The 57,671-nt window shown below is 33.9% G+C and carries 53 protein-coding genes and 1 pseudogene (2 of these 54 only partly in view); 8 read left to right on the top strand and 46 right to left on the bottom strand.

Translation table 11 applies throughout. The features are described 5' to 3' along the window. The 11 genes from AAG068_RS09490 to AAG068_RS09440 form a co-directional block, all read right to left on the bottom strand. Positions 1-1,679, bottom strand: the 5' portion of a protein-coding gene (locus tag AAG068_RS09490; protein ID WP_342719072.1) for a glycosyltransferase. 883 nt of this gene lie to the left of the window's left edge; only the first 1,679 of its 2,562 coding nucleotides appear in the window; its start codon is at positions 1,677-1,679; its stop codon lies beyond the left edge, outside the window. Positions 1,680-1,800: 121 nt separating this feature from the next. Beyond that, positions 1,801-2,934, bottom strand: coding sequence for a hypothetical protein (locus AAG068_RS09485; RefSeq protein ID WP_342719071.1), 1,134 nt, complete (start codon positions 2,932-2,934; stop codon positions 1,801-1,803). 163 nt (positions 2,935-3,097) lie between these two features. After that, a complete protein-coding gene (gene cydC, locus AAG068_RS09480) occupies positions 3,098-4,822 on the bottom strand; it encodes a thiol reductant ABC exporter subunit CydC (RefSeq protein WP_342719070.1) in 1,725 nt (574 codons plus the stop codon). 2 nt (positions 4,823-4,824) lie between these two features. Further along, the gene (gene cydD / locus AAG068_RS09475; RefSeq protein WP_342719069.1) at positions 4,825-6,540 is read right to left on the bottom strand and encodes a thiol reductant ABC exporter subunit CydD; all 1,716 of its coding nucleotides are present in this window, start codon (positions 6,538-6,540) and stop codon (positions 4,825-4,827) included. Further along, a complete protein-coding gene (gene cydB / locus AAG068_RS09470) occupies positions 6,540-7,556 on the bottom strand; it encodes a cytochrome d ubiquinol oxidase subunit II (protein WP_342719068.1) in 1,017 nt (338 codons plus the stop codon). The genes cydD and cydB overlap by 1 nt, the downstream gene beginning before the upstream one ends. Next, the gene (gene cydA / locus AAG068_RS09465; RefSeq protein ID WP_098667563.1) at positions 7,543-8,946 is read right to left on the bottom strand and encodes a cytochrome ubiquinol oxidase subunit I; all 1,404 of its coding nucleotides are present in this window, start codon (positions 8,944-8,946) and stop codon (positions 7,543-7,545) included. The genes cydB and cydA overlap by 14 nt, the downstream gene beginning before the upstream one ends. 615 nt (positions 8,947-9,561) lie before the next feature. Further along, a complete protein-coding gene (locus tag AAG068_RS09460; protein ID WP_342719067.1) occupies positions 9,562-10,617 on the bottom strand; it encodes an LLM class flavin-dependent oxidoreductase in 1,056 nt (351 codons plus the stop codon). An 83-nt stretch (positions 10,618-10,700) separates the two neighbouring features. Beyond that, on the bottom strand, positions 10,701-11,144 hold the full coding sequence (locus AAG068_RS09455; RefSeq protein WP_342719066.1) for a MarR family winged helix-turn-helix transcriptional regulator: 444 nt from the start codon (positions 11,142-11,144) through the stop codon (positions 10,701-10,703). A 153-nt stretch (positions 11,145-11,297) separates the two neighbouring features. Further along, positions 11,298-11,621, bottom strand: a complete 324-nt coding sequence (locus AAG068_RS09450) for a carboxymuconolactone decarboxylase family protein (RefSeq protein WP_342719065.1) — start codon at positions 11,619-11,621, stop codon at positions 11,298-11,300. Between the two features lies 1 nt (position 11,622). Further along, positions 11,623-12,030, bottom strand: a complete 408-nt coding sequence (locus AAG068_RS09445; RefSeq protein WP_342719064.1) for a tautomerase family protein — start codon at positions 12,028-12,030, stop codon at positions 11,623-11,625. 36 nt (positions 12,031-12,066) lie between these two features. Continuing rightward, positions 12,067-12,615 carry a DUF4865 family protein gene (locus tag AAG068_RS09440; protein WP_342719063.1) on the bottom strand — a complete coding sequence of 183 codons (549 nt, stop codon included), beginning with the start codon at positions 12,613-12,615 and terminating at the stop codon, positions 12,067-12,069. A gap of 120 nt (positions 12,616-12,735) precedes the next feature. Between AAG068_RS09440 and AAG068_RS09435 the strand changes: the two genes are divergently transcribed. Beyond that, positions 12,736-13,524, top strand: a complete 789-nt coding sequence (locus tag AAG068_RS09435) for a LysR family transcriptional regulator (protein ID WP_342719062.1) — start codon at positions 12,736-12,738, stop codon at positions 13,522-13,524. Between the two features lie 98 nt (positions 13,525-13,622). Here AAG068_RS09435 and AAG068_RS09430 read toward each other — a convergent pair whose 3' ends face one another. The 10 genes from AAG068_RS09430 to AAG068_RS09385 all read right to left on the bottom strand — a co-directional run bounded on the left by AAG068_RS09430 (position 13,623) and on the right by AAG068_RS09385 (position 23,887). Beyond that, positions 13,623-14,576: a branched-chain amino acid ABC transporter permease gene (locus AAG068_RS09430; protein WP_342719728.1), complete on the bottom strand. Its 954-nt coding sequence runs from the start codon at positions 14,574-14,576 to the stop codon at positions 13,623-13,625. Between the two features lie 49 nt (positions 14,577-14,625). Beyond that, entirely contained in the window at positions 14,626-15,486 is an 861-nt protein-coding gene (locus AAG068_RS09425; protein WP_342719061.1) for a branched-chain amino acid ABC transporter permease, read from the bottom strand. A 21-nt stretch (positions 15,487-15,507) separates the two neighbouring features. Continuing rightward, a complete protein-coding gene (locus AAG068_RS09420; RefSeq protein ID WP_342719060.1) occupies positions 15,508-16,209 on the bottom strand; it encodes an ABC transporter ATP-binding protein in 702 nt (233 codons plus the stop codon). Continuing rightward, complete coding sequence (locus AAG068_RS09415) at positions 16,187-16,960, bottom strand: ABC transporter ATP-binding protein (RefSeq protein ID WP_166702591.1); 774 nt, start codon at positions 16,958-16,960, stop codon at positions 16,187-16,189. Before AAG068_RS09415 ends, AAG068_RS09420 begins: the two co-directional genes overlap by 23 nt. An 84-nt stretch (positions 16,961-17,044) precedes the next feature. Then, on the bottom strand, positions 17,045-18,265 hold the full coding sequence (locus AAG068_RS09410) for a substrate-binding domain-containing protein (RefSeq protein ID WP_342719059.1): 1,221 nt from the start codon (positions 18,263-18,265) through the stop codon (positions 17,045-17,047). 234 nt (positions 18,266-18,499) lie between these two features. After that, entirely contained in the window at positions 18,500-20,296 is a 1,797-nt protein-coding gene (locus tag AAG068_RS09405) for a 6-bladed beta-propeller (protein WP_342719058.1), read from the bottom strand. Between the two features lie 63 nt (positions 20,297-20,359). Beyond that, complete coding sequence (locus AAG068_RS09400) at positions 20,360-21,355, bottom strand: 3-oxoacyl-ACP synthase (protein WP_342719057.1); 996 nt, start codon at positions 21,353-21,355, stop codon at positions 20,360-20,362. Beyond that, on the bottom strand, positions 21,355-21,771 hold the full coding sequence (locus AAG068_RS09395; protein WP_002071359.1) for a MaoC family dehydratase: 417 nt from the start codon (positions 21,769-21,771) through the stop codon (positions 21,355-21,357). Before AAG068_RS09395 ends, AAG068_RS09400 begins: the two co-directional genes overlap by 1 nt. A 4-nt stretch (positions 21,772-21,775) precedes the next feature. Continuing rightward, positions 21,776-23,266, bottom strand: a complete 1,491-nt coding sequence (locus AAG068_RS09390; RefSeq protein ID WP_342719056.1) for an o-succinylbenzoate--CoA ligase — start codon at positions 23,264-23,266, stop codon at positions 21,776-21,778. 15 nt (positions 23,267-23,281) lie between these two features. Next, positions 23,282-23,887 carry a TetR/AcrR family transcriptional regulator gene (locus AAG068_RS09385; protein ID WP_001290799.1) on the bottom strand — a complete coding sequence of 202 codons (606 nt, stop codon included), beginning with the start codon at positions 23,885-23,887 and terminating at the stop codon, positions 23,282-23,284. 358 nt (positions 23,888-24,245) lie between these two features. Here AAG068_RS09385 and AAG068_RS09380 point away from each other — a divergent pair, with 358 nt between their 5' ends. Continuing rightward, complete coding sequence (locus tag AAG068_RS09380; protein WP_342719055.1) at positions 24,246-25,241, top strand: S-layer homology domain-containing protein; 996 nt, start codon at positions 24,246-24,248, stop codon at positions 25,239-25,241. 107 nt (positions 25,242-25,348) lie between these two features. On the opposite strand, the gene AAG068_RS09375 is transcribed toward AAG068_RS09380, so the two are convergent. Both AAG068_RS09375 and AAG068_RS09370 read right to left on the bottom strand, forming a co-directional pair. Continuing rightward, positions 25,349-26,272, bottom strand: a complete 924-nt coding sequence (locus tag AAG068_RS09375) for a CobW family GTP-binding protein (protein WP_342719054.1) — start codon at positions 26,270-26,272, stop codon at positions 25,349-25,351. A gap of 103 nt (positions 26,273-26,375) precedes the next feature. Continuing rightward, a complete protein-coding gene (locus tag AAG068_RS09370) occupies positions 26,376-27,812 on the bottom strand; it encodes a flavin monoamine oxidase family protein (protein WP_342719053.1) in 1,437 nt (478 codons plus the stop codon). A 201-nt stretch (positions 27,813-28,013) separates the two neighbouring features. Between AAG068_RS09370 and AAG068_RS09365 the strand changes: the two genes are divergently transcribed. Further along, the gene (locus AAG068_RS09365; protein WP_263703781.1) at positions 28,014-28,958 is read left to right on the top strand and encodes an L-lactate dehydrogenase; all 945 of its coding nucleotides are present in this window, start codon (positions 28,014-28,016) and stop codon (positions 28,956-28,958) included. Between the two features lie 78 nt (positions 28,959-29,036). Here AAG068_RS09365 and AAG068_RS09360 read toward each other — a convergent pair whose 3' ends face one another. The 3 genes from AAG068_RS09360 to AAG068_RS09350 all read right to left on the bottom strand — a co-directional run bounded on the left by AAG068_RS09360 (position 29,037) and on the right by AAG068_RS09350 (position 32,071). Continuing rightward, on the bottom strand, positions 29,037-30,050 hold the full coding sequence (locus AAG068_RS09360) for an AI-2E family transporter (RefSeq protein ID WP_342719052.1): 1,014 nt from the start codon (positions 30,048-30,050) through the stop codon (positions 29,037-29,039). Between the two features lie 169 nt (positions 30,051-30,219). Next, positions 30,220-31,830 (bottom strand): amidase family protein, encoded by a 1,611-nt coding sequence (locus AAG068_RS09355; protein ID WP_342719051.1) that lies wholly within the window; start codon positions 31,828-31,830, stop codon positions 30,220-30,222. A 109-nt stretch (positions 31,831-31,939) separates the two neighbouring features. Next, positions 31,940-32,071: a hypothetical protein gene (locus AAG068_RS09350; protein WP_000997338.1), complete on the bottom strand. Its 132-nt coding sequence runs from the start codon at positions 32,069-32,071 to the stop codon at positions 31,940-31,942. A 184-nt stretch (positions 32,072-32,255) separates the two neighbouring features. Here AAG068_RS09350 and AAG068_RS09345 point away from each other — a divergent pair, with 184 nt between their 5' ends. Continuing rightward, positions 32,256-32,675 carry a GNAT family N-acetyltransferase gene (locus AAG068_RS09345; protein WP_342719050.1) on the top strand — a complete coding sequence of 140 codons (420 nt, stop codon included), beginning with the start codon at positions 32,256-32,258 and terminating at the stop codon, positions 32,673-32,675. 145 nt (positions 32,676-32,820) lie between these two features. Here AAG068_RS09345 and AAG068_RS09340 read toward each other — a convergent pair whose 3' ends face one another. From AAG068_RS09340 to AAG068_RS09325, 4 genes are all read right to left on the bottom strand, one after another. Continuing rightward, complete coding sequence (locus AAG068_RS09340) at positions 32,821-33,423, bottom strand: nitroreductase family protein (RefSeq protein WP_342719049.1); 603 nt, start codon at positions 33,421-33,423, stop codon at positions 32,821-32,823. A gap of 57 nt (positions 33,424-33,480) precedes the next feature. Further along, entirely contained in the window at positions 33,481-34,131 is a 651-nt protein-coding gene (locus AAG068_RS09335) for a DsbA family oxidoreductase (RefSeq protein WP_342719048.1), read from the bottom strand. 71 nt (positions 34,132-34,202) lie between these two features. Beyond that, on the bottom strand, positions 34,203-34,634 hold the full coding sequence (locus tag AAG068_RS09330; RefSeq protein ID WP_342719047.1) for an Rrf2 family transcriptional regulator: 432 nt from the start codon (positions 34,632-34,634) through the stop codon (positions 34,203-34,205). 120 nt (positions 34,635-34,754) lie between these two features. Further along, complete coding sequence (locus AAG068_RS09325) at positions 34,755-35,624, bottom strand: LysR family transcriptional regulator (protein WP_342719046.1); 870 nt, start codon at positions 35,622-35,624, stop codon at positions 34,755-34,757. Positions 35,625-35,721: 97 nt separating this feature from the next. On the opposite strand from AAG068_RS09325, the gene AAG068_RS09320 reads away from it, so the two are divergent. Further along, a complete protein-coding gene (locus tag AAG068_RS09320) occupies positions 35,722-36,627 on the top strand; it encodes a DMT family transporter (protein ID WP_342719045.1) in 906 nt (301 codons plus the stop codon). 42 nt (positions 36,628-36,669) lie between these two features. Here the strand turns inward: AAG068_RS09320 and AAG068_RS09315 are convergent, their stop codons facing one another. The 5 genes from AAG068_RS09315 to AAG068_RS09295 all read right to left on the bottom strand — a co-directional run bounded on the left by AAG068_RS09315 (position 36,670) and on the right by AAG068_RS09295 (position 42,100). Further along, complete coding sequence (locus AAG068_RS09315) at positions 36,670-37,290, bottom strand: YcnI family protein (RefSeq protein ID WP_342719044.1); 621 nt, start codon at positions 37,288-37,290, stop codon at positions 36,670-36,672. A 34-nt stretch (positions 37,291-37,324) separates the two neighbouring features. Beyond that, positions 37,325-38,974: a copper resistance CopC/CopD family protein gene (locus tag AAG068_RS09310; RefSeq protein WP_342719043.1), complete on the bottom strand. Its 1,650-nt coding sequence runs from the start codon at positions 38,972-38,974 to the stop codon at positions 37,325-37,327. Positions 38,975-39,307: 333 nt separating this feature from the next. After that, on the bottom strand, positions 39,308-39,727 hold the full coding sequence (locus AAG068_RS09305; protein ID WP_342719042.1) for a VOC family protein: 420 nt from the start codon (positions 39,725-39,727) through the stop codon (positions 39,308-39,310). Between the two features lie 83 nt (positions 39,728-39,810). After that, positions 39,811-41,169, bottom strand: a complete 1,359-nt coding sequence (brnQ, locus tag AAG068_RS09300; RefSeq protein WP_342719041.1) for a branched-chain amino acid transport system II carrier protein — start codon at positions 41,167-41,169, stop codon at positions 39,811-39,813. A 238-nt stretch (positions 41,170-41,407) separates the two neighbouring features. Further along, entirely contained in the window at positions 41,408-42,100 is a 693-nt protein-coding gene (locus AAG068_RS09295; protein ID WP_342719040.1) for an FMN-dependent NADH-azoreductase, read from the bottom strand. Positions 42,101-42,395: 295 nt separating this feature from the next. Between AAG068_RS09295 and AAG068_RS09290 the strand changes: the two genes are divergently transcribed. Next, complete coding sequence (locus AAG068_RS09290; RefSeq protein WP_342719039.1) at positions 42,396-43,361, top strand: arsenic resistance protein; 966 nt, start codon at positions 42,396-42,398, stop codon at positions 43,359-43,361. 126 nt (positions 43,362-43,487) lie between these two features. On the opposite strand, the gene AAG068_RS09285 is transcribed toward AAG068_RS09290, so the two are convergent. Next, positions 43,488-44,735, bottom strand: coding sequence for a DUF4153 domain-containing protein (locus AAG068_RS09285; protein WP_342719038.1), 1,248 nt, complete (start codon positions 44,733-44,735; stop codon positions 43,488-43,490). Positions 44,736-45,010: 275 nt separating this feature from the next. After that, complete coding sequence (topB, locus tag AAG068_RS09280) at positions 45,011-47,155, bottom strand: DNA topoisomerase III (protein WP_342719037.1); 2,145 nt, start codon at positions 47,153-47,155, stop codon at positions 45,011-45,013. 333 nt (positions 47,156-47,488) lie between these two features. Here topB and AAG068_RS09275 point away from each other — a divergent pair, with 333 nt between their 5' ends. Then, the gene (locus AAG068_RS09275; protein WP_342719036.1) at positions 47,489-48,034 is read left to right on the top strand and encodes a hypothetical protein; all 546 of its coding nucleotides are present in this window, start codon (positions 47,489-47,491) and stop codon (positions 48,032-48,034) included. 110 nt (positions 48,035-48,144) lie between these two features. On the opposite strand, the gene AAG068_RS09270 is transcribed toward AAG068_RS09275, so the two are convergent. Continuing rightward, positions 48,145-49,434, bottom strand: a complete 1,290-nt coding sequence (locus AAG068_RS09270; protein ID WP_342719035.1) for an aminopeptidase P family protein — start codon at positions 49,432-49,434, stop codon at positions 48,145-48,147. Between the two features lie 192 nt (positions 49,435-49,626). Here AAG068_RS09270 and AAG068_RS09265 point away from each other — a divergent pair, with 192 nt between their 5' ends. Continuing rightward, positions 49,627-49,857, top strand: a complete 231-nt coding sequence (locus AAG068_RS09265; RefSeq protein ID WP_342719034.1) for a DUF896 domain-containing protein — start codon at positions 49,627-49,629, stop codon at positions 49,855-49,857. Between the two features lie 237 nt (positions 49,858-50,094). Here the strand turns inward: AAG068_RS09265 and AAG068_RS09260 are convergent, their stop codons facing one another. The 8 genes and pseudogenes from AAG068_RS09260 to nheC form a co-directional block, all read right to left on the bottom strand. Beyond that, positions 50,095-50,490: a cytidine deaminase gene (locus AAG068_RS09260; protein ID WP_342719033.1), complete on the bottom strand. Its 396-nt coding sequence runs from the start codon at positions 50,488-50,490 to the stop codon at positions 50,095-50,097. A gap of 33 nt (positions 50,491-50,523) precedes the next feature. Beyond that, a complete protein-coding gene (locus AAG068_RS09255) occupies positions 50,524-51,825 on the bottom strand; it encodes a pyrimidine-nucleoside phosphorylase (protein WP_001983022.1) in 1,302 nt (433 codons plus the stop codon). A 36-nt stretch (positions 51,826-51,861) separates the two neighbouring features. After that, a complete protein-coding gene (locus AAG068_RS09250; protein ID WP_342719032.1) occupies positions 51,862-53,043 on the bottom strand; it encodes a NupC/NupG family nucleoside CNT transporter in 1,182 nt (393 codons plus the stop codon). Positions 53,044-53,144: 101 nt separating this feature from the next. Continuing rightward, the gene (gene deoC / locus AAG068_RS09245) at positions 53,145-53,816 is read right to left on the bottom strand and encodes a deoxyribose-phosphate aldolase (RefSeq protein ID WP_001017446.1); all 672 of its coding nucleotides are present in this window, start codon (positions 53,814-53,816) and stop codon (positions 53,145-53,147) included. A 308-nt stretch (positions 53,817-54,124) separates the two neighbouring features. Next, on the bottom strand, positions 54,125-55,072 hold the full coding sequence (locus AAG068_RS09240) for a sugar-binding transcriptional regulator (protein WP_016717188.1): 948 nt from the start codon (positions 55,070-55,072) through the stop codon (positions 54,125-54,127). Positions 55,073-55,557: 485 nt separating this feature from the next. After that, positions 55,558-56,061 (bottom strand): annotated as a pseudogene (locus tag AAG068_RS09235) (GNAT family N-acetyltransferase). 375 nt (positions 56,062-56,436) lie between these two features. Then, positions 56,437-57,063 (bottom strand): LysE family translocator, encoded by a 627-nt coding sequence (locus AAG068_RS09230; protein WP_341013673.1) that lies wholly within the window; start codon positions 57,061-57,063, stop codon positions 56,437-56,439. Positions 57,064-57,260: 197 nt separating this feature from the next. Further along, positions 57,261-57,671 carry the end of a non-hemolytic enterotoxin NHE subunit C gene (nheC, locus tag AAG068_RS09225; RefSeq protein ID WP_342719029.1) on the bottom strand. Its footprint extends 669 nt past the window's final position, so 411 of the gene's 1,080 nt are visible here — the last part of the coding sequence; its start codon lies off the right edge, out of view; its stop codon occupies positions 57,261-57,263.

Here is a 57,671-nt window from a genome sequence, read left to right as displayed (position 1 = left end):
ATTAATTCAATCCACTCTTCAATTGTCATTAAAATAAAATGCATTTGTTTTTGATTTTGTCCACTATGTTGTCTAAAATAACTGAGAGGTTCTTGTATATAAACTACTTTTCCTTTCCTCATCATATCTAGCCATGTTGCAATATCGTTAATAGCAGAATACGCCTTTCCTTTAAAATACCCAAACTTCCCTTCAAACAATTCCCGACTAAACAAAACAGTTGTCGGCTCACCAACTACATTTTTCAAATTTTTTAACATATAATTCCCTAATTCTTTTCCTTCAAAAAGCGTAGTTTCTTTCGCGATTTTCATATTTAATGTTGAAGGTGGTAATATCTCTCCATTCTCATCAATCAGTTCACGATATGATGTCACAAATGAAATATTCTCTAACGTCAAAAAGTATTTCATCATTTTCTCGATCTTTTCATGATGAAATAAATCATCATCTAATAAAAAGTTTATATACTCACCGTTCGCAAGTTGTATACACTTATTAAAGTTTTCAGCAACTAACGGCGTTTCATTTTTAACATATGTAATACACTTATATTCACGTAAATACGGTTGAATCATAGCATTGACTTCATTATTTGTACTGTCGTCAGAAATAACAATTTCAATATTTTCATATGTTTGATTTAGGGCGCTGTTGAGTGCCAATTCCAAGTAATAAGGTCTATTGTACGCAGGAATAAGTATACTTACTTTCGGTAAAGGAGAATTATTATTTATATGTTGTTTTTTCTTTTCTATGTTTATTTTCTTTTCTTTAATTTTTTGATAATAGTCTAATGTATATAATATCGATGATGGAACTATCCTTCTTGCGTAATCTAGAAAATTAGTTATCGCTTTGTCTAACTCTTTTTCGATGGATAAGAAACCATATTTTTCTCCTGCTAGAATACTATGTGAAAAATCTTCTAATCCATCCATCATTTTATTAGATTCATTTAACTGTTGATCTGTATGTAATCGAAAGTAACTAAGTGTCTCTGCTATATATACTGCTTTTCCTTTACTTAATAAAGATAACCATGAAGCTATATCTACGTTACATAGATACCTCCTCTTATCAAAGATTCCATACGGTTCTTGTAAATCACTTTTACGAAACAAAACTGTGGTCGGTTCTCCAATATAATTCTTTTGATCGACAATTACCCTATTCCCTAATTCTGTTCCCTCTATAATCATATCCTCTTCAAATAAACGAACAGTTGAATAAATATGACGTAGTTCTTCTCCTTTATCATCAATTACTTGACGATGAGATGTTACAAGCTTAATTTCATTATCTAGATCATTGAAAAAATACTTCATCATTCTTTCAATTTTATTCACATGAAATAAATCATCATCCATTAAAAAGTTTATATACTCACCGTTCGCTTCATTAAATAACATGAGCGCATTTTCAAACTGTCCGAGAGTTGACCTGTTTTTTATATAAATAATATTTGAATAATCACATAAGTATTTTTGTAACACCTTTTCTGTTTCGTCATTCGTGCTATCATCTCCAACTATAATTTCTATATTAGGGTACGTTTGTTCTAACACACTACATAATGCCTCTTCAAAGTAGTGAGGACGATTATACGTAGGAATTAAAACACTTACCAAAGGAAGTTGATCTACGACCTCTTCAGTTCTTTCTATTCGAGTTCTCATTTTACTCTCTCACCTCTTCGCATATTATTTATATACGCGACACAAAAATCACATTACTTTAACTGTATGGAGCCTATATACTTTTATGCAAACATGAAACAAAATATCATACTTTTCGTTCCTAAATAAGCATATTTAATAACGCAGACATTTTATTAGCACCTTTTTTATTCATATGATCACTATCATAAAAATCATCATCGTAAAATAATGGTGAATCAAATAGGTCAATAATCCGAAAAGAATATTGAGTTTGAAAATCATTTATAACTTTATAAAAATCCTCTTTTAATTTCTTACTACTACAATTGAAATAATGTGAAGTAACAGGGAATACAACAATTAGTGGTTTTATATCATGTTTTAACAGTAGTTCTAAATATTTTTTGAAAATCGTTTTATATTCAACTAAAGTATGAGGATATGATAATTTAGTATGTGAAGCTGCTCTTATTTTTCCGTGTTCTTCAAAAGTAGTGTGGAGGGGAGTGATATTCCATTCAGCATTTATCCAGGGCAATATCAATGATTCATCTTTTAGTTCGTCTAATAAAATATATTCAAAATGCAAGTTAAAAATAGAAGAAAGTGGTTTCGGGGTATCTAGATGTGAGAATCCATCAGTGGGTAGAGGAGAATGCACTACAGTATGATGACCGTCTTGAAACAATGGATAATATACTTTGTGAATTCTATATGCTTCAGATGATAACGACATGTCAAAGTAAAAAGAGAAATAGGCTATTCCTATCAAACAATATTGAAATGAATGATCGTTTGATAGCAGTTGTGACGCTATTAAATAATCATAGTATAGATCTTGCGATGGAAGTGTTAATTTTATTGACTTTTTTGAGAGTAGTTCCGTACTTATGCCACAATGGGGATAAGACAAACCTGTAGCAAACAATTCATAAGTCGGATCACTCTTTGCTTTTTTCATAGACATGTATAAAAACATAAGATCCGGATTTATTTGATATATAGAAATTAATTTATTCCTCCATTCATACATGTATTTTGTTAAATTAATAATTTTTTTACTTTGCACGCCCTTATTTATCAACTCATTTACAAGTTTTTCTGCGTCCACTCTCCAAATAACTATATATTGAAAAGAACTCTCTATACGAACAATAGCTGAAACGTCTACAACATGAACTATTGTTTTACATTTATTTTTGTCTAATGCATTTTGAATCCTTCCCCCTGATAATTCATCACAGAAAACAATAATTTTATACTGCTCCTTCATGTATATCCCCCTCCATTATATGTATAATATGAAATTCATTTTTCATTCGTAACAATCATATACATCTGCAATCCAATATGAAAGAAGAATAGAATATTCATTTCAAAACAAAAATAGCTGCACCATTAGGCGTAGCTATTTTCACAATTATTACTTATTCAAACTATATTCCTTTATCTAACTCATAAAGCTTTCGATACTTCTCATTTTCTTTCAGAAGTTGTTCATGACTCCCTTGCATCACAATTTTACCACGATCAAGGAATATAACTTCATCTACATGTTCAATTCCTACAAGATGGTGCGTAATCCAAATTACTGTCTTTTCTTCCGTTGCAGAAAACATTGTTTCTATTAAAGATAATTCTGTCTTTGGATCTAAGCCTATCGTCGGCTCATCAAGTACAATGATTGGTGCTTCTTGCATTAGCGTTCTAGCAAAAGCAACTCGTTGTCTCTCCCCGCCAGAAAACCTTTTTCCCATTTCATGCATTTTTGTTTGTAATCCATCTGGAAGAGTAGCAATATGCGAAGCTAATTGTGCTTTCTCTAAAGCTTTCCATATCTCTTCATCCGTAGCCTCTGGTTTGCCGATTCGCACATTATTTCCAATTGTCGTATCGAATAAATGCGGCTTTTGATTCAATACAGAAATATATTTTGATAAAAGATTCGTATGAGCATGTTCACTATTCAATAAAACTTCACCCTGTAACGGACTTAGCGCACCTGTTAACAATTTTAACAAAGTAGATTTTCCTGTTCCGCTTCTTCCTAAAATGGCAATTTTCTTTCCTGCCTTTATTTGTAGTGATACTTCTTTCAATACGAATTCATTACTATCCGGGTAACTATACGATACATGATTTAATTCAATGTCTATATGTTTTAATGCAGCATAATCTTTATCTCCATGTAAACCCTTTTCATCCTGTAAAACATCATTACCTTCTATTTGATTTAGACGATGAGTAGATTCTACATATGATGGAATGCGATCGATAGCATCAGAAAGAGGAATTAACGCATTAGTGACAGATAACGTCATTAAGACGAAAGCCGCAATAACGGTAGGTGCAATTTGTTCACTTGCCGCCTCATTTCCAGTCCATATGATCATTGAAATAACTACAATCCCCACTACCAATTGAATGATACTGTCTCGAATATGATTCCAGCGCTTCATTCTTTTTTCCGTTTTTAACAACTGCGCATTTTGTTCTACATACTTATGAATGAATTCATCTTTTCTACCACTTGCTTGCCAATCAGATAATCCAAAAACAGCGTCTGTTAGTTGTTGATACAAACGGCTTCTTCCTTGCTTTAAAGTAACATGATGTTGCTTCATTAAAAGTAATGATACAAATGGAAGAAGAAAAACGATAATCGCTAGCATACACCCTGCAATAAGTGCAAACACTACGTCAAATGCACCAATAACAACTACGAATATGCTATATACAACTAATGCTAATATGCTAGGAAATATTGTACGTAAATATAGGTTTTGCAAATGCTCTATATCTTCGGATAATACGCCTAACATATCGCCCGTTTGAAATCGTGAACGAAAAAATAACGCCTGTGGTTCTACTATCCCATATAGTTTCGTTCTCATCTTTTCTAATATGTGTAATACAACATCGTGTCCAACTAAACGCTCTAAATAATGAAATACCGCTTGTCCTATACTAAACGCACGTGTTGCAACGATAGGTACATAAACTGCCATTACATTTTCTGGTCTAAGAGCAGATTTAGAGATTAAATAACCTGAAATGAAAAGTAACATCGCACCTGAACTAACTCCAAGAAGACCAAGGAAAATAGTTACAGTCATTCTACCTTTATTTTGCTGTATATAAGATTTAATCCAGTTACTCATCTCTATCCCCTCTCTTTCCTATGAAAATGTAATGCTTCATTCTTTAAAAGTTCTTCATACGTTCCACTTTCTATCATTTCCCCTTTATTTAAAATAAGAATATGATCCATCTGCTTCATCCAGTGAAGACGATGTGTTGCAAGAAATACTAACTTACCTTCAAACAGACGTAACATCGATTGCTTTATTTCAAATTCAGTTTCAATATCAAGATGTGCCGTAGGCTCGTCTAATAAAATAATTGGCTTTTTACTTAAAAGGGCACGCGCCATAGCGACACGTTGTTCTTGTCCGCCACTAAGCATACGTCCCCCTTCTCCAATTTTTTCGTACATCCCATTTGGAAGCGATGTAACAAGCGCACGAAGACCAACTTCATTAATAACTCTTTCTACTTCTTCATCAGTTGTATTTGTTTCATAGAAACAAATGTTATCTTTTAATGAAAGCGGGAAAATATAAGGTTGCTGCGGAATATAAGCAATATTCTTTTGCCACTCTTCACGAGTAGTCCCGTCAATTCCCACACCATTTACGATCATTTTTCCACCAGAAGGAGTTAAAAAACCTGCTAATACATCGATTAACGTCGATTTCCCTGCCCCACTTTCACCAATTACACCTATAGCGCCAGTACCTTTCCAAGTAAAATCAATTCCCTCTAATATAGCTTTTTCAGATTCATCATTCTTTACTTTTACATCTTGTAATTTCAAGTTACTAGAGGAATTCCATACTATATCTACATTAGATTCTTTCTTTCCTATTTCTTTTTGTTGCTGTAAAATCTCTTCTATTTGCTCCATTGCAAGTTGTCCATCTAACGTAGCATGATAATTTGCTCCAACTTGTTTAATCGGCAAGAAGTATTCCGGAGCTAAAATTAAAATCGTAAGGGCTGGCAATAGTACAATTGTCCCATCTATTAAACGTATCCCTAATCCAACCGCCACAAATGCGATTGATAAACTCGTAAAGAAATCTAATGCAAAAGAAGAAAGAAAAGCAACTCGCAAAGTACGCATCGTTGCTTTTCTATATCTTTTACTTACTTTTTCAATCTTTCCTTCGTGCTGTTTACTTTTACCTAAATACTTTAATGTTTCTAACCCTTTTAACGTATCTACAAAATGATTAGAAAGTACACGATATGTCTCATACTGACTATCCGCCATTTTCTGCGCTGCTAATCCTAGTAGGATCATAAATATAATTACGATAGGAATCGTTACAACTAAAATGATTCCAGACTCAATATCTAGCGTAAAAACATATAGTACAATTAGTCCCGGTACGATACTACTTCTTATCATTTTAGGAATTGTTAATTCAATATATGTTTTAAATTTCTCAATACCTTCTATCGATAAGGTAACCAGATGACCTGTTCCAGCAGTTTGAACATATCGTGGACCTAGTGTGAAATATGCCTCTATTAATTGTTTTCTCAGTAGCGATCCTGTTTTTTCAGCGAAACGTTCCACTAATATTTGCGATACTCGAACTAGCATGTGACGTACTGCAAACGTGATTCCAAAATAAATCGTTTCATTTAACACAGATTGCACTGTTTCTCCCTGAAATAAAAACGTAATAGCCCTCGCTAAAAACACCGTTTGTGCAATAATACTAAAAGCTTCTAAAATGCTAATGAGTGTTAACACTACATATAAAACTCGGCTACCAGGATACGACGGAAGTCCTTTTTTTCTTTTCATTAGTACTCCAAATCTTTATCTGACTTAACAGGTTGTCTAAACACATAGAAACTCCATATTTGACTTCCCAAAACAAATGGCAATATAGCAATTGAAAAATACGTCATCAGTTTTAGTGCATAATCTCCTGATGCTGCATTATAAATTGTCAAATCGTATATTGACCCTAACGAGCTAATTAAGACACGTGGGAACATGCCAGCAAACACACTCGCACTTAGTAAAATGATTGTTAAACTTGTCATAAAGAAAGCCCAACCATCTCTTCTTCTTTTATTTAATAATGTTGACGCACATAACGCTACAAAAGCTCCGATTGGAACCATAATCCACTCTGTACCATGACCAGTGAAAATATCTGTTTTCCATAACCCTACACCGGCAAAAATAAGAAGTGCTATAATTGCGAGTGGTGCAATTTTCAATGCGGCAATACGTGCACGTTCTCTTAACTTACCTGTTGTACGTATAGTAAGGAATTGCAATCCGTGAACAATACATAACAGAAGGAACATAACTCCTCCAAGTAATGCAAATGGATGAAGTAATTGTAAGAATCCACCTACAGCATTTTTCGTCTCATCAATTGGAATACCTACCATAAAGTTAGCAATGGCAACTCCCCAAAGGATAGGAGGTAGTATACTTCCTAAAAACATACCCCAATCCCAAAAACCTTTCCATTTATGATTGTCTATTTTTGCACGAAATTTAAACGAAACACCTCTTATAATTAAAGCGAGAAGCATAAATACAAACGGAATGTAAAACCCGCTAAATAAAGTTGCATACCAGTGCGGGAATGCCGCGAACATAGCGCCACCTGCACAAACAAGCCATACTTCATTCGCATGCCAAAATGGGCCAATTGTATTTAAGTAAATCCTTTTCTCTAAATCGTTTTCTCCTAAAAACCTTGAAACTATACCTACACCGAAATCGAAACCTTCAAGTACAAAAAAGCCTACGAATAAAATTGCAATAATGATAAACCACAACTCATTAAGAGATAACATACTCATCCTCCTTATCAAATGGATCATGGCTTTGAGAATCCTGTTTCGCTTTCTTATTCTCATGTCCTTTAATAATACGAACGAATAAGTAAACAGTAATTCCTCCTATAATTAAATATAGTGATGTGAACGAAACTAAAGAGAATAATACTTCTCCGAACGTAACATTTGGAGATACAGCATCTTCCGTTTTCATAACACCGAAGACTACCCAAGGCTGACGTCCCATTTCAGTCATAATCCATCCTACTGTATTACCGATAAACGGTAGTGAAATTGCATACACCATTAATTTTAAATACCAAGTTTTTTCAGCTAAACGATCTTTTCTTGATAAGAACCATCCGTACGCTCCCAGAAGAAGCATAAATGTTCCACTCATTACCATCGCTCTAAAACTCCAAAACATAGTGTGTACTGGCGGAATATAATCTCCAGGCCCATATTTTTCTTCATATTGCTTTTGAATTTGATTCATCCCTTCTACTTGACCGCTAAATTTATCAAATGATAATAGACTTAGCATATAAGGGATTTGAATTTCAAACGAATTTTCTTTCTTCTCTGCATCAATTTTCGCAAATACAGTAAATGGCGCTGGATCTTCACTCGTATTCCATAACGCTTCAGCTGCCGCCATTTTCATTGGGTGTGTCTTAATTAATTGTTGCGCTTGCGCATGACCGAAGAATAATACTAGCGCCGTTGTAAGTGTTCCAACAATGATAGAAATGCGGAATGATTTTTTAAACACTTCAGTTTCTTGAGCTTTCGTTATTTTCCATGCACTCACACCTGCAATAAAGAATGCACCAGTTGCAATTGCCGCTGTAATTGTATGCGGGAATTGTACCCATAATTGTGGATTTTGAATGATTGCTAAGAAATCATTCATTTGTGCACGCCCATCTGCTGCCATTTCATATCCTACTGGCGATTGCATAAATGCACTTGCAGTTAAAATCCAAAATGCTGATAACATTGTTCCAATTGAAAGGAGCCAAATACATAAAAGGTGAATGCGCTTTGGTAATTTATCCTCACCGAATACCCATAAACCTAAGAATGTAGACTCAATGAAAAATGCTAATAAACCTTCAATAGCAAGTGATGGACCAAACACATCACCTACGAAACGTGAATAGGTTGACCAGTTCATGCCAAACTGGAATTCTTGTAAAATACCAGTTACTACACCTACCGCAAAGTTAACAAGGAATATTTGTGTCCAAAACTTCGTCATCTTCTTATAAATTTCTTGTCCCTTTACCACATATAACGTTTGCATTAACGCAATGATAAAAGCTAAACCAATAGACAGCGGAACAAAAAAGTAATGGAAAATCGTTGTTGATGCGAATTGTATTCGTGCCAATTCGAGCGTTTCCATACTACAATCACTTCCTTCATAATTTTTTATATCGTAATTTCAATTGAGTTGTATAAATAAAACAACTCAAATACTAGAAATATAGAAAGATAAATTTGTTTATGTACTTTTAGAAAATATAAATTTTCAGTTTTCAAGATAATTACAAAAGAACTTTCTCATAAAATTTACCTTTTCACTATTTCAGTAGTGTTTTATCCGTTAATCGAATTGTATAATATACCTGCATAGTAAATTCAGCTGATTTTTGACGTATTATTGACATCATTTTGTCTGAAATATGTCTTTTGTCATTTTTTTGAATTAGATTTTTTTCATTAATAAAATGCATTTTTTAATATAATACTTACTTTCATCTCAATAAAATAATCACTTTTCTCTTCATACACTTGACTTTCATGCGAAAAAATGTCCTCTAATAAAACGAAGAAATCAGTGATTTTTTTGTCAAGAGAAAAATGTATTTCTAAAATTCAAACACGAAATAATGTTATTCAAAAATAGAAAATATCCTCCCTCTTTCTAGACTAAAAATTCATTTTTTTGTTATTTTTTCAAACTAAGTTCATACATGAAAAATACCGAGAATCCATTAGACTCTCGGTATTTTTTAAATTATTTTGCTGTATGTTTTCTAACAGCCGGTAAAATTTCAGTAGCAATTAATTCAATATTTTTCTCAATTTTATTAAATGGTACGCCGCCAAAATCAATTTGTGCCATAAAACGTTGTTGTCCAAACAATTCATATTGGTAAAGCATTTTTTCAATAATTTGTTGCGGGCTACCAACCATTAATGCATCACGATAATCTACTGTATTTATAAATTGTTGTTTCGGATATCCATCACCGCGCAGTGTAAGCATACCAGCATTAATATGAGGATAGTATTCATTAAATGCATCTTGTGAATTTTTTGCTGTATAAAATAAACTCGTTGTTGCAACTGGTAAACTTGCTGGATTAAATCCACTTTGCTCAGCAGCCTCACGGTAAGCATCTACTGACCCTTTAAAGTTAATAGCTGGACCACCTAGTGTTGTTATCATCATTGGCACACCCGCCCATCCTGCTTTAATTGCACTAGCTGGTGGGCCACCAACTGCGCGCCAAATTGTTAAGTTATTATCTTTAGCTCTTGGAATAATCGATGCATGTGTAAGTGGTGCTCTGAACTGTCCGTTCCATGTTACATGTTCCTCGTTATTAATTTTTAATAAAAGATTCATCTTCTCTTCAAATAACTCTTCATAATCATTTACGTCATAACCGAGTAAACTATATCCCCCAATACGAGATCCACGACCAGCTACAATTTCTGCACGTCCATTAGAAATTAAGTCAATTGTAGCAAAGTCCTCGTATACTCGTACCGGATCAGATGTACTTATTATCGTAGCTGAACTCGCAATTTTTATATTTTTCGTAGCTTGTGCAATAGCTCCTAAAATAACTGTATGAGCTTGCGTTGTAAAATGTGTTTGATGACTTTCACCGACAGCAAATACATCAAGTCCAGCTTGATCCGCTAACTTTGCTGTTTCAATTAACTCATGAATTCTTTGTTCCGCGCTAATTTTATCTCCGTTATGTGGATTTAACACATGATCCCCAATTGAATATAATCCAAACTCCATTCCTTTACTTGTATCCATACGATATTTTTCCATAGTTGATTTCTCCTTTAATTAAGTCATATTAATTTTCATCAATTAACTATGACTTGATTAGTCAATTGATGATGTAAAAAAAATTACTCTTGCGGTAATTCTTTTTTTTCACTGTGTTTATGCACTTTCGTTATTAGTTCGTATAATATTTTCTGCTCTTCTTCATTTAATACATCATCAAAAAACGAAGATTGAAATGCAAGCTGCTCTGGCAGTGCTTTTTCTAAAGCGGCTTCCCCTTGCTCTGTAAGACTAATTGTTTTCGTTTTCCAATCTTGTTTTCGTACTATATATCCTTCTTTCTCAAGACGAGTTAACATTCGAGAAATACCACCTTGAGTAACAGTTACCTTTTCAGCTAACTCCATTTGCGTTAGTGGTTGATACCTACGTATTTGTAAAAGCACATCAAATTGAGCTGTCGTTAAATCAAAACGTTTTAAAAACTCATTTGACATCTGATTACTTTGGTTCGTAAATCGTATTAAACGTAACCATATTAATGATCCTATCGTATTATCACGCATGTTTGATCACTTCCTATCGTGAATCTTACCATCACTTTACTACGCAAGTGATAAAAAAGCAAGAGAAAACGTGAAAAATATCTTATTAGAGTATTACATAAATAACGATAAGAAAGAATTCATGTTTAAATGAATTCTTTCTTATCGTTATTCTTAACTTTCCATTTCATTCATTGCTATATTTAAAGCGCCTACTACTTTGGGCCAACCAACATAAAAAGCCATATGTGTTATTAATGCAATCATTTCATTTTCTTTAATTCCATTTTGTTTGGCCAGTCGCAAATGGAATGGTAATTGTTCTGGCTGATTAAGACTAATTAGTGCCGCTACTGTACATAAACTTCTTTCTCTTAATGATAAAGTGGCATCCCGCCACACTTCTTCGAACAATATCTCTTCACTATAATGAGCAAATACAGGTGCCTTTTCTCTCATTTTCTCTAGAATACAATATTCAATGGAATCATTCATCATTTCACTCCCCCTTCGTTTTTACCAATTGTGCCATTCCTTGACCAAATGACCAATTTTCAGCAGCTGTCTCATTTAGTGTAATAAAAATGTCTGCACTTTTTATTTTAGAACACTCAGAAACCTTCAAGGATATCGACTGATACAGATCCCTTTTCTGTTTTATCGTTCTTCCCGGTCCACATGTAATAGAAACATAGATCATATTCTCTGTTCTCTTTTTTCCTCCTTCTAATAAATAATATGGATTATATAAAAAGTGATTTTGTTGATAGGGCAAAAACATTTGAAAGAAATCATTTTCAGGGATGTTAAAATGTTCAATTAATGAAAAATGAATACAGTCACCTATCTTTTTCAACTCTTCTTTATTTAATTTATTTTCATGATAATAAACGTTCACAAAAGGCATACATTTTCATTCCTTTTCTTAAACTTCAACAAATTTTCATCGTGAAATGTGTAAAATCTCATATACTGTAACATCTTTATTCGTTACCATATCAGGCTTTTCATTATAAAACCTGATATAGCTATATCCCCATTTATCTGGATTATAAATGATTATATTTCCTAAACATTTTTCTATGTTTTGTACATTCTCATTCATAGTGTTTAATTGAGTCCCTCTCAGTGAATTACTTTGAGAAATACTCCCTGTATACTCAACAGCATATTTACTTTTTTTAAAATCATCACTTAGATTAACAACGAATGGAACACCCATATTTATTTGTTGCCATCCAAAAGATTGTAAAATATTATCGTAATACCCTTCAAATATAAATTTATTCATTCCTTCATGGCCATTCCAAACATATAAAGGGGCATAACAGTTATAGAAATTCCCGTCCTTACCTGCCTCATTAATTAAATACGCTTTAAAATTTAGTTCTTGAAAACCATCAGTTTTATGCCCATTATCCTTTACTCTTTTTTTAATAATCTCCATGTCATAATCCTTTGGCAAAATGACCTTATATTGCATTCCAATCATGTTTATCACTCACTTTCTAACTTATATACACAATGATAAACCGACGATTGGCTAACGTAAAATAGGTATAAATTATGTTTGATATCATTTATAATGATACCGTATAAGGGGCTGTGATACATGGAAATAAATGATCTTATTATATTCAAAACTGTAGCTAGTGAAGGTTCTATTAGTAAAGCTGCTAAAGAGTTAGGATATGTTCAGCCAAACGTAACTGAGCGTATTAAAAAATTAGAACAAGAATTAGAAACTCCTTTACTACATAGAGATAACAAAGGCGTTTCCTTGTTACCTTCTGGGGACATTTTATTAGACTACACGAATCAAATATTAACTTTAGTAGAAGAAGCAAAAGATAAAATTAAAACGAGTGGTTCTTCTTATATAATCGCGACGTCACAATCTATTTTGACTACTTATGTAAGTAAGCGTATTAAAGAAAATTTCAGGAATTATCAAATATATGTAGAAAATAGTAGTCATTTGCAAAAATTACTGCAGCAACAAAAAGTTGATATGGTCATTACTTACGAGGATGATCCCGACGCAGCTTTTAAAAAAGTATTTACTACTTCAATTTCTATAGGCTTATTGAAAACGAAAGAAACACGTACCATTGACTATTCAAAGGAACTCTTCTTCGTTAGTAATGACAAAAAGTGCCCTTTTAGAAATAAGACGATACAATTTCTAAAAGAAAATAATTTATCTCAGCGTCAACTTCAACAATTAGATTCTTATTCGCTTATGGAAGAGTTTATTCAGGACGGAAAAGGGATAGCCTTTTTACCGATTAAAAATGATAAATTGGTACCAATTGAAAATATTCCAATTGAGAAATTAGCTGTTCATTTCTTTACGAATCAAATCTCTTTAAAACAAATACCTGCTGAACTATTTGATTAATTTAATAGCTATAAACTAACTAAAATTACATACACCAATAAAAATCCCTCCTTTACGAATCTAAAAGAGGGATTTTTATATTCTATACAATAGATTTTTCACACATTTTGCTCCACTTCTGCACTTTTCTCCTTCTTATTCCGTTTCATATTCTTCAGCCTCTTAATCGTGCCAACTAATCCTTTCGGGAAAACTAGCAATACGATAATGTACAATAAACCGAGAATAATCGTCCATCTTTCAAAAATCGGAAACTCTGTGGCTAGTTCTGATAAATAATATTTCAATGATTCAATAATTCCAGCTCCAGCAATTGCTCCAATTAACGTTCCGACGCCTCCAATCATTGTCATCAATAATGCATTTAATGTCATCTCAATTGAAAATACAGTCGTATTTACAAAGCGCAATGTGATAACAAATAAACCACCACTAATCGCAGCTACTACTCCTGCCACAATACTAGCGATAATTTTGTAATGAAGAACTTTATATCCTAGTGCTTCGACACGTTGCTCATTTTGTGAAATTGCCTTTAATACTTTTCCAATAGAAGATTTAGTGAAAAGACGTAACAGAATAAAAATGACAATTAAACATATAAGTGTTACATAATAAAAGGTAAAACGATCACGGAATAAGTCTGGTACACCAAATGTAAAACCATCTCCTCCGTGAGTGAGCCAACGCCATTTTTCAGCAAGTACGAAAAACAATTGTGAAATAGCAAGTGTTAACATTGCATAAAAATGACTTTTCAGTCGTAAAGAAAGCAAACCGATTATATAACTAACCATTGCTGAAATGATAATTGCAGCTATTATCCCTATTAAAAAGTTCGTTATGGATACTCCTTGCCAATCAAATAAAAGCGCTACGCCATATGCTCCTATTCCAAAGAACATACAATGACCGAACGATACAATTCCGGTATATCCAAGCAATACATCAAAACTCATTGCAAAAATAGCAAAGATGAAGATTTGAGTGAACAAAATTAACAAGCTCCGTGAATCATTTACGAATGGAAATACACTTAAACAAATGAGCATAATTACTCCGAAGTATACTTTAATTCGATTTGATGTGCTGCTCACCATTTCACCCCTTTTCACTAAGAAGTCCGTTTGGCTTCACTATTAAGAAAAATAGTAACATTAACATATTGATTGCAAGTGATAAATCTGGTATGAAATACGCTGTAAAAGCACCAGCTAATCCGACAATTAAAGACGCGATTGCTGAACCTTGTACGCTCCCTAACCCTCCAATAATTACTACTATGAAAGCTAAAATTGCATACTGCATACCCATCTCGGCGAAAATCACGCCTGAATATGGTGCTAATAAGAAGCCTCCTAAGGCAGCCATCCCTGCTCCTAATAAAAAGACGAAAGAAAATATTGCTTTTACGTTAATACCGAGCGCTTGAACCATCTCTTTATCCATTACACCAGCTCGTATCATAAGACCTATCTTTGTTTTTTTGAGCAATAATAGTAAGGCGATGTATATAATAATCCCTATTATAATAACGAATAGACGATATTTAATTAAGATAACGCCTCCGAATGTAAAACTTCCTTGTAGCCATAATGGTAATTTTGCACCAATTGGATTAGGGCCCCAAAATACTTTAATACATTCACTAAGTACAAGCATTCCTCCCAGCGTCACAAGAAGCTGGCGAACATGATTTCCATACACCGGTCTAATAAGGAATCTTTCTAAAATGAACCCAAGAAACATCCCCATAGCTATTGCTCCCATTAACGCTAATACATAACTACCTGTCATATTAAATAACCAAACACCTGTAAATGCTCCCCAGGCAAATAAACCACCATGTGCGAAGTTTAGAACGCTCATTAAACCGAAAATAAGTGAAAGACCTGATGCTAATAAAAAAATGAGCATCCCTGTTGAAATCCCATTTACAAATAAATTGATTAACACATCCATCCTTCTCACCTCGGATTCATGTTAAGAGATTCCTAAATATTTATGACACATTTCCTTATCCTCTTTTAATTCATGCATAAAACCGTTATGAACCATTTTTCCGTTATCCATAATATAAAAGTAATCACCAATTTGACTAGCCATCATAAAATTTTGTTCAACGAGTAAAACTGTTGTTTTCTCTTTCATTTTTAAAATGGCTATCATTAACTTTTCTATCATAATAGGGGACAAGCCTTTACTCGGCTCATCAATAAGTAATAAACCATCACTATTAATAAATGCTCTTGAAATTGCTAGCATTTGCTTTTGTCCTCCACTTAAGAGTCCGCTTTTTTTGTGCCAAAACTGCTTTAAATCTGGAAATAATTCAAGCATCCACTCGATTTTCTCTTCTGCTTCTTCGCCCTTTCCTCTAGCAAGAGCGAATGTCTCTTCTACTGTCAGATCATGAAAAATACCTTGATTTTCTGGTACATACCCTATTCCTTTTCTTGAAATTAAATGTGTAGATAGTCCATTTACTTGTGTATGATCATAATAAATTTCACCGTGTGCGATATGGTGAAATCCCATAACCGAACGTAATGTCGTAGTCTTTCCTGCCCCATTTCTTCCAAACAGTACAGTAATCGTCCCTTTCTCAACAGTAAGAGATACCCCTTGTAAAATATGAAACTGATCTAAATACGTCTCTATATTATTCACTTGTAATAGTGCCACTATATAATCCCCCTAAATAAGCACTTTGTACACGCTCATCTTTCATAATCTCTTCGGGCAATCCTTCAGCCAATAGTTCTCCATGGAATAAAACGATAAGATGGTCTGACAAACCTAGTACCATATCCATTTTGTGTTCAATAAGTACAATTGTACTCTCTGGATGTTTTTTAATATTTTCAATCACTTGTAAAATAGCCGGTACCTCCTCAACTGATATACCTGCAGTCGGCTCATCAAGTAGTAACACATCCGTTTTTAAAGCTAATAACATCGCAAGCTCTAACTTTCTTTTTTCTCCATGCGCTAAATCTTTCGCTAATACATGTTCCTTCTCCTGAAGTAATACTGTTTTTAAAAAACGTCTCGCCTCTCCAACTTGTTGCTTATATTTTGCCGAACTCGGAAAGAAACTATAATAATCTTGTACGAATGATTGAACACTTAAACGAACATTTTCAAGTACCGTTAACTCTGGGAATATATTTGTAAGTTGAAAAGAACGACCAATTCCTAATCGAGTTCGATCTGAAATTGATAACTTTGTAATCTCTTGTCCTTTAAAATATACTTCACCCTTTGTTGGAGGAATTTGTCCACTAAGTAAATTAAATAACGTTGTCTTTCCTGCACCATTTGGTCCAATAATGGAAATAAGCTTTCCTTTTTGTACTGTTACATTCACATCCTTAATAACGTGATGTTCACCAAAAGATACGCTAAGATTTTTCGTTTCAAGCAAATGCGTCATGAAATCCCTCCCTGTAAAGCTTTAAGTATGAAAGAAATACGTATAAAGAGGGGATCCCCTCTTTATACAAAAACAACAGAAAATTCAGTCTATTTTTTGAACTGGTGGTTCTGTCTCTTTCATCGTTAATTCTCGCTCTAATACTGGCACTGGATAGTCAACACCATCTTGCTTTTTCAACGTGATAGAATAAAGTGTCTGCATCGCTTGGTGATCCCTTTCTCTAAACTTCATCTTTCCTTTCGGTGTATCAAATTCCATTCCTTCCATTTTCTTAATCAACGTATCTACATCTGTATCTCCTTTTGATTTCTTTAAAGCTTCTACAATAGAAATTGCCGCTGACATTCCACCTGCTGTAAATAAATCTGGCACCGTACCATTAAATCGTTTTTTATGTTCTTCCACTAACCAATCATTCACCTTATTTTTCGGGAGTGTATGATAATAAACAGAAAAGCCTTGCATTCCTACTAATGCATCCATCGTTTTTAATGCCGGTATATCTGGTGCACCGGTAGAGATTTTAATACCTTGCGCTTCCACATTCATATCTTTCAACTGTTTCCAAGGTGAATTCGCCCCTGCCCAAACGATAAATAAATAATCTGGTTTTGAGCTAATAATATTTTGAATATTAGCAGTGAAATCAGTTGAATTTGTATCAGCATATTGCTCGTTTACAATATTCGCACCTAATTTCTTCGCTCCAGCTTTAAATGCAGCAATCCCTTCACGGCCGTAAGCATTATCTTGTGCTAACGTTGCTATTTTCACATCTTTTTTAGCAATTGCTGCAGCACCAGCGACTGCATCTTGAGATGAATTTCTACCCGTTCTAAAAATATATTTATTCCAGTTCTTCCCGGTAATACTATCAGCTACTGCCGGTTCTACAACCATTATTTTTTCATATTCTTCAGCTAATGGTAAAACCGCTAATGTATCACTTGAACTAGACGATCCGACTAAAAAATCAACTTTCTCTTCTTCTAATAACTTCGTAGCTTTTTTAACCGCTACATCAGCTTTTGTTTCTGTATCTTCTACAACAAACTTAATCTTCTTCCCTTCCACTTTCCCAGTTCCACCGGTTGCATAGTCTAACCCTAATTCAAATCCGTTCACTGTTTGTTTTCCATAGGATTCTAACGGACCTGTTAATGAAGCAAGAACCCCTACCTTAATCGTCTTTTCATCCTCTGTACTCGTTTTCTTTCCTGAACAAGCTGCCGTTATTAATAACGAACCTAAAACACAACCAGTAGCCATCATTCTTAGCCATTTACGTTTTTTCATCGACATTGTGATCCTCCCCATATTTTTCTTTCTGATAGAATCAAACACGCCAAAGTTCTCCATCCGTAATTATGACTTTTTCTTTGAATCATATAAATGAGGTTGTTAGTATACATGTATCTTCTCCGATTTCCATTAAACACCTTTACAATTTGATATAAATATTTTATTCCTACCTATACCGCATTCCGAAACTATTAAACTTCTATCCTCTCTAACAAGTATTTTGAGCCTCCAATATTAATTAGCTTTCTTAAAAAATTGAATTCTTTGGAGTAAACCATCTGTAATAATGATATTCCCTTGGCTATCCACATCTATTCCTTGTGGCGAGAAAAAATGCCCTGATATACCACTAAAGCTTCCAAAAGACTCTAAAAAATCCCCATTTTCATTATAAATATTCACGCGATTATTAGAAGTATCTGTGACATACACCGTATTATTTATATCGATCTCAATTCCTATTGGCAAAAAAAGATCTCCTGAACCCTCTCTCCAATTTTCTAGTGGGTCTAAGTTTCCAGCTCCATGATTTGTGCCCCATTTTGTAAGAAAGTTACCCTCATTATCAAATTTTTGAACCCTATTATTAATCCGATCCACAACATAAACATTATCTTTTGAATCAATCGCTAATTGCATAGATTGAAAAAACTCTGCCTCTCCAGTTCCTTTTCTCCCCCATTCTTTCATATATACAAAGAATGGATTAAATTTTTGAATACGATGATTTTCTGAATCAGCTATAAATATGTTTCCTTTACTATCAATAGCTATTCCAGATGGAAATTGAAAAAAACCTGGTAATACTCCAAATGAACCATATGAAGCAAGCGCTATTCCTGAATTAGTGAATTTTTGGATACGATGATTTACAGAGTCAGATACATACACGTTATTGTAACGATCCGTTGCAATTTGTCTTGGAACATAAAACTGTCCTGGAAGACTTCCGTATCCTAGTGGTCCACCAGCACCAAATAAATTTCCCCACTTCCCAACAATCTTCCCAGTTGTATCATATTTCAAAATTCGATGATTAAAGGAATCAGATACAAATACATTTCCATTCGTGTCTCTTTCGACATCATAAGGTCCTGCATATTGTGTATTTCCATTCCTTTCATTACCTATAGTTTTCTTCATTACCGCTGTTAGGCCTACTTCATTATATAAAAGTACACGATTATTTCCCGTATCCGTTATATAAATATTCCCTTTATCATCCGGAAGAACTTGATTTGGATAAACAAAATAGAAAAAGTTACCTACTGTATATAGAAATTGATCTTTATTTGTAAATTTCATTATCCGATTGTTATAAGTATCTGCTACATATAGCGATCCAGATGTTGAGTCAAAATTTATTCCTCTTGGATGGTAGAATTGATATGGGCCTAAACCTGCAATTCCTGTTCCGATTACTCGCTTAAATTCCCCTTTTTTATCAAACACTTGAATACGATTGTTATATGTGTCTGCAATATAGACCTCGTCTTGTTTATTTATCGCGATACCTTGTGGTAAAGCCATTTCTCCATTCGCCTTTCCATAACTCCCTATTGTTTGAATATACTGCCCATTCGGGCTATATTTTTGAATACGATGATTGTATTCATCCGTAATATAGTAATTGTTATCGCTATCTACTGCAATTTCCCTAGGAAACGAGAACTGCTCACTTCCTTTACCTTTTGTGCCCCAACTTTTAATAAATTGAAACTCCTCATTAAATTTTTGAATACGATAATTCGCTGTATCCGCAACTAAAATATTACCTTCTTTATCAACAGCAATACCAAATGGCATATTAAACTGTCCCTGGCCTTCACCTAAAGTGCCTATCGCATCAACAACTTCTCCATTCTTATCTATTTTCAAAACCCTATTATTCCCCATATCAACAACATACAAAAATCCTTTTGCATCCCTTGCCATCGCCACCGGTGTCCTTAATAACTTAGAAGGATCTAGCTCACTCCCCCATGATTTCTCATATTTTACAGCAGAGGCACTTCCTACAGAAGCAAACATCCCTAGACTCACAGTAACAATGAAAAAAACAACAAATAATTTTTTGGATAAAATCCATCTTTACTACCACCTAATCACAGTCGCTGCCCACGTATACCCAGTCCCTGCACTAACTACTACTGCAATATCTCCAGGCTGTAATTTTCCCTGTTCATTTGCAAAGTGAAGACCAATGCAAGGATCAAGCGCTGACATATGTCCATAATGATCTAAATATACAACTTGTTCTTTTGTTAGCCCTAGCCCCTGTATCAATTCTATTAACATAGAACGTTTTGTATGCAATGGTAACAATACTTTAATATCTTTAGGAGTAAATCCACTTTTTCTTAACGCCTCCCGAATAACCTTGTCAAAATTAGGGATTGAAACCCGGTCTAGACGTTCTTTCATACTATTAGGATCTATTACATCAATATAATGTTGTCGATTCTCAACTGTATCATAGCTCGCAACCTGCTTTGATCCACCTGCTGGAATACGTACATCTTCATGAAATGAACCATCTGTTATAATCGCACTTCCTAATATTTCACCGTTGCTAGCATCTTTTTTCACTAAAGCTGCGCTTCCGCCATCAGCGAAATTAAACATAAAACGTGAGCGTGGATTATCATAATCTACAATTTGAGATTCTTTACATCCACCTACTAATAATATATTTTCAATTGAGTTATCGGAGTAGAGCATATCTTTTGCGACTTTGAGAGCAATAGGAAAGCAAGAACTAACATTCATAATTTCAAAAGCATAAGCATTTTTCAATCCAAGTTCATGCTGAATTTTTGGGGCACTTGACCATACGTGGTAATCTTTATGTGGACTGCCAAAATAAATGACTACATCAATAGATTGAGGATCTACTTGTAATAAGATTGGCTTTGCAGCAGCAATAGCTAAATCTGATGCATGCATCGTTTCGTCTGCGACATGTTTTTCATATAAACCAAACTTTTCTATAATAATTTTCTCAGGGATGCCTGTTTTCTTAGATAAATCTGCAGCCGTCTCTACGTCTTTTGGGAAGAAAACACCAGTCGTTTCAACCCCAATATTCATTAGACTACCCCTCCTTCTTTTGGCACCATCATCGTCGCTACACCTGTCAATACTAAATCTCCTTTTTGATTATGACATTCAGTTAACAATTTCAAAACTCTCTTTTCTATCATAAATTCTTGCACTGTAGCCGTAGCTGTAATTGTATCTCCTATAAAAACTGGTGCTGTAAATTTAATAGTTTGTTCCATATAAACGGATCCTTTTCCAGGTAAATGAATCCCAAGTAATTGTGATAATAAACTAGAAGTTAGTAAACCATGTGCTATCCTTTGATTAAATCTAGTTTGTTTCGCATACTCATGATCAATATGAATTGGATTAAAATCCCCACTCAAACCTGCAAATAATACAAAATCTGTTTCTGTTATTGTTTTACTACATGATGCCTGTTGACCAGTGCTATACATCGTCATCTCTTCACCTGCTTTTCAATTGATTTGCTAACTGTACTTTTTGAATTTTACCAGTTGCATTTTTGGGCAATTCCTCTAGAAAAACAATTTCTTTCGGTATTTTATATTTTGCTAGAAATAAACGACAATGTTCAATGACTTCCTTTTCAGTTAATTCACTGCTACTCTTTTTCACAATAAAAGCGATTGGAATCTCCCCCCACTTTACATGTTGCCTGCCAACGACCGCTACCTCATATACCTCCGAAATCTTATTAATGACCTGCTCTACCTCAAGTGGATAAATATTTTCACCACCGGAAATTATCATTTCTTTTTTTCTACCGACAATGTATACAAAACCATCTTCATCAACTTTAGCTAAATCTCCCGTATATAACCAACCATCTTGAATTATTTCTTTTGTTGCATCTAGTCGATTCCAATACTCTTTCATTACATTCGGCCCTCTTATAAGTAACTCCCCAACTTCACCGATTCCAACCTTATTTTTATTTTCATCAATAAGTACATAATCACAAAACAGAACAGGTTTTCCAATTGAACCTACTTTACGTCTTGCATCTTCTTCTGAAAGCATAAATACGGTTGGTGATGTTTCAGTCATGCCAAAGCCTTGACCAAATAAAAATCCTCTATCTATAAATTCTCTCATCAACTCTTCTGGACATGGAGCACCACCGTTATAAAACCAGCGAACTGATTGTAATTTTGTAGTTTCAAACTTTGGGCAATTAATCAATGCTTGATGAATTGTAGGTACTCCCATCACCACAGTCACTTTATGTTTTTCTATCATGGAAAGGGCTGTTGTTGGTTCGAATTTTCTTGGAATAATGATTACACCACCTACAAATAAAGTTGGAAATGCGAATAAACCAATTCCACCAATATGAAATAAAGGTAATAATACAATAGAGCGGTCGTGCATAGTTAAGTCAATCGCAAATGTATTGTTAAGCGCATTCCAAAACATATTTTCTTGTGTAAGTACGGCTCCTTTCGGTTTTCCTGTTGTACCTGATGTATAACATATAATAAAGGATGCGCTTTCATTTATCTCTTCAAAGTTGTCACTTTTTCTATCTTCTATTTCTTTTAAACTTTTAATCAAAATAACTCTTTGAACATACGATACCTTATGCATTGTCATTGCCATATTTTGAAGTGTCTCCTCTACAAATAAAACTGTAGTTCCACTATCCTTTAACTGAAAGTTAAGTTCATTTTCTGTTAACCGTATATTAAGTGGAACAGCAATACATTCTACCTTTGCTATAGCAAACAAAAGTACAATATATTCCAAGCTGTTTTGTGATAAAATGGCTATCCTTTCTCCTTTTTGCACATTTAAGTCGTAAATTAAATAGGCTGCTACTTTACTTACATACTCATGTAACTGTTTATATGTTATTTCCTCCTCTTCTGTAATAATGGCAATGCGATCTGGATGTAAATAGGACCGTTTTTCAATCCAATAAGCAATGCCTTGCATATTTCCTCCACTCCCTTATCTCTTTCTCAATCCTTCAAATATTAATGACATCGCCGCTTCAAATACATCTTCCGGAACATCTTTCTCTTCCCAATAACCCCATCGCATTCCTAGAAATTGTCCAATTGACATAAGACAATACGCAATTGTTTCTTTATCAAGTTGTTTAAACTCTCCCGCTTCCATACCAGCCGATAAACTTTTTAAAAATCCATTTGCGAGCTTTGCATAGTACCATCTATATAAGTTATCATCAACAACTACTGCCTGTTGTACAATATTATATAGATTAGGTCGATCTTTCACCCACCGAAAAAAAGCCTGAAAACCTCTTCTTTGTGCCTCTTCATAACTTGATATTCCCTTCATTTCTTCTTTAATAATTAAGCGTAACTCACGGTTCAATCTGCGAATCAATTCATCAAATATATCTTTTTTAGATGGAAAGTAATTATAGAAAGTTCCGTGCGCTACCTTTGCTTCTTGTGTAATATTCACGATAGAAGCCTCGTAATATCCTTTACTACCAAATACCTCTTCTGCAGCACACAATAATTTCTCTCTCGTTTCTAACCCTTTTGTTGTTAGATTTTTTACATCCATTATTATTTTTTCTGACACCTGAATCACCTCTTAGATTTGATTATAAATAAATTTCTGAATTTTGCAATTATTATCGTTAGACAAAATCTGCAAGTGTTTTTCTATATCCCAACAAAGGTTGGCTTCTGTTGACTAGCTACTAATTAGTGAGAATTTTATAACACATTCCTAATCAGAATGAATAAACGCCCTCGTCAGTTGAGTTTTTTACACTTACCTCCCTCACATAACACCATATATATTTAAGAAATATCACGAAAGTAAATCCTTATTTTACAAAATCGAAATATACTAATATAATATATAATTGATTATCACTTAAAAGTAACGGATATGAGTGAGAAAATATTGTTTTATATACTTAGGAGGAATCATAATGAATTTTAAACATGTACTTGCAACAGGCTTAATTACCGCCACATTATTCGGCGCAACGAATGCTCATGCACAAACTGAACATTTCATCGATGTTCCAATGGAGCACTGGTCTAAAGATTCGATTAACTACTTAACTGAAAAAAAGGTCATTAGTGGTTATGGTAACGGAAAATTTGGATTTGGGGACAATGTAACTCGTGGACAAGTAGCTGCGATTATTTCAAGATACTTAAAACTAGAAAATACCGGATCTACAAGTAAACATTTCTCTGATATTCATGGGCATATGTTTGAAAACAATATTAAAGCAGTTGCTCAAAAAGGAATTATGACAGGGGACAGTAGCACTGACAAATTTAGACCAGATGATACATTAACTCGATATGAAATGGCTGTTATCTTACAAAAAGCGTTTCATCTATCTGTAAAAACAAACGACCTTTTCTATGATGTTCCAAATAATTTTTGGGCAACAGACGCTGTTCGTTCATTGTATAGTAATGGTATTACAAAAGGAATTGGAAACTATCAATATGGGGGAGAAATGAATGTAACAAGAGAACAATTTGCAACGTTTATGTATAAAGCAATTAATGTAAGCCCTTATTTTGTTCCTGATTCTATTCCTGCAAAAGATGAGGATAAGTACAAAGAAATTGAGAATATATTGATTGATTCTGGATTTTTAAAAACCGATTATAACTATGTATATACTAAAACTGGTCATACATATGATGGCATTATGTATTTTAATTTTTCTCCTTATGATGACAGCGCATATAGAATGTCTATTCATAGTGATGATTCTGTATTAAATGAGCCGGTGAAAAAAATTCTAAACACACTACTACCAACTAAAACAGATTATCTATATAGTTTAATTAAAAACCCTACTGCAAGCTCTCGAACAATAGAATTAGATGGTCGCAAAATTGAGTTTAGAAGAGACTCTAGTACTAGTATAAGTGTTTCTCTTGGAAAACGAAAATACTAAAAAGACTATTTATCATGAATATAAGTAGCTGAATGGTTACTCATAAAAAATAAAAGGACTCCCCCATAAGTCGTTTTCACCAACTTATGGGGCAGCACCCTTTAATCTTAATTAGAATTATTTTCTACTTTCTCTAACCCTTCAGCCAATTGTTTCTTATCTAGCCCTTCCCCTATTACTACCAAGTTCGTCGGGAAACCGAAGTCTTGTTCCAGTAAAGTTGGTACCCCAAATGAATATTGGAATAGGTACGGGTATTTATCTCCATGGAATTTCACAAATCCTTTTACACGATAAATACTGTCTGGTAACTTTGAAAGCCATTCATATAAATTGTCTTGATCAATCGATTTCGTAAATTGATATGTCATCGTTTGTATATGTAAATGCTGTTTTACATGTAATGTCTCATGTTCCACGTCATTCGTAAATTCAGCTTCTTCTATGTCTTCTAAAGATATATTACAATATTTTGTTTCAAACAATTTCGCATGATTATTTATTGCTTTCACTGCTTCTATTACTTTGTTCTTATCCGCACCTGTTAGTAAATCTGATTTATTAATTAAAATGTGGCTACCAAACTTCAGTTGCTCATGCAATAATTGCTGAACGTTTGCACTTAATACACTTCGATTTAACCATCTTACTGCATCTAAAACGACTACAATTGATTTCACTTCTAAGAAAGGTGCTAAAATTGGTGATACACATGCATCTAACACTTCTATTGGATGCGCAACACCTGTCGTTTCTATATAAATGACATCTGGTCTTTCTTGCTGATATAACGAATGCAACTGTATTTCAAGCTCTTCTTTTAGCGTACAACAAATACATCCTTTCAGAAGTTCTCTTAAAACATTCTCTTTTCCAATAATATCTGTATCTACCGAGTATTCACCAATTTCATTCATTAATACTGCAACTTTTCTATTCTTCTTTTTTTCCGCTAACAATAAATTTTGTAATAATGTTGATTTTCCACTTCCTAAAAAGCCACCTAATATATGAATTTCTACTTTATTCATGTGATTGACCATCCATTTCTTTATTTCAAACGTATTCAAAGCGTAATAATTACGATTTATATTTATTATTTTATTAAAAGAATAGTGATTTGTAAATATATCTTCACCGTTCGTTTACTTCATACGCAACTCTAATTCCAGACTCTATTGCTCCTTGCATCCACCCATGTGTTAATGTCGTATGCTCTCCTGCAAAGTGTACTTTTCCAGCTGGTGATGTAATATACGGAAATAACTCGAGTTCTTGCCCCGGTTCGAAAGCTGTAAATGCGCCGCAAGAATACGGATTTTTACTCCAGCTAAAAGATGATCCAGTAACAAACTCACTATAGACGATGTCACCGTATATTTCCGCTAAATTTTTTAATGCGTAACGAATACGATCTCTTTGCGAGAGACTATCCCATGTTAATGCCTCATCTGCCCACGTATAACTTGCTAAAACGATGGATGCACCTGGAGTATGGATACCATAACTCGGATAATATGTAAATCGTATAGGTAAATCTGTAATCGATTTACCGCCACACTGTCCCGCTTTCTCCCAAAATCTACTTTTAAACTCTATCGCAATTTTAGTTGCAGCAATATAATTTAACTCACGAATTGCTCGTCTTTTAAAATAAGAGAATAAATGAGATGGCTGAACTTCTACAAAGCGTAACGCTGAAAATGGAATTGTAATAATAGCACTATCACTTGTTATTGTAAATTGCTTTAACGTATGCTCATGACTTCCTTGTAACATTACTTTATTATCTTCTTGTATGATTTTCTCTACTTTATACGACATAAAAAGATTATCTTTTAACTCCGGTAAAAATGAATTTGGTAATACATCCATTCCACCCGTTATCTCATAATATTTTGTCGTTGAAGTAAAAAAGATCATTTCACGTAATACTTCAATTAAAGACATTCCCATATATGCTTCCATATCAAGAAGTACACCGATCATATCGATTGCTCCGTCTGAATAATACTCAATTAAAAAGGAGCCAAGCGAATATGCTTTATACTTTTTTTCAACGATAAACCAGTTTATATTAGGATCCTTTTTTATAAAATTAAGGATTGGTTCTAATACTACTAACATTAACTCTTCTGCCGTTTTTCCTTTTTCATTCTCTAAAATGGGATATCCAAGTATACTTGGATTTTTTTCAAACAAGCTCAACCTCGTTTTAATATTATTCGTATAAATAATATCTGAAGCGGTTTTATTTATAAACAGATTTAACGGTAATTTAAATTTACGAATGTAAGCTAAAGTTAACTCGTGTGTTCCAGGAATTCGCATCGGCCCTGCATTAAAATATAAACCTCTGCTAAACGGTTCACGCATCGTATATATTCTTCCGCCTATTCGGTTATTCGCTTCTAAAATTGTTATGTTATGACCTGCTTCTTTCAATAACGATGCTGCAACTAATCCCGAAATCCCTGCACCAGCAATAACAACCTGCTTTGGGTTATTCGTTTTAACGAGCCCCACATTAATAATACGAAGCATTCTTTCCATCGTTAATGGCTGCATCATGCCTTTTTCCCCTTCAATAAAGGATTTTATTGCATTATATTCAGTTAACTTACTTCCTATGTTTCATGCAAAGAATTGCACGGATACATTTTCAATTACTTGAATATCTTTTATAAAATGTAATAAACTAGATATGACTCTATAGAAGTAAGACGTATTATCTTACATAATAAAATCAATGAAATTGCGAGGAATTTTGAAATGAAAAAAGGTATTAACCGAGTTGTATTAGTAGGAACAGGAGCGGTTGGATGTAGTTATGCTTACTGCATGATTAACCAAGCTGTAGCTGAAGAGTTTGTTTTAGTTGATGTAAACGAGGCAAAAGCTGAAGGAGAAGCGATGGATTTAAGTCATGCTGTTCCTTTTGCACCAGCTCCAACTAGAGTATGGAAAGGTAGCTACGAAGATTGTAAAGATGCGGATCTTGTAGTCATTACGGCTGGATTACCGCAAAAGCCAGGTGAAACACGTTTAGATTTAGTTGAGAAAAACGCAAAAATCTTTAAACAAATCGTTCGCAGTATTATGGATAGCGGGTTTGATGGCATCTTCTTAATCGCAACTAACCCTGTCGATATTTTAACTTACGTAACTTGGAAAGAATCTGGTTTACCGAAAGAACGTGTAATCGGTTCTGGTACAACGCTTGATTCTGCTCGTTTCCGCTATATGTTAGGTGAGTACTTCGATATTGGTCCGCATAACATTCATGCTTATATTATCGGTGAACATGGTGATACAGAACTTCCTGTTTGGAGTCACGTATCAGTCGGTATTCAAAAACTACAAACGCTTCTTGATAAAGACAACACATACACGCAAGAAGATTTAGACAAAATCTTCATAAACGTTCGTGATGCAGCTTACCATATTATTGAGCGAAAAGGTGCAACTTACTATGGTATCGGTATGTCCCTTCTACGTGTTACTAAGGCCATTTTAAACGACGAAAATAGTGTATTAACTGTTTCGGCATATTTAGAAGGTCAATACGGTCAAAAAGATGTTTATATCGGTGTCCCTGCTGTTTTAAATCGCAGCGGTGTTCGTGAAATTTTAGAAGTGGAATTAAGTGAAGAAGAAGAATTAAAATTCGATCACTCTGTTCAAGTGTTGAAAGAAACTATGGCTCCTGTTCTTTAATATGTATAGTAAAAAAGCAATCCATTTTATTTTGGATTGCTTTTTCATTGTTCACTCATAGAAAACATTTGTTATTTTCTATTTTCTAATTGATTCCTCATTGTTTACATTAAGTACATCTAATAAGAAGATGAATATTGGTATCCCGATAATAAGCCCCCATATTCCAAGGAAATGCTCTGAAAAGATGAGAATCATAAATGTATAAAAGATTGGTAAATTCGTTTTCGCAGACATAAACTTCGGGTTTAAAAAATAACTTTCAAGAGCATGGATTACTGTAATGAACACAAGTATGTATACGACGTATATAACTCCGCCTACGTTATAAGCAATAATACAAAGCGGAAACAAGGAAATGATTACACCTGCAACAGGAATCAATCCTAGTAAGAAAATCATGACAGCCAATACGAGAAGTTGTGGAAATCCTAAAACCATTAATGCAATGACAGTAAGAATACAATTGACAACCGCAATTAAAAACTGTGCTTCAATTACTTTACCGAACGACCTTGCAAACCTTTCGCCAAAATATGCAATCTCCTCATAAAAAACCTTCAGACTACTATTTTTAAATTTCGAAGTAAATGATATTATGCGTTCTTTTTCTAACAAGAAAAATAAACTTAAAATAAGAGAGAGTAGTATTTGCAAACTAACTTTTCCTATATTTGCAATCGATTGATATATGACATCTACACCTTGTTCTATATATTTTGATACTTCCATCCCATTAATTGTTGAGAGTGCATATTTAATGATTTCATTATCAGGTGGATTTTGAAAAAACAACCTAAACTGATGAATCAATTGGGAAATTTGTATCGTTAGCACAGGTAGATATTTATATAATGTTGTGCCGATAAAAGTTACTAATATTATATACAAACATGCGATAACAATTTTCCGATTCACTTTCAATTTCTTTGAAATAAAACGTTGAAACCGATCCATTAAAAACGTCAGTATAAACGTAATCAATATTAAATTAATCATACTTTTTAATCCGTATAATACAAGCGCTACTATTATTAAAACGAGAAACCGTTGGAACCCTCTGCTTCGAAAGAAATTTTTCACTTCATTCATTAAGATTTAACCTCCCCCTTCAATGGATGGAAATTGAATATATTACATTTTATGAGCTTCTATAGACAATCTTTCTTATTAATTGAGAAGAATCCTTTTTTTCTTTTTATATAGTTAGATTCTTTTCAGATTAGGCAACCAACATATTTTATTGTAGTCGTTTACCTTTTTACAGTTTTGGTGATTTTCTATTTTTAGACTGCTGCTCATACGCATATCCAATATTGAATAGTTCCTTTTCACCAAATTGCTTTTCGATAAACACCGCACCTACTGGCTCTCCATTGTTATCATATCCTGCTGGAACCGCTAATTCTGGATAGCCAGCTATAGCTGATAGAAGAACTTCTTCGTTGTTAATCATAACTAAAGCATCCAAACCTTTCTCTACTAAATATTTATCCAGCTCTTTTCTTGCATTTTCTTGACTCGTTTGCACTACTTTTCCAAACTCATCTTTCGTTATAGCAGATTTTTCAGATCCCTCAATTAATGTTTGCCCGTATTTTATTCGTCTATTACTATCCCTTTTATTAAACGCTATAATCTCTTCTAACGATTTTACCGGTACATTTTTTTGCCTTGAAAGAAAATCATTAACATTATGTTTGAACTCATATTCTAATGTTTTTAGATTATCTACTCCCTCATCGTTTAACTGAATATCATCAGTCAATACCGCACCTGCATCTTGAAGATCTTTTCTAATTTTTTCTGCTACTTCTTTTCTATTTTCATCTTGTTGATCTATTGAAAAAAGAACTCCTATTTTTTTCCCTTTCAATCCGTCTATTGATAAATCCTTCGTATAATCAATTCTTTTTTTATCTTTCATTTTTTCTGTCATAGCATCTTTTTCATCATGACTTACCATTATGTTAAATAACGTTGCCGCATCCTTTACTGTTCTTGCCATCGGTCCTGCAGTATCAAGTGTTTCAGCTAACGGAATAATGCCTGATCTACTCACCATACCTAGTGACGGGCGTAATCCAACTACTGATTGCTGCGCCGCGGGTGCTACAATTGACCCAGTCGTTTCTGTCCCGATTGCAAGTGGTGCAAAATCTGCCGCAACTACTGTAGCAGATCCAGAACTTGATCCCGATGTATCAAACGTAATCGGACCGTATGGATTCAAATTTTGTCCTTTTTTCCCGCTATATCCGCTAGGCATTGTAAAAGATAAATAATTTGCCCACTCAGACATATTCGCTTTCCCTAAAACGAAAGCACCTTCTTCTTTCAAATTCTTCACGATCATCGCATCTTCATCTGCAATCCAATCTTTTAACACATAAGTTCCCGCGCTTGTCGGCATCGCCTTTTCCGTTTGTACATTATCTTTTACGATAACCGGCATGCCGTATAAGTTCGACTTTTTATTTAATGACCTTTCTTTATCTAACTTTCGTGCTTCTTCCATTGCATTTGGATTAATCTCTGTAACAGCATTTAATGATATTCCATTTTGGTCATGTTCTTGTATTCGAAAAAGATAAATACTCGTTAATTCTTCATATGATAATTTCCCATCATCAACCATTTTTTGAAGCTCATCTACCGTCGCATTTACGACTTCTTTTTCTTTTATCTTTACGTTTTCTATGTTAATTTCTTTCAACTGTTTATGTATCGGTTTTAACACTCTATCTTTATCATATACGATACGCTCAGGTTCCTTTGGAAAATAATTTTTATACACGTAATATCCCCCCGCACATGCCAATAGAACAATACCTCCAGCAATAGACAGCGTTATCTTTACCCATTTCTTCATGTTGTTTCCTCCACTCTAAAAGTTGCTCCATTGTATTGAAAAAGAGAGTTATCCTCATAACTCTCTCTAATTAGAATGCTAAATGAAAAAATGAAGAATTTCAATTTCATTACTTCTTTTTTTGCATTTGCTTCGCTAATAATTCTTTCACTTGATTATACGATAATCCCGAATTTTCATTTAAACGTTTTACTTCTTCAACATCCGTACCTACCACTGTATACTTTTTCTCATCATTCATTTTCCCACTTCCCTTTCCATTATTTCTTATATTTTTCCCCTAAACTCTTATTAATTAACACAAATACAAATACGGAAACTGAACGAAATTCAATAGCTAAAGGGAATTCAGTTACATAAGAGGAAAAGATAAAGAAATGTCGAATGTATATACTTGTTAAATTTAAGGGCTTGGAGGATACATTTTGAAAACATATGAGTTTAAACATAACATCCCAACATTAGAAGAGTACAAATATTTGTGTGATTCTGTTGGATGGACTGATTATATGAATTTTGAAGTGGCGGAAACTTCACTGAAAAATTCTATCCACTGCATGACAGTCAATGATAATGAAAAAATTATCGGCATGGGGAGAATTGTTGGTGATGGATCTATCTATTTCTATATTCAAGATATAGTAGTTCATCCGAACTACCAGAAACATGGTATCGGGAAAGAAATCATGCATCGTTTAGTTACATACTTACATGAAAATGCACCTGATAAGGCATTTGTCGGTTTGTTTGCATCAGAAGGTAAAGAATCGTTCTATGAGAAATTTGATTTTAAAGATTACTCACCAAACATGACGGGGATGTTTACTGTCATTTCAAAGACATAATAGATTTTTAATTGTAAGGAAAGACTTCGGTTCATATGAAGGAATTTGTTCTTGCAATAAGAGTTTAACATTACATACGAAAAGAGAGTACATATATAGCTAATATGTACTCTCCTTTTATTTCACTCTTTATATATTAAATTTCTTAATAAAATTTCACTACATCTTCAGTAGGTAAGAAAGTTCTTTCTCCCGATTGTTCATTTGGCTCACCAAATGGCATTTGTCCTACTAAGCTCCACTCTGCTGGAATGTTCCAAGTTTCTTTCACTTCAGCATCCACGATTGGATTGTAGTGTTGCAGGGATGCGCCAATTCCTTCAGCTGATAATAACATCCATACTGTATGTTGTAACATTGCATTTCCTTGATGAGACCAGAATGGGAACTGATCTTTATATAATGGTGCATTTTCTTGCATTTTTTCTACTGTTGCTTGATCTTCAAAGAATAATACAGTTCCAACACCTGTATGGAAACCTTTTAATCTTTCTACAGTCGCTTCAAAGTTTTCTGCTGGTACGCGGGCTCTTAGTGTTTCTTTAACAATATCCCAAAACTTTTCATGCTCTCCATCCATTAATACAACCATACGGCCACTTTGCATATTGAAAGATGTTGGTGCGTGTAAAGCTGTTTTTAAAACTTCTTCAATTCTTTCTTTCGTAATTGCATCGTTTTTTGTTACTTTACGAATAGAACGACGGTTCACGATTGCTTCTTTTAAGTTTGTTGTAGTTGCTGACATTTTAATTCCTCCAAATATTTGTTTTATAATTTATTTTATTATTTCATAACAAGTGAATTAGCAATATCCATCTGTATTACATTGCATACCTTCAAATGAAATTGTTTTATCCTTTTCAATTTCTTTATCAATGACTCTTTGTAGCGTTTCTTTACTAGCAAGCCCTTGAATGACTTCCTCTCCAATCATGACAGTTGGAACAGCCATAATATTCGCTTCATCATATGCGTGCTGAATTGCTTCTTCATGCATTTTTTTATATTTACGAGTTACTAAAGCATCTTTAAATTCGGCTTCAGGAAGACCTACTTCTACCGCTAATTTTGTTAAAACATCAATATCTTCAATGTTTTGCTCTTCTTGGAAAAATGCTGTGAATACGCGGTGATGATACTCATTTCCAAGTCCACGTTCTTTCGCAAATTGACATCCTTCGAAAGCTAAATGTGTATATGGATGTGGAGAAACACGTGGCAAACGCATATCAATTCCTAATTTCTTCGCAGTTGGAAGAATGAAAGCATCCCATGAGCCTAATTTTTCCGGCTCATTCCATGGATCTATTTTTGAATATGGACTTGGACGTAATTCAAATGGCATCCATTCAATCTCTACATCATTCTCTTTCGCTACCTCATCTAATGGACCTTTTGCTAAAAAACAAAATGGACATATAAAATCTGAGTATACTTTCATTTTTACAGTCATAACTTTTACACCCTACCTTTATAGTTGTAATATAATTAGTTACATCGATGATAAAAAAATATAAATATGATTTAAGCATTCATTTTTTCTTGCAAAGTTTCAAACAACTGCCTCATCGTAATATTTCTCAAAACTTCTTCCATCGCAGATTGTGCTTGTATTAATATAACTTCTAATACCGCTTGAATATTTGCTCCAATTGGACAATCTGGATTCGGTTGTTCGTGAATATGAAATAGCTTGTCTTCTTCCACTACATTTACTGCATGATACACATCTAACAATGTGATTTCATGTAAATCCTTTAATAATCCCGCACCACCTGGACCGCGATTTACATATACAAAACCCGCTTGTTTCAAGTACGACATGATTTTGCGAATGACTACTGGGTTTGTGTTTACACTTTCAGCCATATAGTCTGAAGTACAAAGTGAAGATGGATTGTTTTTCAAAATAGATAAAATATGAACAGCTATAGAAAAGCGGCTACTAATTTTCATCGTGATCACCACCTCGTTGTAATCATTATAGTTACAACAAAAAGATAAGTCAATCCTTTTCATAGATTTTTTATAAACAAATTAAAAAGTGTCCCATTATGATATATGAGACACCTCTTTTTATTCTGCAAATAGCGCTTGAAATTCCTCAATAAATAGCTGTACAGCGATTGAAGAATCCTTTAATGAAGGAACAGCTAAAGCAATTTCTCTCCATACTTGTGGTTCCAATTCTCTCGTTTGCACATTCTGTGGTAAATTTGTTAAAGATAATTCGGCTAATATTGCAATACCTAATCCTTCTTGAATCATGTTTAAAGCTGTAGTAACGGTTGATATTACATACTCAGCCCGAAGTGGTACGTTGGCTTGTTTAAACATATCAATAATGGGTGGTTCGTATCCGCCCTTACATAATATAATCGGTTCATTCTCTAAATCACTAATTGTAATAGAGGCCTTCTTACAAAGAGGATGATCATCTCTTAAGATAACAACCATTTTCCCTTTCGTTAATGGGACAATCTCCATCTCTTTATTAGGCAAAATAACAATTCCTATATCAATAACCCTCGATACTAACCAATCTTCAACTTCTTGAATCGTTCCTTCACAAAGAACGACTTCTAAGTTCGGATACTTCTCCTTAAAATGATTTATCATTTTCGGTAAGAAATGTGCAGAAGCACTCGGAAAACTCCCAATTCGAATCGTCCCAACTTCATGTCCTTTCTCCATCGCAACTTCTTGTTCAATCTTCTCTACACCGTTCAAAATCTCTCTAATATGTACAAGAATTCTATTTCCTACATCCGTAACAATTAGCCCTTTTCGTTTGTCACGTATAAGAATCGTAACTCCTAACTCTGACTCAATACTTGAAATCGCATGACTTACCGCTGGCTGCGTCATATTTAACACCCGAGCAGCCTTCGTAAAACTACCTAACTCAACAGTTTTTATTAATACTTGCAGTTGTGTAATGGTCATAACTAATCACTTATACTCCTTATAAAAAAGATTCATTTTATTTATTACAGTCGATATCATATCATAGTGAAATGAATAACAACAAGGAGGTCTTACCGTGACACAGCTTTCTCGAACTAAGACGGCCATAATCCTTACCTTTCTCGTTTTCATGTGGGGAATCAATTGGCCTTTATCTAAGTTTGCCCTGCATTATACACCACCCGTTTTATTTGCAGGCGTTCGAACTTTAATTGGAGGATTCATTTTACTCCTGTTCGCATTACCAAAATACAAAGAGTTACACTTAAAAGAAACTTGGCATTTATACGTTATTTCTTCTTTACTTAACATCATTATATTTTACGGATTACAAACTGTAGGTCTTCAATATATGCCCGCTGGACTATTTTCCGCCATCGTATTTCTACAACCTGTTTTACTCGGCATTTTCTCATGGATTTGGCTTGAAGAATCTATGTACGGGTTAAAAATTTTCGGGCTTGTTCTCGGATTTATTGGCGTGGGTGTTATTAGCTCTAGTAGTTTAACGAGACATATTTCTATTATCGGAATCCTTCTCGCGTTAGGATGCGCTATTGGCTGGGCACTTGGCACAGTATTTATTAAGAAAACTGGGCACCGTGTTAATGCTATTTGGATGGTAACACTGCAGCTTATTATTGGCGGATTCTGCTTAATTGGATTTGGATCAGAGTTTGAAAGCTGGTCTAGTATCGCTTGGAGTATACCATTTGTTAGCGTACTACTCTTTATTTCATTCTTTGTTATTGCAATGGGATGGCTTGCATACTTTACTCTTGTTGGAGCTGGTGAAGCAAGTAAAGTTGGGGCTTATACATTTCTTATTCCACTAATCGCTATTATTGTAAGCTCAATTTTCTTACATGAAGCCATTACGATTAGCTTATTCATCGGACTATTATTTATTGTGGTGAGTATTTGTTTCGTAAATATAAAGCCGAAAACACTTGCTGTAAGGCAGCAGGTTGAAGTGAAATAAATATGGGAAAGAGCCTACTGTTTGTAGGCTCTTTCCCATATTTTACTTTTTACGGCGCACTACAAAAACACACGCCCCTACCGACGATACAATCGCCAAAATAGATAGGGCAATTGCTATCAATTGCATATTACTAGTACCTTCATTCTTTTCTACATTAGACACTTCACCATGTTCTCCTGTTACTGACGTACCTTTTGCAATTGTAGTAAGTGAATGTGGTTTTTCAGCTTTTTCATCGCCTGCCCATTCAACAATTTCTCCGTCTTTATATAGTTGATATGCATCCCAAGCTATTTTTTGTTCTTTATCAGGGTTTTTAGCGACGAAAGTAAATCGCTGGAACTGACCGGGTAAAATCCCATCTCCTGTTGCTTCCCATACTACTGTTTTCACTTTTCCAGCATTATCTTTTTGCTCTTCCACTTTCCATCCTGGCACTGGTTCATACTGTTGGAACTCTACTCCAGACGGTATTTTTAATGTAACTTTTGTCGTTGCTACATTCTTTTCAACTGGTACTTTTATCGTGTAAGTCTCCCAAGAACCAATGTCAGAAGTTGCTGGCTTTACAGTAACGTGCGCACTAACAGGTAATGAAAAAATCCCCATTGCAATTATTGTTGCGATCATTGTTGTACCCAATTTTTTTATTTGTTTCATTTTCTATTAGCTCCTTTTTATCTATACCTTTGCTTTATCTGCCGCCTACTATAAATTTATAATCCGTATCAAAACTATCAAGAAATTTTGTTAATCCATGCACTTGTATACTCCAGTTTCCTGTCATGTTAATATACATACCTTCTGCTTCGTATTCTCCTGGTGAAACGGCGGAAACTTTAAATGAACCTTTTCCCATATTCATATCTAATGATTGCGTTGTTAAAATAATTTGCTCCATATCGGTAACAGGTTGTCCGTTCTCATCCTTTAAAGTAATATGAAATGTATTTTGTCCTACTTTATTAGGACTTACATGTAAAGTAAGTTCATATCCATTATCTAATTGTTTGCTCTCTGTAAAAGGTCCAGTAGGAGGCATCAGCGGTGTTTGTACGTTTGTCATAAAAGCTACGATTATGAAAATGATAATTCCAATGATAAATTCTACTTTCACTGTAGCGCCTAATCCTTGCTTCGCTCTCATTTTCCCTTTCACATAATGAACAATTCCCAATATCCCCATGAAAATGAATAAAAGTATCTTTGCTAATAAAGCTAATCCATACTTCGTATCAAATAATGAGTGGATTGTTGGAATAAAGAATGTACTGTTAAAAAGACCTGTTATTAAAATCACGATGACAGCACCTGTTGCCCATGGTGAAAAACGCTTAATCATATCCCAATACATACTCCACTTGTCATCCTCTTTACGTAATAGAAGAATAATGGATGATAGACCGCCAATCCATAATGACGCTGCAAATAAATGCAGAAAATCCATAACGACAGCAATCTCTTTAAACTTTAAACCATATGCGTGACTATTAAATGCTTTCATAACAAGGATCCCAATGAACAATACTATTGGAATGCTCCATACTTTAAACGATGAAAACTTCTCACACTTCATCGCAAAATATGTAACAATTATAAGCAAACTAATAAGAGCCATTTGAGTGAGCCATACGTAACTAAAAACAGAAAGCTGTAACGTTTCTTTTAATAGTACAGGATCAAATGCTTCTAGCCATGAAACATCAGCATTTATTTTCGCTTGCAATGGTAGATTGAATAGTAAACTAATGAATATGCCAATTAATGAGATCCATATTATTTTTTTACTTCTTGATCGAACCAAGGTTGCATTCCCTTTATACATAATAAGATTAAAGAATAGCACTCCTATAAATAAGGAGAAACCTGTATATAGAACTCCACGCTCCATAATCATATCTATTTGCGGGACATACCCCATCTCTTCTACTTGTACATCGTCTGCTCCAGCTTCCGCTAATCCAATTCGGAACGGAATAACTCCTTGAATAGGATGCCCGTCAGCAGAAATCACTTTCCACTGAATAGAGTAGAGACCATTTTTGAGATTCTCTTTTAATCCAGCTTCTAATAGCTTTTTATTTTTTTTATCAATATGAGCATCTTTTAAATCGACCCTTTTACCTGATGTATCTCTCACGTACAATGTATTAAAACTTGAGACTTGTATGTCCTCATCGAATTCAATTTTCACAACAGCTGGTGCTTTCTTCAATGTTTCATTTTCAGCAGGGTTTGATTTCACAATGTACGCATGAGCAGATGCACTTTTTGGTATCAATATAATAAGCACACATGCAATTAATAGCCATGCCCCTAACCTTCTCATTACTTTCACGCTCATTTCACTTCTTTCTTCCACATCACTATATTTTCATTCCTTTAACTTCCCACGTTCAATTCTCCGGCTAAATATTAACCTGATTAAATATAAATTTCTATACAGTATAATTCTTTATTTCTCCCTCACCTCTAAACTTCCAATAGAATAGTAACTACTTTCATAGATACAACTTACATTTTTAAAGTCGACTGTTATTATATCATGAAATATATTTAAGTAAGTTCCTGAAGAAGAAAAGTTATCGTGAATGATTTGTGAAGAAAGTGTGAAATTCATAAATAAAAAAAGGCATTACGTTTTTACGCAATACCCTTCTTCCATCATAAAATTTCTTTACTTCTCTTCCGGATAATCACAATACTCAATGATTGTTCCCTCTGTATCCGCTGGGTTAAGATATATTAATCTTCTACCGTGCTTATTCATTCGAAGTGTATGCTCTAACGTTCGAATACCTTGTTCTTTTAACTCTTCTAAAGCTACATCTAAATCAGCAACACGATACGCAACGTGATGAACACCTTTACCTTTTTGTTTAATAAAGCGTGCTATTGGAGACGTCGTATTATTCGTCGGTGCAAGTAATTCAATTCTATCTCCATCCACTTCAAGAATGGCTACTTCGCTTTCAACACCAGGAGCTTCACTTACGTAACGATCTATTAAAGTTCCTAACAACACCTTTTCATAAAAACGTATCGTACTATCTATATCTCGAACTGCGATGCCAATATGATCAATTGTTTTTTTCATTTTATTTCCCCTACTACTTTATTTTCTTTCATTATTAATAGTAACAAAAAAAGTTATAGAAACAAGTTCTATAACTTTTTTATTTAACCTATTTTCTTATTCGCACTAGCTGCTGGTTGAACTTGATTTTTTCCTTTTAAAACGCTAATGCCGTATCCGATAAATCCACCGATAATCGCTGGGAAGATCCAACCTAATCCTACTTCTTGCATCGGAAGGAATTTAGTGAACAATTGGCTTACTACTGCAATGTTAACGCCAGCTGCACTTAATCCATCAAATAAGCTGATAATAAATGTTAAGATTAAGCTCACTTGGTAAACTTCAGCTCTTCCTTTGAATAATGAATGGAAGAATGTTAAGAAAATCAATACGATTGCTAGTGGATAGATTGCTGTTAATACTGGAACAGAAACTGCGATTAATTGTGTTAATCCTACGTTTGCAACAATTGCACTAAATACACATAGCGTGATGGCAATTGCTTTGTAAGGGACATTTGGGAATAACTTATGGAAGAATGAAGAACATGCTGATACAAGTCCCACACTAGTTGTTAAACACGCTACTGTAATCATTAACCCTAATAATACTCCACCATATGATCCGAAATAGTAGTTAGAAACTTTCGCTAATACTTCTCCACCATTCTCTAAATGTCCAAGCTTTGCAACACTTGAAGCACCCATATAAGAAAGAGCTGTATAGATAATTGCTAAAATAGATGCTGCAATGATTGTCGCTTTTGCACAAACAATCATAATCTGTGTTTTCGTTTTCGCACCTTTTTCTTTAATTGCATTAATGATAATGATTCCAAATACGAATGATGCCAGTGTATCCATTGTTAAGTATCCTTCTTGGAATCCTTTAAAGAATGCATGTGATGTATAAGCTTCCACTGGTGCTTGCATATCTCCAATCGGATGTATAAAAGCAACGATTACTAATATACCGATAAAAGTTAACTTAATTGGCGTTAAGATTTTTCCAACAATATCGACAATTTTCGCGGGATTTAGCGAAAAAAAACAAGTGATGCTAAAGAATATAATTGTGAAAAGAATTAAAGGTGTAGAACCTAATCCTTCTGGCATAAACGGCTTAAGACCAATTTCATAAGAAACATTTCCTGTTCTTGGTATTGCAAATAACGGACCAATCGCTAAGTATAAAACTGTTGTAAACACAATCCCGAACACTGGGTGAGCACGACTTGCTAATGACTGTAAATCATCTTTACCCGAAAAACCAAATGCTAGTACACCTAGTAATGGCAATCCAACACCCGTTACTAAAAATCCAGCATTAGCAATCCATACATTCTCTCCTGCCGATTGACCGAGCATTGCCGGGAATATTAAATTTCCTGCTCCAAAAAATAGTGCAAATAACATTAATCCAATAACTACTATGAACGAAAACGGTACTTTATTCGCCATAATATAACCCCCATTCAAATTTCCTTATCTCATTTTCCATTTTTAACTAATTGAATTTTCTGAATATTAAATTCGACTATCAACTATTCTTGAACTCATTATAGTTTGTCATATAATATTTTGCAATACTATTTTCAAACTTTTCTTTTATTTTATAATTATACATTTTTTAACATAGAATACAGACTAAAAAACCAACATGATCATCCATGTTGGTTTTTCCATTTGCTATTATAAATTAAAATTTTGCAGCTACTTTTTTAACGTTTTCTAATCCTTCTTCAACAATTTGTTGTGAACGATCTGGATATTGATTGTGCCCTTCAATTACAACAGTCTCCGGATTTGTAATTCCCCAGAATCCAAGCACATTCGTTACATAATTAACTGCCATTTCCATAGGAGCCATTTGTTCTGAAGAGTAATCTGAACCACGAGCACCTAACACAACGACTTTCTTATCACCAGCTAAACCTACTGGACCATTTGCTGTATATTTAAACGTTTTTCCAGCTTGAGATAAGTATGAAATATATGTGATTAATGGTGCTGGTACTGTGAAATTCCATAATGGGAACGCAAATACAACTTTATCAGCTTCTAAAAACTGATTTAAATATTGATCTACTGTTGCTACAGCCTTCTCTTCTTCAGCTGTTAACTCCATTCCTTGACTACGTTTATATCCACCTGAAATAGCGATATTTCCGTAATAAGGAAGATCTAATGCAAATAAATCTAACTCTGTAATTTCTGTATTCGGATTTGTTTCTTTATAAGCATTTACAAATGTTTCATACATTTTTGAACTAACTGCTTGCTCCGCTGGACGATCGTTTGCTTTTACAAATAATACTTTTGACATTGTTTTATTCCCCTCTACTTTTGTATTTTCTTCTTTTTTACCAAATAATGAGCTAAATAATCCCATTTTCTTCACCTAAACTTTCTTATCATATTCATTATTCATCATCATAAAAATTCTTATTCTAGTAAAAAGTTCCAATAGATACCTTAAGTACAAACACAAAAAACTTTTTGTTATTTAATTACCTTATGTAAGTGATTATAATACAGTAACTTACTTTAGTCAAGTAACTTTAAATAAAAAATAATATCTCGAATCAAAAACAAAAAAGCCCAATACAATTAAAATACCCATTGTAACTTTATTGTTTGTATAATGGATGTAGAGAGGGCAATTCATATTTAGAAAGGATTTACTCATGAGCACTTTAGAAAAGATTCAAACTTTTATTATTCTTTTTGCTGTTACATGCGGCATCGTACTCGGACAATTTCATTTGATACATATGTATGCAGAGCAATTTATTGTCCCCTTCTTATTTTTTATGCTGTATGGATTATTCCTCAGCATCCCATTGAAAGAAATAAAAAATGGGTTCCGCAATTTAAAATTTGCTGGAACGAGCCTTACTATTAATTTTGTATGGACACCTTTACTTGCTTGGGGATTAGGTGCACTATTTCTTTCAGATCATCCAGCACTTTGGGTTGGATTTGTTATGTTAATGGTTACTCCATGTACAGATTGGTACTTAATCTTTACTGAAATAGCAAAAGGAAATGTAGCACTTTCTACTGCAATTATGCCTGTAAATTTAATATTGCAAGTACTACTTCTTCCCATTTATTTATTTTTATTTGCTGGTGTCATGAAGACTGTAGCGCTTTCTGTTTTAGTAGAAAGTATTGTTATCGTAATCGTCTTACCCTTTGTACTTGCACACGCTACAAAATTCATTATGAATAAAATGAAAAAAGCTGAAACACTCGAGAATAAACTCATTCCGTTTTTCAGCTCTGCGCAAATTGTATTTTTAAGTTTAGCAATCGTAGCGATGTTTGCATCACAAGGTAAATATTTACTACAAAATATAAATGTCGTTTTACTATTACTCATTCCTGTTCTATTGTTCTTCATCATAAATTTTGTAATCGGGCAATTTATCGGACGCATTATGCACTTATCTTATAAAGATACAGTAAGTTTAAGCTTAACAACTTTAGCAAGAAACTCACCTGTTGCACTCGCTATTGCTGTAACAGCTTTTCCTGACGAACCTCTTATTGCACTTGCACTCGTTATTGGACCGTTAATTGAACTGCCAGTACTTGCTTGTATTTCACAGGTGTTGTTGCTTATTAAGAGAAAACAGCAGTATACATAATAAAAAACGTCCCAAATTAGGACGTTTTTTTATTTTCAAGAAATAATAGAAGTAACGATAATTATCCGCTCTAAGGATTTTATACGTGATAGAAAATTAGCTTTTCGTTACATTTACAATGTCTTTCTAATTAAACATTATAGGAAAAGTAAATATAACGAAAGCTGCCCAAAGTCCGTAGATTGGTAAATACTTCGTAACGGCATCTTGGATAGCTGTTGGTCCTGATTTGTTTTGTAGAAAACGCATATAGGAAAACATAATCCAAATGAGATTTGCCCAAATCAGTATGTTTACACCTAAAACAGCAAGTCTATTAGGTGTAATCCCGTAAGAAGAAAGTCTGAATACGATAGCTGACAAAGCGACAGTGTCAATAATAAGCGCCAGAACAATTAAGGCAAAATTTATATAATCTGAAATGCTCTTTTTCTCATCTGAATCACTCTCAACGATAGAAAATATAGTAACAGCCAATACACCAAGAAGGATTCCATTGAAGGCCATTAGGAAATTGCGGTCCAAGAATGGATTTTTCCCACTCCATATAACCGTTATAAGATAGATCAACAATGTAATCAGTACAAGCGGACTAAAAATTTTAGCTATATATGGTGTAATATTTTTAGCAAGTTTAAGGTTCATTGATACTAAGTATGTAGCCACAATAGCGAGGGCGGCAGCACCAAATAAAACAACATTACTAAAATAGAATTCTCCTATATCCAAGTCAACGAAGCTAAATAACTTCATGGTGAATACTGCTAATACCATTCCGCTCACCGCCATACTCGCGTAGAGAAGACAATATTCTAAATTAAATTTAATATAAGCTAATCTTGTACTACCTTTTGAATATTCATTTCCTGTAAACGCAATCCCTACTAAGACCCATAACATTATAGGAAAATGTAAATAAGCAAGGATACTGCTGTCTTTATAATTTAATGGCAACATATTAAGATACAATCCGGAAATTAGTAACAACGCCGCAAGGAAATAAATAATACTTTTTTTCGGAGTATTATTGTAAATAAAATAAGCAACAATAAAAGGAATTACACCAAAAGCTAGGTTAATGGGAGCAATTGCTTCCTGCTCGACAAAGTGGAAAATGATTCTGGTACTTAGCCCAGCTAGAATAGCTAACATACCCATGAATAAGAAACCCTTTTGAAACAGCGATATTTTTTCTTTATTTGCCGTCTCCTTGAAATGCAATCTTTCGTACCAAGCAGCTAGTACCTGAGAATCAGGTTTTTCATCCCATGCTTGTGAGAATGACTTTTTAAAAGCTTTCGGGTCTTTTCTATACATTCTCTCCAACTCATGAGGGTTATCCATATTTTCAATAATCAAATTGTTAATGTCCATATTTATACCTCCTCTAATTAAAAAAATAAAGTTGTTACCTTTTCCATAAAAAGCACCACACTTATTTATTATGATTTTGATTTTAATATAAAATTTATCGTTTTACAATAAATTTTTATTCCTTAAGATAATATTTTTATTGCATACTTCCATAAACATCAGTATAAACTACTTACAGTTTCTCTTAATTACTTTTTCCTCTTATAAAAAATAAAAAAGCATGACATAAATTTGTCATGCTTTTTCAAACTTAACCTTCTATTTGTTAAAACCACTTAATTCTCAAACACAAAATTAATCTTATTATCTTTCCACTCTAACTTCGCATCAAAGGTTTTCTCACCTTTTTTAAAGCCTTTAATTAAATCGGTCTTTTCACCTTTTAAGAGCTTTGTCATGTTCTTTTGCGAAATTGTTTTACTTAATATTTTCTTTGAGATGGTAAAATCACATTGTGTCGTGTTGTAGTTAGAACAACCGTAAAACGTTGACTTATCAATCACGTCGCCATCACATTTTTTACAACTACCAATCTTTTTACCAGTTGTAAATTTCGATCCTTTTCGCTCAATCGATTCAACATGTAATCCAGTGAAATCCCACTTCTCCGACATTTCTACTGCATCTTCAATAATTTTAGCTGATAACTTTTTCGTTTGTTCCATAAATGTAGCTGGTGATGCTGTGCCTTCACCGATTTCCGCAAGGCGCTGCTCCCATTTCGCGGTCATTTCTGGTGAAGCTAGTATTTTATCACCGATTGCGGTAATTAATACTTTCCCTTTATCGGTCGCATACACTTGGTTCTTCTTCACATCTATATATTTACGGTCTTTCAGCATCGTAATAATCCCAGCGCGCGTTGCCTCTGTACCTAAACCTTCTGTTTTCTTTAATACTTTCTCAAGCTCTTCGTTCTCTAAATACTTACCTGCCGTTTTCATTAACGTAATAAGTTGACCTTCTGTATAACGCTTCGGTGGCTGTGTTTTTCCTTCTTTCACTATCACCTTTACAACTTTCCCTTGTTCACCTTCTGCGACAATTGGAAGAATTGTTTCGTCATCTTTATCATCTTGGAAAATAACTTTACGCCAACCTTCTTGAATTTGCTGTTTTCCTTTTGAAACGAATTCAGCACGTTCATCTACAAGCGTTATAATCGTCGTATAATCAAAGATTGCAACTTCATAGTGAGCGGCAATAAGTCTTCTTACGATCATATCGTAAATTTTCTTTTCATCACCTGATAATCTGCTTGGGTTTGTAACTTGCTCTGTCGGAATAATGGCATAGTGATCTGTTACTTTCTTTTCATTCACATAACGCTTATTATTCATAATTGATTCAACCGGAGCCGGTAATAAACCTTTATATTCATCAAACTGACTTAACTTCTGTAAAATATCAGGGAACGTCGCTGCCTCTCCTTGTGTAACATAGTTAGAATCTGAACGAGGATAAGAGACAATCCCTTTTTGATATAGTGCTTGCGTTATATCAAGCGTCTTTTTCGGTGAAAATTTGAATGCTTTATTTGCCGTGGCTTGCAGTGACGATAAGTTAAATAAAAGCGGTGGCTGAAACTCTTTACGCTCCGTTTTCATTTCCTTTACTTCAGCTGGTTTCCCTTGGCAAAATGCCGCAATTTTATTTGCCATATCAGGGTCTTTTAAGCGGGATTCACTATCTTTCTCCCATTTCCCCTCATACTTCTTTCCTTCTATATTAAAGGTTGCGAACACTTCCCAAAACGGCTCTGACTTAAAGTTTTCTATTTCTTTTTCACGCTTTACGATTAATGCGAGTGTCGGTGTTTGTACACGTCCAGCGGAAAATACATCGTTCATTCCTTTTTTCTTTAGCAAAATACTAAAGACACGCGATGCATTCATACCAACGACCCAGTCCGCACATGACCTTGTATATGCCTCATAGTACGTATTGATTGTATCTGATTCATCAAGCAAGTTTTTAAACCCTTGGTAAATAGCTTGTTTCGTTAAAGATGAAATCCAAAGACGCTTCATCGGCTTTTGCACGTTACAAAGATTAATAATGTTTCGTACGATTAATTCCCCTTCACGCCCAGCATCGCCTGCGTGAATAATTTCTGTTACCTGAGGATTATGTAACAGCTGTTTCACAACGTTAAATTGCTTATACTTTGACTTTGTTACTTCAAATTGAAAACGCTCTGGAATCATCGGTAACGTATTAAGTGACCATTTTTTCCACTCGGCGTGATAATGTTCTGGATTACATAACTGTGTCAAATGACCAATTGCCCATGTACAGTACGCTCCATTTGGAAATAACTCATTTGCTTCTACTTCTAAATAACCATCTTTCCGGCGATATTTAAACTGTGAAACAAGAGCCAAACCTTGATCTGGTTTCTCGGCAATAATTAATTTCATTTTATAACTCCCTATCTGTATTCCAGTGTTACTTTCATTGTATATCTGTTTAGAGGCGATGATAAAACAACAATCTTATTTATCATTCGCGGTTTGTCTCGCAAATGGGAGACCTATAATATTATACGCTTATTCTTTATGGCTTCACAATAGAAACTCTTCATTTAACTCTTACATTCACATGCTCATAATTAAAAAGCCTTCCCAAAAAAATCAGAAGCCTTCTTTCTTACCTTTATGAAATTGTGCAGATAATTTGCAGATATAAATAAGCATAAGAACTCTCCATATGAACATATGATGAAATGAATGATAGGACAGGGAGGTATCATAATGTTCGCTTACACATTAACAGCCTTAACACTTTGTTGTATCTCAATTCTTATTACATCATATATTTCTAAACGTAAGGGTACCCTAATGGAGTATATGGTATTTATTATGTCTTTTAGTATGAGTATCGGTTTAAGTATTGGTTTTTATTTCGGTATTCTTTTTAAAGGAGAATTACTCTATTCTACTTTGCTTGCTATATTAATTAGTGGTTGTATCGGTTTTTTAGTCGGTCTACGTTTTCACCTATATACTGCTTTAGAAGGAATGTTCTCTGGATTAATGGCGAGTATGATGGGAGCAATGATTACAGAAATGTTAAACGCTCAACAAGCTCATAGTATACTGTTTATTAGCCTTTTACTTACGATAACAATAACTATGTCATGTATAATTCAACTTGTATCAGAAACTTTTTCTGCTTTTATCCAAAGGCGTTTTTTGTTATTACTTTCAATTAGTGTAGTAATTATCTTCGCTGTATTTGTGACATTCCCAGATCATACTCCTCCACCTTCAACCGGGCATGATCAACATATACATTGACATTTGGAATATAATGAACTTTATAAATAGAAGATGATTTTCGAGAAAATATCGCGGTTTAAAATGAACAAAATAAAAAGACGCTCAAACTTAAGCGTCTCTCCCGATCATTATTTCGTAACAACTTCAACTTCATCTTCTTTTACATTTACATTATTTTCTCTCATAAACGCTTCAATCTCTTCAACTTCTCTAATGATATCTTTTGACAAGTTTTCATGTCCGTCTTTCGTTACAAGAATATCATCTTCAATACGAATGCCAATTGATTCTTCTGCAATATAAAGACCAGGTTCAATTGTTATAACCATACCTTCTTCTAACACTCTATCTTTATATGTTCCTACATCATGCGTATCTAAACCAAGGAAATGGCTGACACCGTGATAATAGTATTTTGATAACTGTTCGTCTTCTTGAATTAAACCAATTGCTTTACACTCTTCTGCTAATACCTTTTTCGTATGCTCATTTAATGCAGCAAACTTTACTCCTGGTTTAATGAGTTCTGTTGTTTCTTTCAATGCTTTTAATACAATATTATACATTTGTTTTTGGCGACTAGAGAATGTTCCATTTGCAGGGAATGTATAACTAATATCAGCATTATAGTAATCTTTTTGAGCGCCTAAATCTAGCAGTACTAAATCACCATTTTGAATTTGTGCATCATTATCTTCATAATGAAGAACTGTAGCATTTTTCCCACTTGCCAAAATTGTATTGAACGCATGATGCTTAATGCCAGATGACTTCAGTGTGAAATCAAACTGAGCTTCTAATTCATATTCCATCATGTCAGCTTGTGCATGCTTAAGTACGTTGTAAATACCCTCTTTCGTTACAGCAATCGCTTCTTTAATGATTTCAATTTCTTCTTCTGTTTTAAACACTCGTAATTCACAAATATTCGGATATACATTACCAATTAAAACGTGTGGATACTGTTCTCTTACATGTTTAGCAAACGCAAGCGTTTTTGTCTCCGCTCCATTCCACTCACGACGCTCTAAATCTAAATATAGATGCTTCACATTTTCTGTGAAAAGTATATTTGACATTGTCTTTTCAAAGCTATCTAAATATACAACTTTCTTTATACCTGAAAATTTCTCTGCTTCCTCGTTAGAAACTGTTTTACCCACCCATTTTTCCATTACTGGATCTGACTTTTCAATGAAAAGTGTTTCTTCTACACTATTTCCAAACTTCTTCAACATGAAAATAACATTTGGTTCATCGATTCCTGTTACATAGTAAAAATTTCGATTCGGCACAAATTTATACTGTGCATCCGCTGACATATGAGGTGCTTGTCCAGCAAATAAAATAGTAATAGATTCATCTGGTAATGTGTTTGCTAATCGTTCTCTATTTTGAGCAAAAAATGCTGATTTCATAATAAATCCCCCCTAGCGTTCTATGCATGCTTGTAAAGCTAATTGTTCTCTGTTATTCATTTTATTATTGTTATAATTTTTAGTCAATTTTTAACCTTTTAGATGGTGTTGACATAATAAAAATCAAACGTTACAATAACTATACATTAGTAAGTAACTAATGTAATTAATTATAACTAGAGGTGAAAACAAATGAAAAACATTTTATTCCGTATTAATGAATTATCAAAAAAAGAAAAAACATCTGGATTAACAGTTAATGAAAAACAAGAACAACAAATATTGCGCCAAAACTATACAAAAACATTTCGTGGAAGCTTAGATTCCATTTTATTAAACACAAAAATTGTTGATCAAAATGGTCATAACGTAACTCCAGCCGCATTACAAGATGCTCAAATACGTTTAAAATTAAGCAAATGAAATTAAAGCTAAATAAACAATCGTATAAAACATAAAAAGAGCCGGAATTCCTATTTAGAAATTCCAGCTCTTTTTATTTTCTTTTCTAATTTAACATATGAGCGATACATCGCAATTCTCCACGATACAATCATTTTACGCTAAGTTTATGAACGGAATATGAACAAAATATTACATTCAACTTTCGAAAATAGAAAAACCATTCCACAATTCATATTTGTGGAATGGCTTTTCAACTTATTTTAAATCTTCTATTGAGAAAGCACCTGGAAGTAATTGCTCAACAGTCACTTCTTTTTCATCGCCTTTTACATTCGTTAGTAATACAGGCATTTTCGGTTCACAGAATTCAGCAATTACTTGTCTACAAGCACCACATGGTGAAATCGGTCCGTCCGTTTCGCCTGTAATAACTAAATAACTAAAATCGCGCTCACCTTCTGATACTGCTTTAAAGATCGCCGTTCTTTCTGCGCAGTTACATAAACCGTAAGAAGCATTTTCTATATTACAGCCAGTATAGATTCTACCTTCTTTCGTAACTAACGCTGCACCAACAGGGAATTTCGAATACGGAATATATGCTTTTGCTAACATCTTATTTGCTGCTTCAATATATTTTTTCTTATCCATATTATTTCCTCCTCAAAGTAAGTGTAATTATGATTAGTCAGTAATCACTGTATGAACTAATTTAGGAGCCACTGCTGTTTCAGCGATAGAAATGTTCTCATAGATTTTTGCTTTTACATCTTCTACATTTTCACGGTTTGCGTAGATTGTTACGAATGGTTCGCCTTCTTTTACTGCATCGCCAACTTTTTTACGTAACATTAATCCTACTGCTAAATCGATTTCATCCTCTTTTGTCGCACGGCCAGCACCTAGTAACATAGCTGCGATACCGATTTCATCTGCAACAATGTTAGAAATAACACCTGAAGTTTTTGCAGGTACATCAATTACATACTTCGCCTGTGGCATTTTTTCTGGATTGTCTACAATTGAGCTATCTCCGCCTTGATTACTTAAGAACTCTTTAAACTTCTCTGTTGCTTTTCCGTTTTTCATCACTTCAATTAACATTTCACGTGCTTCTTCTAATGTATTTGCTTTTTTCGCAAGTACAACCATTTGACTTCCTAATACAAGTACTAATTCTGTTAAATCTTCTGGACCTTCACCTTTTAACGTATCAATCGCTTCTTTCACTTCTAAAGCATTACCAATAGCAAATCCAAGCGGTTGTGACATATCTGAAATAACAGCCATAGTTTGACGTCCTACATTATTTCCGATACGTACCATTGCATGTGCTAATTCTTTTGCATCTTCTTCTGTTTTCATAAATGCGCCAGCACCTGTTTTTACATCAAGTACGATTGCATCTGCACCAGCTGCAATTTTTTTACTCATAATTGAACTTGCGATTAAAGGAATTGAGTTTACTGTTCCTGTTACGTCGCGTAATGCATAAATCTTTTTATCTGCAGGTGTTAAGTTTCCTGTTTGTCCAATAACAGCTACTTTGTCACGGTTTACAATATCAATGAACTGCTCTTTCGTAATTTCAACGTGGAATCCTTCTACCGCTTCTAATTTATCGATTGTTCCGCCTGTATGTCCTAAACCACGACCAGACATTTTTGCTACTGGTACATCTAAAGCAGCTACTAATGGTCCTAATACTAATGTTGTTGTATCACCAACACCACCAGTTGAATGTTTGTCTACTTTAATTCCTTCAATTGCTGATAAATCGATCGTTTCTCCAGACTCTACCATTGCCATCGTTAAATCTGCACGTTCGCGATCTGTCATATCTTTAAAGAAAATTGCCATTGCAAGTGCACTCACTTGATAATCAGGAATACTTCCGTCTGTATATCCATTAATAAAGAATTTAATTTCTTCAGTCGTTAATTCTTTGCCATCACGTTTTTTTGCAATAATATCTACCATTCTCATTACAATCACCATTCCTTTTTATATGATATGAATCTGTTAAAATAATAAGCCAACGATTGTTGCTGATAAGAAACTTACTAATGTTGCACCGAAAAGTAATTTCAGACCAAATCTTGCGACTACATTTCCTTGCTTTTCATTTAAGCTCTTAACTGCCCCTGCAATAATTCCAATTGAAGAGAAGTTTGCAAATGAAACTAAGAATACAGATATAATCGCTGTCGTTCTATCTGAGAAATTAAAGTTTCCTTGCGCTAAATCTGTCATAGCGACAAATTCATTTGATACTAATTTTGTTGCCATAATATTTCCGGCATTAACTGCTTCATGCCAAGGTACACCCATAATAAATGCAAATGGTGCAAATACATAACCAAGTATTTCTTGGAATGAGATACCAATTACACCTTTAAATACTGCATTAATGAATGCGATAAGAGCAACGAAACCGACTAACATAGCTGCTACTGTGATTGCAACTTTAAATCCGTCTATAATGTATTCACCTAATACTTCAAAGAAAGTCTTTTTCTCTTCTTCTTGCACTTCTAACATATCTTCTTCTTCAGTAACTTCATACGGGTTAATGATAGAAGCGATAATAAAACCACCGAATAAGTTAAGAACTAAAGCGGTTACAACATATTGAGGTTTTAATAACACCATATATGATCCAACGATAGACATTGAAACGGTAGACATTGCAGATGCACATAATGTATACATTCGTTTCTCTGGCAATAATCCTAATTGTTTCTTAACTGAAATAAACACTTCAGATTGTCCTAAAATCGCAGAAGCAATAGCATTATATGATTCTAGTTTCCCCATTCCATTTACTTTACTTAATACTAGACCGATAGATTTCACAATAATAGGTAATACTTTAATGTGTTGCAATATGCCTATTAGTGCTGAGATAAATACGATTGGCATTAATACACTTAAAAAGAACGAAAACTCTTTTTGATTTACTAATCCACCAAATACGAAATTCACACCGTCAGCGGCATATTTTAACAACTCTCCAAAACCATCTGCTATTCCGCTAATTAATATATTCCCTACACTTGTATTTAATAATAAAAATCCCAAAATGAATTGTAATATAACCATCGTTATGATTGGGCGATATTTGACTTTTTTTCTATCATTACTAGCAAGCCAAGCGATACCTAAAATTAATACGAGACCAAAAATACCAATTAAGTATTTCATAAGCCTTCCCCTCCCATTCGTATCCGCTTACATTTTTTCAATTGTTAAAGCAATAGATACACTTTATTTTGTGTATCTATTGCGTTTGAATTCATTAATGATTAGTAGTTATCTGTAGCACCTTTTGCATCATTTAATACGATTGCAACACTAGCACTTGCTCCAACGCGAGAAGCTCCAGCAGCTACCATTTTTTCTGCATCTTCACGTGTACGAACGCCACCAGATGCTTTTACACCAACGTTTGGTCCTACTGTTTTACGCATTAATGCGATATCTTCAGCAGTTGCTCCGCCAGTTGAGAATCCAGTTGAAGTTTTTACGAAGTCAGCACCAGCTTTTACTGATAATTCACAAGCGCGTACTTTCTCTTCATCTGTTAATAGACAAGTTTCAATGATTACTTTTACAAGAGCTTTTCCTTTTGCTGCTTGTACTACTTCATAAATGTCTTTTTCAACAAGTTCGTTGTCGCCATCTTTTAAAGCGCCTACGTTGATTACCATATCAACTTCAGTTGCTCCTTTTGCGATCGCATCTTTTGTTTCAAATGCTTTGGTTTCAGTCGTGCTTGCTCCTAATGGGAAACCGATTACAGTACAAACATCTACATCATGTCCAGCTAATTCTTCAGCAGCTAGCTTCACCCATGTAGGATTAATACAAACAGAAGCGAATTTATATTCCTTTGCTTCTTCGATTACTTTCATGACATCTTCTTTAGTAGTATTAGCTTTTAAAATTGTATGGTCAATTAACTTTGCAATGTTCATTATCTTCACTCCTCATATCTTTTAACAACTTCATTCTAACTCTTAGTTGAACAAATGTAAATACACTTTTGAAATTTTGTTCATTCTTTTTAAAAAGGGAATTTTCCTGTAGTAAATAAAGCTCATTCTAACTAAGAAGCACTTCCTATTTAAAATCAAAACTTTTATATTAACAATGGTAGTATGTATCTCAATATCCATAATTATTTTAAAAAAGGCAATTTGTACTCAAAAAGCACTCCCATAATTCATACATAACAAAATAAAAGGCTTTCTCAAAATTAATATCTTGAGAAAGCCTTTTATTTCTAATCTTTTTGATAATGTAACAATTCCTTTGCTGTATGCTGATCGATAATTAATACATTTGCATATCCGCCACGTAACGCACCATCAATTGCTTTTATTTTTCTATTACCACCAGCAACTAAAATAGAACGTTTCTTTAATTTCAGTTCCTCTAACTCAATTCCAATGGTCCGCTTATTAATTTCTTCACTACTAATATTCCCGTCCCCATCAAAGAATCGTGAACAAATATCACCGACCGATTGTTTTTTGAGTAAACTTGTTTCATCCTTATCGAAATAACCTAATCGGAATAATAGCGCTTCATCTCGCACTGTTCCTACAGTAAAAATTGCAATATTCGCTTGTTTCCCCATTTCGATAATGTGATGAATATGTCGATCCTGCTCTACTAATTCTTTTGTCACTGCGTTATCAAATATAACTGGAAGAGGTAGATTTCTTGGCGTCGTTTGAAAAGCATCTGCAAATAAAGCGATTGTTTCATTCGCATATGTATTTACACTAGAATGACTAATACCACCTTTTAACTGAACAACTTCTACACCTTTTACATGTTGCGGTACGATTTTTCTAGCGATTTCATACATCGTCATTCCCCAGCTTACACCAACGATATCCCCGTTTTTAACCGTTTTTTCCATATACTCTGCTGCATATTTACTAATATACTCTGTAATCGTTGCATATTCTGGCACTGGTGAAAATACGACATGTGCCTCTAACAAGTTGTACTTTTCTTTCAGTAAATTGCCAACGTTATCTAAATCAGCAAATGGATCGGCTATGCTAATTTGAACAAATCCTTTTTCTTTTGCGTACTTTAATAATCTAGAGATAGTCGGTCTTGAAATATTTAATTTATTAGCAATTTCTTGCTGACTATAATCTGATTGATAATATAATCTTGCAACTTCAACACTTAATTGTTGTTTATCTTTATCCATAGTAACTCGCTACATATCCTTTCCTGTATTTCCTTTTCGTTACAAGCATTATACAGCTTTATGCAAAAAAATTCGACTACCGAATTTTATCTAACTGAGCTTCAACTACACTTACTGTATGAAATGAAACATTATTGTGTAGATTGATTAACTCAATATAGTTACGCGTGAAACATGTAAATCGATTATCATTTAATTCACGCATTTTCTGCAATAACGATAACAGGCCCGTTCAAAAACGTACGGTAGAATCAAGGTATTTAACATAGAAAAGTTATATATGAGGCCCAGGATATCAAAGACTGCTTTTCTCATACTTATGGAATTTCCATTCGCTTTTTCTGTAAGGGTTAGTAAAGAGACCATTTTTTGTCCTTTTTTCATGCTTTTTTCTTAATTCCATACGTAATGTCATTTAGAACCTTAGCTTGATGGGCATATGCGGTGACTCCTATTAAATAAACGCCACTGTTAGTTTACAAAGGCTATTTACTGGAAATTAAGTTAAAACGCCAATTACTACATTGCATAAAGTTACCAGGAGGGTATTCGAATCCAAGCTTCCGACAAATTGTATTTGAAGCTGGATTGTCAACTGAAGGGAAAGCATGAATATACTTATACTTATTCTCAGCGGATGCTTCTTATATTGCCAACTTTACTGCAGTTGTCGCTATTCCTTTCCCCTGAAATGCGGGAAGGACGCTCCAGCCAGTTTCGTACACACTTTCATCATTCCAAGTAGTTTCCCAATAGCCAACAGAACCTACTGATTCTCGTTCTGGTAACAATAAAATGCTAAACATACATCCTTTACTAACCAGTTCAAGGTACCGTTTATGTCGCTTCAAAATTTGTTCTTCATTTTCTGGACCTCCAAGATGCTGCGTCATCACTGGGGTGTTAATACGAAAAAGTAAATCAAGGTCCTTATCTTCCCAAGGTTTAATTTGAATAATATGATTGCTTCGTTCTAAAATTTTATTCATCCCATTACATTTTTCTTTCTTTAATTTTTTCTTTACGGTAAGCAAAACTCCTTTATCTGTCCCATTAATCTGCACCGTTAGACAATAAGTAAAACTGAAAAATAGTAAAGGGTTTTTATTCTCAAAATTTATTATAGATCATATTTCAATCATTCATTTTTAGGGGCAACTTCCACATTTTTTTAGTCATCTAAACTACCTTGATTTTTTCTTATAGAGCAAACCGGTCAGGTTATTGAGGAAGTCATTTTTAAAGTTCAAATTAGATATGTGTATAAACTCAGTATGGAGGTGTGAAATCAATTGTAAAATAGTAGTTGTGTAATAAATAAAAGAAATAATCAATAGTGATTATTTCTCTTTTCATATACATATTTATTTTTGGAAAAACAATCTCACTCCAAATACTAATAATACTGCGCCCGTAATACCCTCTATTGTACGGTTTACTCTTTCTTTTCTTAAAAAAGTTCTTAATTGACGTATGAGTGAGATGTAAAGTAAATACCATATTGCTGTCAAAGTCGTAAATGTGACTCCCAATAAAAGAAATTGGAGGAAGTGATTTTGATTACTTACAATAAATTGGGGTAAAAAACTAAGGAAAAACACAGCAGTTTTTGGGTTTAAAATTGCCGTAGTAAATCCTTGTCTAAAGCTTTTAATTGCCCCAATATTCTTAGAGTCCATTTCTATTGGACCTGACATATCTTCTTTTTTATGTAAGGCACTTTTAATTGACTTTACAGCTAAGTAAATTAAATAAAAAGCCCCAGCATATTTTATAAATGTAAATAACATAGCAAATTTCATTAGAATAGCAGAGAGTCCTAACGTAGCCATTATTGTATGAATCATCATTCCAGATATCGTTCCTAAAACAGTCTTTATCCCACCATTTTTACCATGCGAGATAGTGTTTTTTGTAACTAGTGCAAAACCAGGACCAGGCATCATTATGATTAACATTGCTGTAAGGATAAATAATAGATAATTTTCCATGTTCTAGTATTTCCTTTCCAATTTTTAGTTTTGCTTATAGTATAGCTTTTTTCATTAAAACATTACATATAAAAGACTTGATCAGAAATTTATCTATGTTACTAATAACATAGATAAAAGACATAGAAGATTTATACATTAAATTACAAGTCCATTTCTCACAAAAAACAGAATAAACAGCAGAACTAGTCCACTGTTTATTTCACCACGCCTTCATGTAATTTTTCTGTATAATCTTTTACATCTTTCCAGCTATCTTTCGCTGTATGTAAATCTTCTTTTATGAAGGTAAATTCTTCTGGGCTGATTCCTTTTACGTTTTGTAGTAAATTATTATATTTTGCCCCTACTGTATACCATTGATTTGATATGTTTTGCAATGCTGTAATTGCTGCATCAATCGTTTCAGTCATGTTTGTTGTTTTATTTTTTACATCTGTCAATATTGCGACTTCTGCTTGTGCGCCAGAAATTCTATCCTTTAAATTGGCGATTTCTCGTTCTGCATTTGCGATATCTTTTTTCGCAACGGCAATCATCGGTCCGCCAGCAAGGCATGTTATTAACGCTACGCAAAGTACGCCACCAGCAATGACCATATCATTACT

The sequence above is a fragment of the Bacillus paramycoides genome (assembly GCF_038971285.1).
Classification (GTDB): domain Bacteria; phylum Bacillota; class Bacilli; order Bacillales; family Bacillaceae_G; genus Bacillus_A.
The sequence above is the reverse complement of the archived record's forward strand: the minus strand, read 5'-3'. Positions and strand labels throughout refer to the sequence as shown.

Coding starts and splice junctions, on each gene's coding strand:
- AAG068_RS09395 (WP_002071359.1), bottom strand. CDS start 21,771: ATGACGATGTATAGCACTGGTCAACAGGCATCATGTAGTAAAACAATA.
- AAG068_RS09285 (WP_342719038.1), bottom strand. CDS start 44,735: ATGGACATTAACAATTTGATTATTGAAAATATGGATAACCCTCATGAG.
- AAG068_RS09325 (WP_342719046.1), bottom strand. CDS start 35,624: ATGACCATTACACAACTGCAAGTATTAATAAAAACTGTTGAGTTAGGT.
- AAG068_RS09230 (WP_341013673.1), bottom strand. CDS start 57,063: ATGGAAAATTATCTATTATTTATCCTTACAGCAATGTTAATCATAATG.
- AAG068_RS09295 (WP_342719040.1), bottom strand. CDS start 42,100: ATGGGATTATTTAGCTCATTATTTGGTAAAAAAGAAGAAAATACAAAA.
- AAG068_RS09400 (WP_342719057.1), bottom strand. CDS start 21,355: ATGAATATTGGGGTTGAAACGACTGGTGTTTTCTTCCCAAAAGACGTA.
- AAG068_RS09365 (WP_263703781.1), top strand. CDS start 28,014: ATGAAAAAAGGTATTAACCGAGTTGTATTAGTAGGAACAGGAGCGGTT.
- AAG068_RS09255 (WP_001983022.1), bottom strand. CDS start 51,825: ATGAGAATGGTAGATATTATTGCAAAAAAACGTGATGGCAAAGAATTA.
- AAG068_RS09425 (WP_342719061.1), bottom strand. CDS start 15,486: ATGGATGTGTTAATCAATTTATTTGTAAATGGGATTTCAACAGGGATG.
- AAG068_RS09435 (WP_342719062.1), top strand. CDS start 12,736: ATGGAAATAAATGATCTTATTATATTCAAAACTGTAGCTAGTGAAGGT.
- brnQ (WP_342719041.1), bottom strand. CDS start 41,169: ATGGCGAATAAAGTACCGTTTTCGTTCATAGTAGTTATTGGATTAATG.
- AAG068_RS09260 (WP_342719033.1), bottom strand. CDS start 50,490: ATGGATAAGAAAAAATATATTGAAGCAGCAAATAAGATGTTAGCAAAA.
- AAG068_RS09430 (WP_342719728.1), bottom strand. CDS start 14,576: ATGCTCATTTGTTTAAGTGTATTTCCATTCGTAAATGATTCACGGAGC.
- cydC (WP_342719070.1), bottom strand. CDS start 4,822: ATGAGTAACTGGATTAAATCTTATATACAGCAAAATAAAGGTAGAATG.
- cydA (WP_098667563.1), bottom strand. CDS start 8,946: ATGGAAACGCTCGAATTGGCACGAATACAATTCGCATCAACAACGATT.
- AAG068_RS09240 (WP_016717188.1), bottom strand. CDS start 55,072: ATGGATAAAGATAAACAACAATTAAGTGTTGAAGTTGCAAGATTATAT.
- AAG068_RS09265 (WP_342719034.1), top strand. CDS start 49,627: ATGAAAAACATTTTATTCCGTATTAATGAATTATCAAAAAAAGAAAAA.
- AAG068_RS09315 (WP_342719044.1), bottom strand. CDS start 37,290: ATGAAACAAATAAAAAAATTGGGTACAACAATGATCGCAACAATAATT.
- AAG068_RS09275 (WP_342719036.1), top strand. CDS start 47,489: ATGTTCGCTTACACATTAACAGCCTTAACACTTTGTTGTATCTCAATT.
- AAG068_RS09405 (WP_342719058.1), bottom strand. CDS start 20,296: ATGTTTGCTTCTGTAGGAAGTGCCTCTGCTGTAAAATATGAGAAATCA.
- AAG068_RS09440 (WP_342719063.1), bottom strand. CDS start 12,615: ATGATTGGAATGCAATATAAGGTCATTTTGCCAAAGGATTATGACATG.
- AAG068_RS09415 (WP_166702591.1), bottom strand. CDS start 16,960: ATGACGCATTTGCTTGAAACGAAAAATCTTAGCGTATCTTTTGGTGAA.
- AAG068_RS09375 (WP_342719054.1), bottom strand. CDS start 26,272: ATGAATAAAGTAGAAATTCATATATTAGGTGGCTTTTTAGGAAGTGGA.
- AAG068_RS09305 (WP_342719042.1), bottom strand. CDS start 39,727: ATGAAAAAAACAATTGATCATATTGGCATCGCAGTTCGAGATATAGAT.
- topB (WP_342719037.1), bottom strand. CDS start 47,155: ATGAAATTAATTATTGCCGAGAAACCAGATCAAGGTTTGGCTCTTGTT.
- AAG068_RS09330 (WP_342719047.1), bottom strand. CDS start 34,634: ATGAAAATTAGTAGCCGCTTTTCTATAGCTGTTCATATTTTATCTATT.
- AAG068_RS09270 (WP_342719035.1), bottom strand. CDS start 49,434: ATGAAATCAGCATTTTTTGCTCAAAATAGAGAACGATTAGCAAACACA.
- AAG068_RS09340 (WP_342719049.1), bottom strand. CDS start 33,423: ATGTCAGCAACTACAACAAACTTAAAAGAAGCAATCGTGAACCGTCGT.
- AAG068_RS09360 (WP_342719052.1), bottom strand. CDS start 30,050: ATGAATGAAGTGAAAAATTTCTTTCGAAGCAGAGGGTTCCAACGGTTT.
- AAG068_RS09310 (WP_342719043.1), bottom strand. CDS start 38,974: ATGAGCGTGAAAGTAATGAGAAGGTTAGGGGCATGGCTATTAATTGCA.
- cydB (WP_342719068.1), bottom strand. CDS start 7,556: ATGTTATCTCTTAATGAGTTGTGGTTTATCATTATTGCAATTTTATTC.
- AAG068_RS09335 (WP_342719048.1), bottom strand. CDS start 34,131: ATGACTGTAAAAATGAAAGTATACTCAGATTTTATATGTCCATTTTGT.
- AAG068_RS09390 (WP_342719056.1), bottom strand. CDS start 23,266: ATGCAAGGCATTGCTTATTGGATTGAAAAACGGTCCTATTTACATCCA.
- AAG068_RS09445 (WP_342719064.1), bottom strand. CDS start 12,030: ATGCCTTTTGTGAACGTTTATTATCATGAAAATAAATTAAATAAAGAA.
- AAG068_RS09485 (WP_342719071.1), bottom strand. CDS start 2,934: ATGAAGGAGCAGTATAAAATTATTGTTTTCTGTGATGAATTATCAGGG.
- AAG068_RS09455 (WP_342719066.1), bottom strand. CDS start 11,144: ATGCGTGATAATACGATAGGATCATTAATATGGTTACGTTTAATACGA.
- AAG068_RS09380 (WP_342719055.1), top strand. CDS start 24,246: ATGAATTTTAAACATGTACTTGCAACAGGCTTAATTACCGCCACATTA.
- AAG068_RS09450 (WP_342719065.1), bottom strand. CDS start 11,621: ATGATGAATGATTCCATTGAATATTGTATTCTAGAGAAAATGAGAGAA.
- AAG068_RS09290 (WP_342719039.1), top strand. CDS start 42,396: ATGAGCACTTTAGAAAAGATTCAAACTTTTATTATTCTTTTTGCTGTT.
- AAG068_RS09460 (WP_342719067.1), bottom strand. CDS start 10,617: ATGGAAAAATATCGTATGGATACAAGTAAAGGAATGGAGTTTGGATTA.
- deoC (WP_001017446.1), bottom strand. CDS start 53,816: ATGAACATTGCAAAGTTAATTGACCATACAATTTTAAAAGCTAATACT.
- cydD (WP_342719069.1), bottom strand. CDS start 6,540: ATGAAAAGAAAAAAAGGACTTCCGTCGTATCCTGGTAGCCGAGTTTTA.
- AAG068_RS09355 (WP_342719051.1), bottom strand. CDS start 31,830: ATGAAGAAATGGGTAAAGATAACGCTGTCTATTGCTGGAGGTATTGTT.
- AAG068_RS09370 (WP_342719053.1), bottom strand. CDS start 27,812: ATGATGCAGCCATTAACGATGGAAAGAATGCTTCGTATTATTAATGTG.
- AAG068_RS09350 (WP_000997338.1), bottom strand. CDS start 32,071: ATGAATGATGAGAAAAAGTATACAGTGGTAGGTACGGATGTTGAAGAA.
- AAG068_RS09250 (WP_342719032.1), bottom strand. CDS start 53,043: ATGAAATACTTAATTGGTATTTTTGGTCTCGTATTAATTTTAGGTATC.
- AAG068_RS09410 (WP_342719059.1), bottom strand. CDS start 18,265: ATGTCGATGAAAAAACGTAAATGGCTAAGAATGATGGCTACTGGTTGT.